The organism is Pseudoxanthomonas composti, from assembly GCF_004122095.1.
In the GTDB taxonomy this organism is placed as follows: Bacteria; Pseudomonadota; Gammaproteobacteria; order Xanthomonadales; family Xanthomonadaceae; genus Pseudoxanthomonas_A; species Pseudoxanthomonas_A composti.
Window position 1 is genome coordinate 572,777 of sequence record NZ_SAWZ01000001.1, and the last position, 57,671, is coordinate 630,447.

General features: G+C 68.2%; 46 protein-coding genes and 1 riboswitch (2 of these 47 running past the window's edge). Of the genes, 23 read left to right on the forward strand and 23 right to left on the reverse strand.

Going from position 1 to position 57,671, the window contains the following annotated elements; all coding sequences use genetic code 11:
- From EPA99_RS02390 to EPA99_RS19105, 5 genes are all read left to right on the forward strand, one after another.
- Positions 1-678, forward strand: the 3' portion of a protein-coding gene (locus EPA99_RS02390; protein ID WP_129469574.1) for a GntR family transcriptional regulator. 48 nt of this gene lie to the left of the window's left edge; 678 of the gene's 726 nt are visible here — the last part of the coding sequence; its start codon lies beyond the left edge, outside the window; it ends in the stop codon at positions 676-678.
- A gap of 35 nt (positions 679-713) precedes the next feature.
- Positions 714-2,096 (forward strand): L-serine ammonia-lyase, encoded by a 1,383-nt coding sequence (locus EPA99_RS02395; RefSeq protein ID WP_129469575.1) that lies wholly within the window; start codon positions 714-716, stop codon positions 2,094-2,096.
- A 129-nt stretch (positions 2,097-2,225) separates the two neighbouring features.
- Entirely contained in the window at positions 2,226-5,234 is a 3,009-nt protein-coding gene (locus tag EPA99_RS02400) for a ligand-binding sensor domain-containing diguanylate cyclase (RefSeq protein WP_164978531.1), read from the forward strand.
- A gap of 102 nt (positions 5,235-5,336) precedes the next feature.
- Complete coding sequence (locus tag EPA99_RS02405) at positions 5,337-6,341, forward strand: alpha/beta fold hydrolase (RefSeq protein WP_129469577.1); 1,005 nt, start codon at positions 5,337-5,339, stop codon at positions 6,339-6,341.
- Between the two features lie 706 nt (positions 6,342-7,047).
- Positions 7,048-9,108 (forward strand): glycosyl hydrolase family 18 protein, encoded by a 2,061-nt coding sequence (locus tag EPA99_RS19105; RefSeq protein ID WP_425479147.1) that lies wholly within the window; start codon positions 7,048-7,050, stop codon positions 9,106-9,108.
- A 313-nt stretch (positions 9,109-9,421) separates the two neighbouring features.
- Here EPA99_RS19105 and EPA99_RS02415 read toward each other — a convergent pair whose 3' ends face one another.
- The 3 genes from EPA99_RS02415 to metX are packed head-to-tail and all read right to left on the reverse strand — an operon-like array spanning position 9,422 to position 12,743.
- Positions 9,422-10,498: a homoserine dehydrogenase family protein gene (locus tag EPA99_RS02415; RefSeq protein ID WP_129469578.1), complete on the reverse strand. Its 1,077-nt coding sequence runs from the start codon at positions 10,496-10,498 to the stop codon at positions 9,422-9,424.
- Complete coding sequence (locus EPA99_RS02420; RefSeq protein ID WP_129469579.1) at positions 10,495-11,712, reverse strand: O-succinylhomoserine (thiol)-lyase; 1,218 nt, start codon at positions 11,710-11,712, stop codon at positions 10,495-10,497. Before EPA99_RS02420 ends, EPA99_RS02415 begins: the two co-directional genes overlap by 4 nt.
- Positions 11,709-12,743, reverse strand: a complete 1,035-nt coding sequence (gene metX, locus EPA99_RS02425) for a homoserine O-succinyltransferase MetX (protein WP_129469580.1) — start codon at positions 12,741-12,743, stop codon at positions 11,709-11,711. Before metX ends, EPA99_RS02420 begins: the two co-directional genes overlap by 4 nt.
- A 78-nt stretch (positions 12,744-12,821) precedes the next feature.
- Positions 12,822-12,943, reverse strand: a riboswitch (SAM riboswitch).
- A gap of 133 nt (positions 12,944-13,076) precedes the next feature.
- On the opposite strand from metX, the gene EPA99_RS02430 reads away from it, so the two are divergent.
- From EPA99_RS02430 to EPA99_RS02450, 5 genes are all read left to right on the forward strand, one after another.
- Positions 13,077-14,180, forward strand: a complete 1,104-nt coding sequence (locus EPA99_RS02430; protein WP_129469581.1) for a phytase — start codon at positions 13,077-13,079, stop codon at positions 14,178-14,180.
- Positions 14,177-15,100, forward strand: coding sequence for a peptidoglycan DD-metalloendopeptidase family protein (locus tag EPA99_RS02435; RefSeq protein ID WP_129469582.1), 924 nt, complete (start codon positions 14,177-14,179; stop codon positions 15,098-15,100). The genes EPA99_RS02430 and EPA99_RS02435 overlap by 4 nt, the downstream gene beginning before the upstream one ends.
- 86 nt (positions 15,101-15,186) lie before the next feature.
- Positions 15,187-16,806, forward strand: a complete 1,620-nt coding sequence (locus EPA99_RS02440) for a peptide chain release factor 3 (protein WP_129469583.1) — start codon at positions 15,187-15,189, stop codon at positions 16,804-16,806.
- A 123-nt stretch (positions 16,807-16,929) separates the two neighbouring features.
- Positions 16,930-17,574 (forward strand): PAQR family membrane homeostasis protein TrhA, encoded by a 645-nt coding sequence (gene trhA / locus EPA99_RS02445; protein WP_129469584.1) that lies wholly within the window; start codon positions 16,930-16,932, stop codon positions 17,572-17,574.
- A 97-nt stretch (positions 17,575-17,671) separates the two neighbouring features.
- Positions 17,672-19,621: an AsmA family protein gene (locus EPA99_RS02450; RefSeq protein WP_129469585.1), complete on the forward strand. Its 1,950-nt coding sequence runs from the start codon at positions 17,672-17,674 to the stop codon at positions 19,619-19,621.
- Positions 19,622-19,778: 157 nt separating this feature from the next.
- Here the strand turns inward: EPA99_RS02450 and EPA99_RS02455 are convergent, their stop codons facing one another.
- Positions 19,779-20,774 carry a glycosyltransferase family 2 protein gene (locus tag EPA99_RS02455; RefSeq protein ID WP_129469586.1) on the reverse strand — a complete coding sequence of 332 codons (996 nt, stop codon included), beginning with the start codon at positions 20,772-20,774 and terminating at the stop codon, positions 19,779-19,781.
- A gap of 3 nt (positions 20,775-20,777) precedes the next feature.
- Entirely contained in the window at positions 20,778-21,500 is a 723-nt protein-coding gene (gene mtgA, locus EPA99_RS02460) for a monofunctional biosynthetic peptidoglycan transglycosylase (RefSeq protein ID WP_241688248.1), read from the reverse strand.
- A gap of 135 nt (positions 21,501-21,635) precedes the next feature.
- Between mtgA and hslO the strand changes: the two genes are divergently transcribed.
- The 3 genes from hslO to EPA99_RS02475 all read left to right on the forward strand — a co-directional run bounded on the left by hslO (position 21,636) and on the right by EPA99_RS02475 (position 26,690).
- On the forward strand, positions 21,636-22,529 hold the full coding sequence (gene hslO, locus EPA99_RS02465) for an Hsp33 family molecular chaperone HslO (RefSeq protein WP_129469588.1): 894 nt from the start codon (positions 21,636-21,638) through the stop codon (positions 22,527-22,529).
- A 135-nt stretch (positions 22,530-22,664) separates the two neighbouring features.
- Positions 22,665-23,480, forward strand: coding sequence for an XOO1806 family protein (locus EPA99_RS02470; protein WP_206733680.1), 816 nt, complete (start codon positions 22,665-22,667; stop codon positions 23,478-23,480).
- 240 nt (positions 23,481-23,720) lie between these two features.
- The gene (locus EPA99_RS02475) at positions 23,721-26,690 is read left to right on the forward strand and encodes a TonB-dependent receptor plug domain-containing protein (protein ID WP_129469590.1); all 2,970 of its coding nucleotides are present in this window, start codon (positions 23,721-23,723) and stop codon (positions 26,688-26,690) included.
- A 591-nt stretch (positions 26,691-27,281) separates the two neighbouring features.
- On the opposite strand, the gene EPA99_RS02480 is transcribed toward EPA99_RS02475, so the two are convergent.
- Positions 27,282-27,878: a TetR/AcrR family transcriptional regulator gene (locus EPA99_RS02480; RefSeq protein WP_129469591.1), complete on the reverse strand. Its 597-nt coding sequence runs from the start codon at positions 27,876-27,878 to the stop codon at positions 27,282-27,284.
- Positions 27,879-28,026: 148 nt separating this feature from the next.
- Between EPA99_RS02480 and EPA99_RS02485 the strand changes: the two genes are divergently transcribed.
- The 3 genes from EPA99_RS02485 (at position 28,027) to EPA99_RS02495 (ending at position 31,982) form a co-directional block, all read left to right on the forward strand.
- Positions 28,027-28,953, forward strand: a complete 927-nt coding sequence (locus tag EPA99_RS02485) for an alpha/beta fold hydrolase (RefSeq protein WP_129469592.1) — start codon at positions 28,027-28,029, stop codon at positions 28,951-28,953.
- Positions 28,950-31,424 carry an acyl-CoA dehydrogenase gene (locus EPA99_RS02490; RefSeq protein ID WP_129469593.1) on the forward strand — a complete coding sequence of 825 codons (2,475 nt, stop codon included), beginning with the start codon at positions 28,950-28,952 and terminating at the stop codon, positions 31,422-31,424. Before EPA99_RS02485 ends, EPA99_RS02490 begins: the two co-directional genes overlap by 4 nt.
- Before the next feature lie 81 nt (positions 31,425-31,505).
- Positions 31,506-31,982 (forward strand): hotdog fold domain-containing protein, encoded by a 477-nt coding sequence (locus tag EPA99_RS02495; RefSeq protein ID WP_129469594.1) that lies wholly within the window; start codon positions 31,506-31,508, stop codon positions 31,980-31,982.
- Positions 31,983-32,169: 187 nt separating this feature from the next.
- On the opposite strand, the gene EPA99_RS02500 is transcribed toward EPA99_RS02495, so the two are convergent.
- From EPA99_RS02500 to EPA99_RS02510, 3 genes are all read right to left on the reverse strand, one after another.
- Complete coding sequence (locus EPA99_RS02500; protein WP_129469595.1) at positions 32,170-32,526, reverse strand: DUF1304 domain-containing protein; 357 nt, start codon at positions 32,524-32,526, stop codon at positions 32,170-32,172.
- 88 nt (positions 32,527-32,614) lie between these two features.
- A complete protein-coding gene (locus tag EPA99_RS02505; RefSeq protein WP_206733666.1) occupies positions 32,615-33,991 on the reverse strand; it encodes an NTP/NDP exchange transporter in 1,377 nt (458 codons plus the stop codon).
- A 56-nt stretch (positions 33,992-34,047) separates the two neighbouring features.
- Positions 34,048-34,893, reverse strand: a complete 846-nt coding sequence (locus EPA99_RS02510; RefSeq protein WP_241688229.1) for a DMT family transporter — start codon at positions 34,891-34,893, stop codon at positions 34,048-34,050.
- A 291-nt stretch (positions 34,894-35,184) separates the two neighbouring features.
- On the opposite strand from EPA99_RS02510, the gene EPA99_RS02515 reads away from it, so the two are divergent.
- Positions 35,185-36,570, forward strand: a complete 1,386-nt coding sequence (locus tag EPA99_RS02515) for a serine hydrolase domain-containing protein (protein WP_129469597.1) — start codon at positions 35,185-35,187, stop codon at positions 36,568-36,570.
- Positions 36,571-37,255: 685 nt separating this feature from the next.
- Here the strand turns inward: EPA99_RS02515 and EPA99_RS02520 are convergent.
- The 9 genes from EPA99_RS02520 to hemP form a co-directional block, all read right to left on the reverse strand.
- On the reverse strand, positions 37,256-37,603 hold the full coding sequence (locus tag EPA99_RS02520; protein ID WP_206733667.1) for a hypothetical protein: 348 nt from the start codon (positions 37,601-37,603) through the stop codon (positions 37,256-37,258).
- A gap of 975 nt (positions 37,604-38,578) precedes the next feature.
- A complete protein-coding gene (gene gcvH / locus EPA99_RS02525; RefSeq protein ID WP_129469599.1) occupies positions 38,579-38,974 on the reverse strand; it encodes a glycine cleavage system protein GcvH in 396 nt (131 codons plus the stop codon).
- Positions 38,975-39,045: 71 nt separating this feature from the next.
- Positions 39,046-39,666 (reverse strand): 2-hydroxychromene-2-carboxylate isomerase, encoded by a 621-nt coding sequence (locus tag EPA99_RS02530; RefSeq protein WP_129469600.1) that lies wholly within the window; start codon positions 39,664-39,666, stop codon positions 39,046-39,048.
- A gap of 4 nt (positions 39,667-39,670) precedes the next feature.
- Positions 39,671-40,777, reverse strand: coding sequence for a glycine cleavage system aminomethyltransferase GcvT (gene gcvT / locus EPA99_RS02535; RefSeq protein ID WP_129469601.1), 1,107 nt, complete (start codon positions 40,775-40,777; stop codon positions 39,671-39,673).
- A gap of 90 nt (positions 40,778-40,867) precedes the next feature.
- Positions 40,868-41,299: an NfeD family protein gene (locus tag EPA99_RS02540; protein ID WP_129469602.1), complete on the reverse strand. Its 432-nt coding sequence runs from the start codon at positions 41,297-41,299 to the stop codon at positions 40,868-40,870.
- A 5-nt stretch (positions 41,300-41,304) separates the two neighbouring features.
- On the reverse strand, positions 41,305-42,255 hold the full coding sequence (locus EPA99_RS02545) for an SPFH domain-containing protein (protein WP_129469603.1): 951 nt from the start codon (positions 42,253-42,255) through the stop codon (positions 41,305-41,307).
- An 89-nt stretch (positions 42,256-42,344) separates the two neighbouring features.
- On the reverse strand, positions 42,345-43,289 hold the full coding sequence (locus EPA99_RS02550) for a DUF6607 family protein (RefSeq protein WP_129469604.1): 945 nt from the start codon (positions 43,287-43,289) through the stop codon (positions 42,345-42,347).
- Positions 43,286-43,912 (reverse strand): Hemin transport protein, encoded by a 627-nt coding sequence (locus EPA99_RS02555; RefSeq protein ID WP_129469605.1) that lies wholly within the window; start codon positions 43,910-43,912, stop codon positions 43,286-43,288. The genes EPA99_RS02550 and EPA99_RS02555 overlap by 4 nt, the downstream gene beginning before the upstream one ends.
- A gap of 497 nt (positions 43,913-44,409) precedes the next feature.
- Positions 44,410-44,604, reverse strand: coding sequence for a hemin uptake protein HemP (gene hemP, locus EPA99_RS02560; protein WP_129469606.1), 195 nt, complete (start codon positions 44,602-44,604; stop codon positions 44,410-44,412).
- A 333-nt stretch (positions 44,605-44,937) separates the two neighbouring features.
- On the opposite strand from hemP, the gene EPA99_RS02565 reads away from it, so the two are divergent.
- The 4 genes from EPA99_RS02565 (at position 44,938) to dusB (ending at position 49,390) form a co-directional block, all read left to right on the forward strand.
- A complete protein-coding gene (locus EPA99_RS02565) occupies positions 44,938-45,711 on the forward strand; it encodes a hypothetical protein (protein ID WP_129469607.1) in 774 nt (257 codons plus the stop codon).
- An 81-nt stretch (positions 45,712-45,792) separates the two neighbouring features.
- Positions 45,793-47,091, forward strand: coding sequence for a NupC/NupG family nucleoside CNT transporter (locus tag EPA99_RS02570; RefSeq protein WP_129469608.1), 1,299 nt, complete (start codon positions 45,793-45,795; stop codon positions 47,089-47,091).
- A 159-nt stretch (positions 47,092-47,250) separates the two neighbouring features.
- Positions 47,251-48,201 (forward strand): ribokinase, encoded by a 951-nt coding sequence (locus EPA99_RS02575; protein WP_129469609.1) that lies wholly within the window; start codon positions 47,251-47,253, stop codon positions 48,199-48,201.
- A 190-nt stretch (positions 48,202-48,391) separates the two neighbouring features.
- Positions 48,392-49,390 (forward strand): tRNA dihydrouridine synthase DusB, encoded by a 999-nt coding sequence (gene dusB / locus EPA99_RS02580; RefSeq protein ID WP_129469610.1) that lies wholly within the window; start codon positions 48,392-48,394, stop codon positions 49,388-49,390.
- Here the strand turns inward: dusB and EPA99_RS02585 are convergent.
- The 4 genes from EPA99_RS02585 to olsF all read right to left on the reverse strand — a co-directional run bounded on the left by EPA99_RS02585 (position 49,336) and on the right by olsF (position 55,171).
- Positions 49,336-50,454, reverse strand: coding sequence for a metal-dependent hydrolase (locus EPA99_RS02585; RefSeq protein ID WP_129469611.1), 1,119 nt, complete (start codon positions 50,452-50,454; stop codon positions 49,336-49,338). The two genes, dusB and EPA99_RS02585, sit on opposite strands and share 55 nt — an antisense overlap.
- An 89-nt stretch (positions 50,455-50,543) precedes the next feature.
- Positions 50,544-52,604 carry a hypothetical protein gene (locus EPA99_RS02590; RefSeq protein WP_129469612.1) on the reverse strand — a complete coding sequence of 687 codons (2,061 nt, stop codon included), beginning with the start codon at positions 52,602-52,604 and terminating at the stop codon, positions 50,544-50,546.
- A 75-nt stretch (positions 52,605-52,679) separates the two neighbouring features.
- On the reverse strand, positions 52,680-53,468 hold the full coding sequence (locus EPA99_RS02595) for a UDP-2,3-diacylglucosamine diphosphatase (RefSeq protein ID WP_129469613.1): 789 nt from the start codon (positions 53,466-53,468) through the stop codon (positions 52,680-52,682).
- Complete coding sequence (olsF, locus tag EPA99_RS02600) at positions 53,465-55,171, reverse strand: bifunctional ornithine lipid synthase OlsF (protein ID WP_129469614.1); 1,707 nt, start codon at positions 55,169-55,171, stop codon at positions 53,465-53,467. Before olsF ends, EPA99_RS02595 begins: the two co-directional genes overlap by 4 nt.
- A gap of 206 nt (positions 55,172-55,377) precedes the next feature.
- Between olsF and metK the strand changes: the two genes are divergently transcribed.
- Positions 55,378-56,589, forward strand: a complete 1,212-nt coding sequence (metK, locus tag EPA99_RS02605) for a methionine adenosyltransferase (RefSeq protein WP_129469615.1) — start codon at positions 55,378-55,380, stop codon at positions 56,587-56,589.
- Between the two features lie 110 nt (positions 56,590-56,699).
- On the opposite strand, the gene EPA99_RS02610 is transcribed toward metK, so the two are convergent.
- Positions 56,700-57,392, reverse strand: a complete 693-nt coding sequence (locus EPA99_RS02610) for a YecA/YgfB family protein (RefSeq protein ID WP_129469616.1) — start codon at positions 57,390-57,392, stop codon at positions 56,700-56,702.
- A 185-nt stretch (positions 57,393-57,577) separates the two neighbouring features.
- On the opposite strand from EPA99_RS02610, the gene EPA99_RS02615 reads away from it, so the two are divergent.
- A protein-coding gene (locus EPA99_RS02615) for a hypothetical protein (RefSeq protein WP_129469617.1) crosses the window boundary here: on the forward strand, positions 57,578-57,671 show its beginning. 167 nt of this gene lie beyond the right edge of the window; 94 of the gene's 261 nt are visible here — the first part of the coding sequence; it begins with the start codon at positions 57,578-57,580; the stop codon falls past the right edge of the window.

Consider the following 57,671-nt stretch of genomic DNA (forward strand, 5'->3'; position numbering starts at 1 on the left):
CTGCGGCACGACATCGTGCGCGGGCGCCTGCGGGCGGCGTCCAAGCTCAAGCTGTCCGAGCTGCAACAGCGCTACCAGATGGGCCTGGCGCCGCTGCGCGAGGCCCTGGCCAGGCTGTGTGGCGAGCAGCTGGTGGTCAGCGCCGACCAGCGCGGCTTCTGGGTGGCGCCGCTGTCGCTGCAGGAACTGGACGACATCGCCAAGGTGCGCGTGCTGGTGGTCAACGAGGCGATGAACGATTCCATCGTGCATGGCGATGCGGCCTGGGAGGCCCAGGTCAGGCAGGCGCTGGACGCGCTGGCGGCAATCGAGCGCGATCTGTCTGGCAGCACCACCCAGCCGCCGGGCGACGTGCTGGACGAGCTGGAAGCGCGCAACTTCGCCTTCCACCGCGCGCTGCTGGGCGCCTGTCGCTCACCCTGGCTGCTGCGCCTGCAGGACATGTTCTATCACCAGGCCGAACGCTACCGGTACGCCGCGCTGCCGCGCTCGCGCGACAAGCGCTTCTCGCTGGACGAGCACCTGGCCATCGCCGATGCGGCACTGCAGCGCAACGTGATCAAGGCCTGCCGCCTGCACGACGAACACATGGCCCGCACCCACGAAAGCGTGCGCGCCGCGCTGGCCCAACATCTGCAGACCGCCGCGGTCGCGCCCAGCGCGCGTGCCCGGCGCTGACCTTCAACCGCTGTTCTCTCCCGGATCAAACCATCGTGGCCGTCAGTACCTTCGACCTGTTCAAGATCGGCATCGGGCCGAGCTCCTCCCACACCGTCGGGCCGATGCGCGCGGCCGAGCGCTTCGTGCACCGCTGGCTGCTGGACCCGGGCCAGTTGGAGAACACCGTGCGCCTGCGCGCGGAGGTGTTCGGCTCGCTGGCCCTGACCGGCCGCGGCCACGGCACCGACAAGGCCGTGCTGCTGGGCCTGGAGGGCCATCGCCCCAACCTGATCGACCCGGACATCATCCCGGCCACGCTGGCGCGCATCCGCGGTGAAAAGCAGCTGCGCCTGATGGGCACGCACGCCATCGCCTTCGACGAGAAGCGCGACCTGGTGATGAACAAGCGCCAGAAGCTGCCCTTCCACACCAACGGCATGCGCTTTACGGCGTTCGATGCGGCCGACAACACCATTGCCACGCGCGATTACTACTCGGTGGGCGGCGGCTTCGTGGTCAACGCCGATGAAGCGGCCGAGGACCGCATCGTCGCCGACGAGACCGCCCTGCCGCATCCCTTCGCCAGTGGCGATGCGCTGATCGCGCGCAGCAATGAAAGCGGGCTGAGCATCGCCCAGCTGATGTTCGAGAACGAGCAGGTCTGGCGCAGCCCCGATGAGATCCGCCAGGGCCTGCGCGAGATCTGGAACGCCATGCAGTCCTGCGTGGCGCGCGGCATCCGCGAGGAAGGCACGCTGCCCGGTGGCCTGCACGTGGGTCGCCGGGCCCCGGCGCTTTATCGCGAGCTCTCCTCGAAACCTGAGGCGGCCATGCGCGACCCGCTGACCACCCTGGACTGGGTCAACCTGTATGCGCTGGCGGTCAACGAGGAGAACGCCGCCGGTGGCCGCGTGGTCACTGCGCCGACCAATGGCGCGGCCGGCATCATCCCGGCGGTGCTGCACTACTTCGACCGCTTCTGCCCCGGCGCCGGCGAGCAGCGCGTGTTCGATTTCCTGCTGACCGCCGCGGCGGTGGGCATCCTCTACAAGGAAAACGCTTCCATCTCCGGTGCCGAGGTCGGTTGCCAGGGCGAGGTGGGCGTGGCCTGTTCGATGGCCGCCGCCGGCCTGACCGCGGCGCTGGGCGGCAACACCAGCCAGATCGAGAACGCCGCCGAGATCGGCATGGAGCACAACCTGGGCCTGACCTGCGACCCGATCGGGGGCCTGGTGCAGATCCCCTGCATCGAGCGCAACGCCATGGGCGCGGTCAAGGCCATCAACGCCAGCCGCATGGCCATGCGCGGCGACGGCAAGCACAAGGTCTCGCTGGACAAGGTCATCCGCACCATGCGCGACACCGGCCGGGACATGCGCGACAAGTACAAGGAAACCAGCCGCGGCGGCCTGGCGGTCAACGTCATCGAGTGCTGACCTTCAAGTCCCGGCGCTTTTGGCTGCTAATGTGTTAACGCAGCACTTGCAATGGGACCGATGGGGAGCACGTTTCCAGCCATCGTCAGGCGTCCGCACCCCCCGCCGTCACGGTGGGCGGCTTGGCTGTTGGCGTTTCTTGCGCTGATTTCAGGCAGCGCGCAGGCGCTGCAGCCGGACAAACGATTCCAGGATTACGTCAGCAATACCTGGGCGCTGGAACAGGGGCTTCCGCAGCTCAGCGTCACCGCCATCGCCCAGGACAGCACCGGCTATCTCTGGGTCGGCACCCAGGCCGGGCTGGCCCGCTTCGATGGCAATCGCTTCACGTCCTACGACAGCCGGGGCTGGCCCGGGCTGGGCAATGGCGACATCCGCGCCTTGCTGGCCGGTGCGCAGGCGCGCGTATGGATCGGCACCGCCACCGGGGTGGCGGTGCACGAACAGGGCCAGTTCTTCCAGGTCCTGCCCACCCCGCTGCCGGCCGGTCCCTTCGAGGTCAACGCCCTGGCGCGCGATACCCAGGGTCGGGTACTGGTGGCGACCAACCAGGGCGTGTATGTGGCCCAGGACCGGAGGCTGGTAGCGCTGGCCGCGCTGCGCGACAACGCGCTGGCCCTGCTGCAGGACGGCCCGGACCTGTGGGTCGGTGGCATGGGCCAGGTGCAGCGCGCGCGTGGCGCGCAGGTGCAGACGATCGCGCTGCCTGCGGCCCTGGCCTCGGCAAAAGTGCGGACGTTGCGCCGCGCGCACGGGCAGCTCTGGGTCGGCACCAGCGCCGGCCTGTTCACCCTGCAGGACGGTCAGTGGCGCCACTTCGGCGATGATCCGGTGCTGCAACGCACGCCGATCGAGGCAATGCTGCTGGATCGTCAGGACAACCTGTGGGTGTCGGCGGGCGACCGGCTGATGCGCCTGCGTCAGGGCGCGGTTGCCGAACGCATCGAGAACGCGCCCCGCTTTGCCGCACGCAGCCTGCTGGAGGACCGCGAAGGCAACCTGTGGATCGGCAGCATGATCTCCGGCCTGACCCGGGTCTGGAACGGCACCACGCGCCGCTACTCCAAGGACGATGGCCTGCTCGATCCGCTGCTGTGGACCGTCGCGCCCGGACAGCGCGGCCAGGTCTGGGTGGGCAGCAACAACGGCGTCGCACTCCTGGACCAGGGGCGTTTCCGGACTTTGATCAGCGGGAGCCAGCTGCCGCACCCGGGCGCGTACGCGCTGCTGATCGAAACCACCCAGGCCTGGATCGGCACACGCTCGGGCGTGGCGGTGCTGCGCGAAGGGGCGCTGCTGCGCCCGCGTGAGCTGGCCGCCATGGATAGCGCACAGATCAACGGCATCATGCGCGACCATGCCGGTGCGCTGTGGTTCGCCACCTCCGACGGCCTGTATCGCTGGCAGGACGCGCGGCTCACGCGCTTTGCCGCAGCGCAGGGCCTGGCCGATCCGCGCGTGCGCGTGCTGCTGGAGACCGGCGACCACCGCCTGCTGATCGGCACCTACTCAGGCCTGTACGAATGCAAGGGCGAAGGCGTGCAGCCCGTTGGGCAGGACCGGGGCTTTCCCCCCGACCTGCACGTCACCTCACTGCACGACCTGGGCCAGGGGCGGCTGCTGGCGGGCAACCTGACCCGCGAGACGCTGCTGTTGTTCAACGGCCAGCGCTGGATCGAGCTGGACCAGTCGCGCGGCATCCCCGCCAACTCCGCTTTCGCCATGGTCGAACACAAGGGCGATCTTTGGGTGGCTGGGCTGCGCGGCATCTACCGCCTGCCCTTACGCGAGCTGCAGCAGGCCGCGACCTCGGCCGAACCGCTGCCGCTGCATCCGCAGGCCCTGCTCAACGAACGCGGCGACCGCCACGGCGGGCAGAAGGGCGATTGCTGCAATGGCGCCGGCAATGCGCGCGGCTTCATCGCCAACGATGCGTTCTGGCTGCCCACGCGCGATGGCCTGGTGGCACTGGATCTGAACGCGCTCGATGGCAACCCGGTGCCGCCCACGCCGCTGGTCGAGCGCGTGCAGATCCGGGGGCGGTGGCGCGAGGTCGATGCTGGCGGCGAGTGGACCTTGCCGGCCGACGCGCGCGACCTGCGCTTCGAATTCACCGCGCTCACCTTCCAGGCGCCGGAACATGCCGACATCCGCTACCGCCTGCTCGGCTACGACCGCCAGTGGATGACGCTGGAGGACATCGCCCAGCGCAGCGTCAACTACACCAACCTGCCGCCCGGGCGTTACGCCTTCGAAGTCATCGGCGTGAACAACAGCGGCCTGGCCAGCCCGACGGCGGCACGACTGGCTTTCGAGATCGAGCCCTATTTCTACGAGCGCACCTGGTTCCGCCTGTTCGCCGTCCTCGGCGGCCTGCTGCTGGTGCTGCTGGGCTATCTCTGGATCGGCCGGCGCTACAAGGACCAGCGCGCGGTGCTGGAAGCCCTGGTGCAGCAGCGCACGCGCGCACTGGAAGAGGCCAACGCGCGCCTGGAGGCGCTGACCCTGACCGATCCGCTGACCGGCCTGCACAACCGCCGCTACCTGACCCGGCAGATTCCGCTGGACCTGGCCTTCTATTCCCGCGATGCCGGCGTGAACCTGCACGAGGATGCGGTGATCTTCGGCCTGCTGGACGTGGACTACTTCAAGCGCGTCAACGACACCTGGGGCCACGACGCCGGCGACCGCGTGCTGCAACAGCTGGCCCAGTGCCTGCGCGAACTCACCCGCCAGGGCGATTACGTGATTCGCTGGGGCGGGGAGGAGTTCCTGCTGGTGTTCCGGCCGATGCCGCGGGCGCAGCTGCGCATCCTGGGCGAGCGCGTCTGCCGGCGCATCGCCGAGCATCCTTTCGACATCGGCAACGGCACACCATTGCAGGTCACGATCTCGCTGGGTCTGATGGAGTATCCGCCCTTCCCCGACGCGCCCCAGCTGCTGGGCTGGGAACAGATGGTGGCCCTGGCCGATCGTGCGCTGTACGAGGTCAAGACCCACGGCCGCAACGGCTGGGCCGCCTGGCGCCCCAGCCGCAGCGCCACGCCGGCCACCGACTCGCCCTGGGAAGGTCCACCCGGCCAGCTGATCGACGACGGCCTGCTGACCTTGGTGGGCTCGCACGTGCGCCTGGATTAGCGAGCGACGGCACAGCGCCCGCCGCGCCCGCTCCTGGAATCGTCATCGGGCGCTCGCGTGGCGCTGGCTACCCTGCCCGCTCCTTCCCCTAAGAGCCTCACGATGCGGCGCATCCCCCTTGCCCTGTGCCTGTCTCTCCTCATGGCCGGCCCCGCGGCCGCGCAGGAGCAGACCGCCTACGGCCCACGCCTGGAAGGCTTCGACTATCCGCACCCGGTGCGCATCCATGCCTTCGACTCGCAGGGCCAGAAGCTGGAAATGGCGTATCTGGATGTCCCGCCCCTGGCCACAGCCAACGGCAAGACCGTGGTGCTGCTGCACGGCAAGAACTTCTGCGCCGCCACCTGGGAAGACACGATCAAGGCGCTGGCCGGGGCCGGCTATCGCGTGATCGCACCGGACCAGATCGGCTTCTGCAAATCCAGCAAACCGCAGGCCTACCAGTATTCATTCGCACAGCTGGCGGCCAACACCCACGCGCTCCTGCAAACGCTGGGCATCGACAAGGCCGTGATCGGCGGCCATTCGATGGGCGGCATGCTCGCCACGCGCTACGCGCTGATGTATCCGCGGGAGACCGAGCGCCTGGTGCTGGTCAATCCGATCGGCCTGGAGGACTGGAAAAGCCTGGGCGTGCCCTGGCAGAGCGTGGACGCCTGGTACGCGAGCGAGCTGAAGACCAGCCTGGACAGCATCAGGAAATACCAGCAGGACACCTACTACGCTGGCACCTGGAAACCGCAGTTCGAGCGCTGGGCGCGCATGCAGGCCGGCATGTACCTGGGCGATGGCAAGCAGGCCGTGGCCTGGAGCCAGGCCCTGACCTACGACATGGTGTTCAACCAGCCGGTGGTCTACGAGCTGCCACAACTCAAGGTGCCCACCACGCTCTTCATCGGTCAGAAGGACAACACCGCCATCGGCAAGGCGCTGGCGCCGGCCGAGGTCAGGCCCAGGCTGGGCCGCTACCCCGAGCTGGGCAAGCGCGCCGCACGCGCGATCCCCAAGGCCACGCTGGTGGAGTTCGCCGACCTGGGGCATTCGCCGCAGGTGCAGGACCCGGACCGCTTCAATGCGGCACTGTTGAAGGCGCTGGCAACGCCCTGAGGGCCAGCGGATCAGCTGTCTTTGCTTCAGCTCCGAACAGATCAGGTCCAGGCGTTGGCAGCCTCGTCGCGCAACGCGTCGTGACGACCGCACAACGGCCGAGCGCCCCAGGCGACGCGCATCGGTATCAGCCGCACTCAAAATTCAAGTAGGCGGGGCTCAAGGTGGCCTAGGGCCATCAGCCGTGAAGAGGCCTTCCTGGTAAAGCCTCTTCGCGGCCAAAGCCGCTGCCACAAATCTCTGAAGCGGTCCTGCGGGTCGCAGCGCTCAGGGCTGGTGCATTCCAGTACTGGACAACGCCCCGCACGGACAGCACCGCGCCAGTCAGCGACCTCCAGCAAGTACAGCAACGGCGCGCCACCGCCGCATCGGACAGTGGATGTCGGTACGCAGCGCAACAACGGCACGCTGCATGTCGTGCGTGCCGCGCGCACACGACATCGCACAGGACATGCACAGGACTCCGCATCGCAGCACGCGATTGGTACGGAAGTTCCGTGAAGGAGTTCAAGCTTATTTCCCGCCCACGATGACAACGTTGTCTCCGCACCGTCTTCCGCACCTGGAAGACCGGTGCGATACGACCCGCGTCAAACGCGCATTGCAGCACGACGACCCAAGCACTCTGACTCGCGTTCGACGCATTCCAGGGGATGGCGTCCGGCCCATTGATGCCGGCTTGTTGAGACAACCAGGAGAGTTGGCCATGCAGGTGATGACCCGAAGGACATGGTGGTTGGGCTGTCTGCTGTCGCTTGGATTCGTCCAGGCTGCGCAGGCGCAGTCCGCGCAATGCAACAACGTGCCGCAGTGGAACGCATCGACCATCTACAACACCGGCGACAAGCTGGTCTATCAAAACCGGCTGTACCAGGCCAGCACGCAGATCTGGAACACGCCACCGACCCATTGCCCCAGCTGCGGCTGGTACCAGGACCTGGGGAGCTGCAGCACCACCGGCGGCAACCTCGCCCCCAGCGTGAGCCTCACCGCCCCCAGCGGCGGCGCCACCTTTACTGCCGGCAGCAGCATCACCCTGACCGCTACCGCCAGCGACAGCGACGGCACCATCAGCAAGGTCGAGTTCTTCCGCGGCAGCACCTCGCTGGGCGTGGACACGAGCGCGCCCTACAGCGTGACCTGGAACAACGTCGCCGCTGGCAGCTACAGCCTGACCGCCGTGGCCACCGACAACGCCAATGCCACCAAGCAGTCGGCCGCGGTGAACATCACCGTCAGCGGCGGTTCCAGCGGCGATACCACCGCGCCCTCCGTGCCCGCCGGCCTGGCCTCCACCGCGCAGACCGCCAGCAGCATCACCCTGGGCTGGAACGCCTCCACCGACAACAGCGGCGGCAGCGGCGTTGCCGGCTACGACGTCTACCGCAACGGCAGCCTGGTGGGCTCGCCCGCCGGCACCAGCTACACCGACTCAGCGCTGACGGCCAACACCACCTATACCTACCGCGTCCGCGCCCGCGACAACGCCGGCAACGCCTCGGCGCAAAGCACCCAGATCAGCGCCAAGACCAGCGCCAGCAGCGGCGGCAACACCGGCGCCAAGCGCGTGATCGGCTACTTCATGCAATGGGGCATCTACGGCCGCAACTACCGGGTCAAGGACATCCAGACCAGTGGTTCGGCCAGCAAGGTCACCCATATCAACTACGCCTTCGGCAACGTGCGCAACAACCGCTGCGAGGTCGGCGTGACCCAGCCCTCCAACGAGAGCACCGGAGCCGGTGGCGATGCCTTTGCCGACTACACCAAGTCCTTCGCCGCAGGCGAAAGCGTGGATGGCGCGGCCGACACCTGGGACCAGCCGCTGCGCGGCAACTGGAACCAGCTCAAGAAGCTCAAGGCAGCCCACCCCGGCATGAAGGTGCTGATCTCGCTCGGCGGCTGGACGTGGTCGCGTGGCTTCGCCAGCGCGGCGCGCCCGGAAAATCGCCAGGCCTTCGTCGCCTCCTGCATCGACGCCTACATCCGCGGCAACCTGCCGGTGACCGATGGCGCCGGCGGCACGGCCGCGGCGGCGGGCGTGTTCGATGGCATCGACATCGACTGGGAATACCCGGCGGCCTGCGGCCTGAGCTGCGGCGCGGCGGAGGAGACGGCCAACTACACCGCCCTGCTGGCCGAGTTCCGCCGCCAGCTCGATGCGGTGCGCCCCGGCCTGCTGCTGACCGCCGCGGTCGGCGCCGGCATCGACAAGATCCGCGTGACCGAGGTGGCCAAGTACCAGGCATCGCTGGACTACATCAACGTGATGACCTACGACTTCCACGGCGCCTTCGAGCCGCGGACCAACCACCACTCGGCCCTGTACGACTCACCGGCCGATCCCTCCACCGGCGACGTGGCGCTGTACAACAGCAACGATGCGCTGCAGGCCTTCCTGGACCGCGGGGTGCCCTCTGCCAAGCTCAACATCGGCATCGGCTTCTACGGACGCGGCTGGACCGGTGTGCCCAACGTCAACAACGGCCTGTACCAGAGCGGCAGTGCCGCGCCAGGCACCTACGAGGCGGGCATCGAGGACTACAAGGTGCTGAAGAACTTCGCGGGCACCAGCCACACCGACAACGTGGCCAAGGCACATTGGAAGTACAACGGCACGACCTTCTGGAGCTACGACAGCCCGGCGATCATCACCGAGAAGATGTCCTACGCCAAGGTCCAGGGACTGGGCGGCGCCTTCTTCTGGGAGTTCAGCGGCGACGCGCAGGGCGAGCTGGTCAACACCATCAGCGCGGGCCTGCAGTAGCCTTCGGGCGGGGGTGGATGGAGGTACGTCATCCACCCTACGGGGTCGGCCTCATCGTCGGATTTGCCACGATGGTGGATGGAAGAGCGTCATCCACCCTACGGCCTCGGACCCATGGCGGATGCGGGAGCGTCGTCCACCGACGGGTCGCGTAGGGTGGACAACGCGAAGCTTGTCCACCACCGCTTCCGCTGACGCAAGACCACCAGCCGCCAGCGAACCTCACGCGGTGACCTGAACGGCCGAATCAAAAGCATCCGATGCCAGAGCACTGGCATCGGATTTTTTTGTCCTCGGCTTTCAACGCGCCCACTCAATGACGGCGCACGATCTCCAGCACATCGTCCAGCAGCGCCGCGGCGGTGACTTCCGCGCCGGCGCCCGGCCCCTGCACCAGCAGCGGCTGCTCGGGATAACGATCGCTGTGGATCGCCACCCGGTTGTCGGTGCCCGCACCGCCGCACAGCGCGTGCTCGGCGCGCAAGGCCTGCAGCGAGACGCTGGCGCCCCGTGCATCGAAGCGCCCTACGAAGCGCAGCCGCGCGCCCTGAGCAAGGGCCCGCGAGGCCTGCTCGGCCAACGGTGCATCCAGCGTCGCCAGCGCAGCGTCCAGCCCATCCTGGTCGGCAGCCGCCAAGGCGTCAGGCACCAGCGATTGCACGTGCACGTCCTGCGCCTGCAGCGCCAGACCGGCCGCACGCGCCAGGATCAGCAGCTTGCGGCGCACGTCCTCGCCGGACAGATCGATGCGCGGATCCGGCTCGGTATAGCCGGCCACCCGGGCCTGGCGCACCAGGTCCGAGAACGGCTGGCTGCCGTCGAAACGGTTGAACAGCCAGGCCAGCGAACCGGACAGCACGCCTTCTACGCGGCTAATGCGATCTCCGCCGGCCACCAGCGCGCGCAGGCTGCGCAGCAGCGGCAACCCCGCCCCGACCGTGGCGCTGTCGCCGTACCGGCTGTGGCCGCTGCCGGCCGCATGCGCGATCTGCTGCGCACGCAGGAGCTCGGCGCCGGTACCCAGCTTGTTGGCGGTCACCACGTGCACGCCCCGGCCCAGCCAATCGGCGTGACGCGCGGCCACCGCATCGCTGGCCGTGGCGTCGATGACGATATCGCCCGTCGCCAGGTCATCGGCGCGATCCCACGCAGGCACCGTGCCGTCATGCGCGGCGGCCAGGCGCAGGCGCTGCACGCACGCGGCCAGGTCATCACAGCCCGGCTCGATCCCGCGCGAGTTGGCCAGCCAGGCAAAAGCGGGCAGCTCGGTGCCGCGCGCCTGCAGGCGCGCGTGGCGCTCGATGAGCGCGCTGCCGACCACGCCCGTGCCCAGCAAGGCCAGGCGCGGTTTCCTGCGCGGCGCGGTCGCCAGGCGCACCACCGCGCTCATGCGTCGGCCTGTTTCTTCAGCGCGGAGGCAGCCACGGACTGCGCGCGCGCCAGGCCCGCCTGCAGATCGGCCACCAGGTCATCGGCCAGCTCGATGCCCACCGACAGGCGCAGCAGGCCATCGGAGATACCGGCCTTGGCGCGCGCCTCGGGCGTCATCGCCGCATGGGTCATGGTGGCCGGATGCGCGACCAGGCTTTCCACCCCGCCCAGGGACTCGGCCAGGGTGAAGTACTGCAAGCCCTCGACGAAGGCGCGCACGGCCGCCTCGCCGCCGTCCAGCTCAAAGGAGATCATCGCCCCGAAGCCCTTCTGCTGGCGCGCGGCCACGGCATGGCCCGGATGCGAGGCCAGCCCCGGGAAGTAAACCTTGGACACCGCCGCGTGGACGTCGAGTACATCGACGATGGCCTGGGCGTTCTCCTGGTGCACGCGCAGGCGTGCATCCAGCGTGCGCAGGCCGCGCAGGGTCAGGAAGGCATCGAACGGCGAGCCGGTCAGGCCCAGCGCATTGGCCCACCACACCAGCTGCTGATGGACCTCGGCCTCGCGCGCGATGACCGCGCCACCGACCACGTCGCTGTGGCCGTTGACGTACTTGGTGGTCGAGTGCAGCACGATGTCCGCGCCGAACTCGATCGGCTTCTGCAGCGCGGGCGAGAGGAAGGTGTTGTCCACCACCGCCAGCGCGCCGGCCTTGTGCGCCGCCTCGATGACAAAACGCAGGTCGGTGATGCGCAGCAGCGGGTTGGACGGGGTCTCGATCAGCACCAGCTTGGGCGACTGCGCCAGCGCTTCGCCCAGCGACACCGGGTTGGTCAGGTCGGCGGTGATCAGCTGGAAGTGGCCCTTGGCCGCCAGCGCGTTGAACAGCCGCCAGCTGCCGCCGTAGGCATCGTGCGGCACCACCAGCTTGTCGCCGGGCTGCAGCAGCGCATTGAGCACCAGGTTGATCGCGCCCATGCCGGTGGCGGTGATCACCCCGCCGGCGCCGCCTTCCAGCTCGGCCAGCGCCTCGCCCAGCAGGTCGCGCGTGGGGTTGCCGCTGCGCGTGTAGTCATACTGGCGCTTGTTGTTGAAGCCGTCGAAGGAGAAGTTGGACGACAGCACGATCGGCGGCGTCACCGCGCCGAAGGCGGTGTCGCGATCGATGCCGGCGCGCACGGCGGCGGTGGCGGAGCTGCAGGGAACGGCGTCGTGCGGGGAACGGCTCATGGGGTGTCTCCAGAGGGACGCAAGGCGTTGGCGAGGATCGCGTCAATGCGATCGGTTTCTTTCAGGAAGGCGTCGTGGCCGTAGGGCGAGCGCAGCACGCGCAGGTGGCCCTTGGGCCCCAGCCCTTCGACCAGGGTGACCAGATCCGCCAGCGGCACCAGGCGATCGCCTTCGACGGCGACCACGGTGGTCGGCACGGCGATGCTGGCCGGGTCGATGCGATGCAGGTCGATGGATTCGGACAGGCGCAAAAAGGCGTTGACCGGCGTGCGCGCCACGTACTGCGCACCAGCGGCGTCCAGGTAATCCTCGGCGGCCACGCGCACGCGGCCGTTGACCAGCTCCGGCGGCGCGTCGAAGCGCTCGCCGAACTCCTCCGGCGTGCGATAGCTCAGCATCGCGAACTGCCGCGCCAGCGACAGCCCCTGCTGGTCGGCGCACTGCATCTGCCCCAGGGCGACCGCGTGGCGCTGCAGTGCGCGCCAAGCCGAGGCGAACGGGTGCGGGCGATGCGCACCGCTGACGGCCACCAGCCGCTCCAGCCGCTGCGGGTGCCGCGCGGCCAGGTGCTGGCCGACCAGCGCGCCGTAGGAGTAGCCGACGAAGGCGCGCAGGCAGGGAATCTCCAGCGCATCGAGCAGCGCGGCGATGGCGTCGGCCTGGTCGGCCGGGTCGATCGGCGCATCCAGCGTGCCATCGGCGCCGATGAAGTCGAAGGACAGGATGCGCACCCGCGCCGGATCCAGGGTGCGCCCCGCCGCGAGCAGGTCGTTGGCCCAGCCGCTCTCGGGGAACGCCTCGCTGGCGGCGACATGGCGGTGCGCGGAAATGCCGCCGGCCACGAACACCACCGGCGCATCGATGCGGCCGTTGAGTTCGTAGCGCAGGGTCAGGGTGCGTGCGCCGGCGTGGCGCAGCGACAAGGCGATGGCGATCTCGCCGCGCAGGGCAACGGAGCGGCCGTCACCCGTCGCGGCGACGGGACAGGCAGGCTCGGAAGCGGCAGCGATGGAGGCGGTGGCGAGGCTCATGACGGTCCGGATCGGTGGAACGGGCCATCGAGCTTTCGCGGAGCTCGCGTTCGTCGTGCGTCGCAGACGTCACGGTACGAACCATCTTTCGGCGGACGCTCACGGTCCCCGCAGGATTTGGCACCGACACGACGCGCTGTTTTGCGTCGCTGGCTGCCCCGGCTTCAAAGGGCCTGTCCCTCTGCCGGTCTCGATGGTGGGTGCAGGTTGCCAGCCGAATTTGGCCTTGTCAATCGCTTTATGCGGATAAAGCGATGGAAAGATTTCAGCTGCAACCGCCGCCTCACTGCCAACCCCTGTCGAGCCCGCCGTTTGCCCCTCATAATTCGAACGATGCGCCGCATCATTCTGTTGACCTCCCTGTTCACCGTGACCCTCCTGCTGGCCGGCTGCGCCAGCCGTCCGCGCGTCACGGCCCCTGCCGCCGCCCAGGCGGTCGCCCCGGCCAGCGCCGACGCCGTCGTCGCCGAGGCATGGGTCAGCGCCCCTCACCCGGAGGAGGAAGTCGATTCCATCGCCGTGTGGCCGACCGAGGACGGCGGCAGCTGGCTGATCGTGACCGCCAAGCAGACCGAGCAGTTGGTCGTGTTCGACGCGCAGAGCGGCCGCCGCCTGCGCACCGTCGGTAGCAGCGGCAGCGCGCTGGGGCAGTTCAAGCGACCCAACGGCATCGCCGTGTTCGGCGACCTGGTGTTCGTGGCCGAACGCGACAACCACCGCGTGCAGGTGCTGCAGCTGCCGGACTTCACGCCGCTAGCGGCCATCGGCGAGCGCGAGCTGAAGGTGCCCTACGGTCTGTGGCTGCACGAGGTGGCACCCGATGAGCTGGAACTGCTGGTCACCGACAGCTTCATGGCCGACTTCCGCACCCGCGCCCTGCCGCCCATGGCCGAACTGGACCAGCGCGTGAAGCGCTACCGCGTCGCGCAGAAACCCGACGGCAGCGTGAGCGCCCGCTACCTTGGCGCCTTCGGCGATACCAGCGAGGCCGGCGCGCTGCGCATGGTCGAATCCATCGCCGGCGATCCGGCCAACGACCGCCTGCTGATCGCCGACGAGGACGTGCGCGTGGGTTCGACCCTGCGCGACTATACCCTCGGCGGTCGCTATCGCGGCCGTAGCCTGCCGCGCTTCCAGGCCGATGCAGAGGGCGTGTCGCTGTGGGCCTGCGATACCGACCAGGCCGGCTACTGGATCGCCAGCGACCAGCTCACCCCCACCCTGTTCCGCGTCTACGACCGGGTCTCGCTGGCGCCGGTCGGCACCTTCTCCGGCAAGTCGGTGGGCGACACCGACGGCCAGGCCCTGTACGCCACCCCCAGCGCGCGCTTCCCCGCCGGTGCGCTGTACGTGCAGTCGCGCAACGAGAGCGTGGCCGCCTTCGACCTGCGCGACATCGCCGCGGCGCTGAAGCTGGCCCCTGCCTGCGTGGAATGAGCTCCGCGGCGCGCTGGCTGGCCTGCCTGGCCGTGCTGCTGGCCTGCGCACCGGCGCAGGCCGCGCGCCTGTACCGCTGGAAGGATGCCCAGGGCATCACCCAGTACGGCGACCAGCCACCACAGGCCAGCGCCGATGCCGAGGTGGACGTCATCCGCTTCCGCAACCCGCCGGGCACCCTGGCGCGGCTGCGCATCGAGCCCCTGGCCACCCGCTACCAGGTCTGGGCCGACAACCCCGGGCCCGGCCCGGTGCAGGTGGAAGTGAGCTTCCGCCAGCAGCACAACCTGCTGGCCTCGCCCGCCCTGCCGCTGCGCAAGGTCTTGCCCGCCCACGGCAGCGTGCTGCTCTCCAGCCTGATCCTCACCGACCCGCTGGGCGGGGCGCAGTTCGACCTGAAGATGGACGCCATGCCCGGCGACCCGGCGGCCAAGCCTTTCGATTTCCGTTACCGGCTGCCGTTCGACGAGGCCGCGCTGCGCGTGGACCAGGGCCCCGGCGGGCGCTTCAGCCACAACGACCTGCAGAACCGCGACGCCATCGATTTCGCCGTCCCCGAAGGCACGCCGATCCTGGCCGCGCGCGCCGGCGTGGTGCTGCAGGTGGAATCGGATTTCGACAAGGCCGGCCTGGACCGCGAGGTCTACGGCGGCCGCGCCAACTTCATCCGCATCCTGCACGAGGACGGCACCATGGCCCTGTACGCCCACCTCAAGCCGGAGGGCGTGCTGGTGCGGACCGGCCAGTCGGTACGCGAGGGCCAGCAGATCGGGCTGTCGGGCAACACCGGCTTTTCCACCGCCCCGCACCTGCACTTCGTGGTGCAGGTCAACGCCGGCATGGCGCTGCGCTCGGTGCCGGTGCGCATGGTCGGGCCGATGGGCGAGCTGCTTTTTCCCAGCGCCCCCGCAGGCCCGTAAGTGCGCCCGGCCCGGCGCGCGCGCCGCAGCCGGTATAATCGCCGACCTTCCCTTCCTGCCGTTCGCCCGTCGAGGGCGCCGTTGCCATGTCCGCCGCCCCAAGTTCCGATGTCACCACCGAAGCCGCGCGCCGACGCACCTTCGCCATCATCTCCCACCCCGATGCCGGCAAGACCACGCTGACCGAAAAGCTGCTGCTGTTCGGCGGCGCGATCCAGATGGCCGGCTCGGTCAAGGGCCGCAAGGCCGCGCGCCATGCGACCTCGGACTGGATGGCGCTGGAAAAGGAGCGCGGCATCTCGGTGACCTCCTCGGTGATGCAGTTCCCCTACGAGGGCAAGATCGTCAACCTGCTCGACACCCCGGGCCACGCCGACTTCGGCGAGGACACCTATCGGGTGCTGACCGCGGTGGACTCGGCGCTGATGGTCATCGACGTGGCCAAGGGCGTTGAGGAGCGCACCATCAAGCTGATGGAGGTCTGCCGCCTGCGCGATACGCCCATCATGACCTTCATCAACAAGCTCGACCGCGAGGGCAAGGATCCGATCGAACTGCTGGATGAGGTGGAGACCGTGCTCGGGATCCAGTGCGCGCCGGTCACCTGGCCCATCGGCATGGGCCAGCGCCTGAAGGGCGTGGTGCACCTGATCACCGGCGAGGTGCATCTGTACGAGCCGGGCCGCAACTTCACCCGCCAGGATTCGACCATCTTCGCCTCGCTGGACGACCCGGGCGTGGAAGCCAAGATCGGCGCGCAGATGCTGGCCAGCCTGCGCGAAGAGCTGGAGCTGGTGCAGGGCGCCAGCAACCCCTTCGACAAGGATGCCTACCTGGCCGGCCAGCAGACCCCCGTGTTCTTCGGCTCTGGCGTGAACAACTTCGGCGTGCAGCCGCTGCTGGACTTCTTCGTCGAGCACGCCCCGCCGCCGCAGCGGCGCCAGACCACCGGGCGCGATGTCGAGCCAACGGAAAACAAGCTCTCCGGCTTCGTGTTCAAGATCCAGGCCAACATGGACCCGCAGCACCGCGACCGCGTGGCCTTCATGCGCGTGTGCTCGGGCAGGTTCAGTGCCGGCATGAAGGCCTTCCACGTGCGCAGCGGCAAGGAGCAGAAGCTGGCCAATGCGCTGACCTTCATGGCCTCCGACCGCGAGATCGCCGCCGAAGCCTTCCCCGGCGATGTCATCGGCATCCACAACCACGGCACCATCTCCATCGGCGATACCTTCACCGAAGGCGAGAACCTGAGCTTCACCGGCATCCCCAACTTCGCCCCGGAGCTGTTCCGCCGCGCGCGCCTGCGCGACCCGCTCAAGCTCAAGCAGCTGCAGAAGGGCCTGGCCCAGCTGTCCGAGGAAGGCGCCACCCAGTTCTTCCGCCCGCTGATGAGCAACGACCTGATCCTGGGCGCGGTAGGCGTGCTGCAGTTCGACGTGGTGGCCTACCGGCTCAAGGACGAGTACGGCGTGGATGCGATCTTCGAGCCGGTCGGCGTGGCCACCGCGCGCTGGATCGAATGCAGCAATGCCAAGAAGCTGGAGGAGTTCCGCGAGAAGAACGCGGTCAACCTGGGCATCGACGCGGCCGGCGAGCTGGTCTACCTGGCGCCGACCCGCGTCAACCTGCAGCTTGCGCAGGAGCGCGCGCCGGACGTGGTCTTCCGCGCCACGCGCGAGCACGCCTACGCCAAGACCGAAGATTGATCGCCATCTGCGCGACCACCAAGCGCCCGCATCCTGAATGCGGCACTTGGTGGCCGCGGTCCGCTGCTGTGTTACCCGGCGGCACAGCGTGAAGTCGAGAATGGCTTGCGATAAGGTAGCGGCATGAGTATCCAGGCCCACCCCCAGGCCGATCCTCGCGACGAATTGGCCAGCGCGCTCACCCACGGTCTGGGCGCGATCGCCTCGCTCGCCGGCGGCGCCGTCCTGATCACCCTGACCTCGCTGTACGGGGATGCCTGGCAGCTGGGCACGACGATCGTCTTCAGCGTCACCCTGCTGCTGCTCTACGTCGCTTCCACCCTGTACCACGCCATCCAGCACCCGATGGCCAAGGCGCGGCTGCAGATCTTCGACCATTGCGCCATCTACCTGCTGATCGCCGGGACCTACACGCCGTTCACCCTGATCGGCCTGCGCGGTCCGTGGGGCTGGGGCCTGTTCACCGCGATCTGGTCCATTGCCGCGGCCGGGGTGGTGTTCAAGCTGTTCTTCACCGGCCGCTTCCGACTGCTGTCGACCATCATCTACATCGTGATGGGCTGGCTGGTGGTGGTGGCCATCGAACCGCTGCTGCGCTCGGTGGATGCCTTCACCCTGGGCTGGCTGCTGGCCGGCGGGATCTTCTACACGCTGGGCACCTGGTTTTATCAGCGCGACTCGGTGCGCTACTTCCACGCCATCTGGCACCTGTTCGTGCTGATGGGCAGCGTCTGCCACTTCGTCGCGGTCACCTCGCAGGTCCTGTGATCGGCGCCTGGGCCGCGCTCATGCGGCGCGCACATCGCTGAACTCTCCGACACGCTTTCTCATCGCCTGAACGGTCGCTCCGGGTATATCGCCGGGCATGCCGACCGCCACCGCCACCCGTCCTTCCGCCCGCCGCATCCTGCTTGCCCTGCTCGGGCTGCTGGCGGCGGCCATCCTCATCCTGATCCTGCTGTGGGACTGGAACTGGTTCAAAGGTCCGATCGAGCGCGCGGTGTACTCGGCTACGGGGCGCGAGTTCCACATCGACGGCAACCTGGACGTGGACTTGGGGCGCGTCACCACCATCAGCGCCGAAGGCCTGCGGCTGGCCGATGCCTCCTGGGCCAAGCGCAAGGAGATGGCCACAGTCCAGCGGCTGGAGCTGGACGTGCGCCCCTGGGCCTTCATCTTCAAGCGCGAGATCGCCATCCCCGGCCTGCGCCTGACCAAGCCGGAGGTGGTGCTGGAGAGCGGTCCCAAGGGTGGGGGAAACTGGGTCTTCGACACCCCGGACAAGGACCCTGCCGACGACCGCCCGCTGCCGTCCTTCGGCTTGGTGCAGGTCCGCCAGGGACGGCTGCAGTACATCGACGCGCCGAAGAAGACCGACCTGGACATCCGCCTGGAAACGGCCCAGCCCGGCAAGGACGAAGCGGCGCCGCCCATCGACCTGCGCGGCAGCGGCCACTGGGCCGGCAACCGCTTCACGCTGGAGGGCCGGACCGCCTCGCCGCTGCAGTTGACCGACACCGACAAGCCCTATCGCATCGACCTGCGGGCCGCTGCAGGCGCCACCCGCGCCCATGTGCGCGGCAACCTGATCGACCCGCTCAAGTTCGCAGGCTTCGACGTCAAGCTCGCCCTGTCCGGTCAGGACATGGCCGACCTCTACCCGCTGATCGGCATCGCCATCCCGGCTTCACCGCCCTACCGCATCGACGGCCGGCTGACCCGGCAGGGCGATACCTGGCACTACGACGGCTTCAGCGGCCAGGTCGGCAACAGCGACCTGGGCGGCAACGTGGCCGTCACCGTCGGCCGCGAGCGCCCCCTGCTGAAGGCCGACCTGCATTCCAAGCGCCTGGACTTCGACGATCTCGCCGGCTTCCTCGGCGCCAAGCCCGATCCCGAGGGTCCGGTGCAGGCCAGTGCCGAGCAGAAGGCGGAAGTGGCGCGGCAGGAAGCCAAGCCCACCGTCCTGCCCGATTCGCCCTACGACCTGAGCAAGCTGCGCGCCATGGACGCCGACGTGAAGTGGAAAGCCCAGCGCATCAATGCGCCCAAGCTGCCCATCGACGACATGGACGCGCACCTGACGCTGACCGATGGCTTGTTGCAGCTGCACCCGCTGAACTTCGGTGTCGCCGGTGGAAACATCCGCTCGCAGATCAAGATGGACGCCCGCGCGCCGGTGATCAGCACGCGCGCCGACATTTCCGTGCGCGGCCTCAACCTGGGCCGCTTGTTCCCGGATGCGGAGATCACCAAGACCGCCATCGGCCGGATCGGCGGCGACATGCGCATCGACACCCGCGGCAACTCCATCGCCGCCATGGCCGGCAATGCCAATGGCGAGGTCGGCATTGGCATGGGCAAGGGGCAACTTCCGCAGTTGCTGGTGGAACTGGCCGGGCTGGATGTCATGCAGTCGCTGGCCTACCTGTTCGACCAGAGCAAGCAGATTCCGGTTCGCTGCGCCTTCGCCGATTTCGGCGTCAAGGACGGCCTGATGCGCAGTCGCGCCCTGGCTTTCGATACCACCGATACGCTGATCGTCGGCGATGGCAACATCGACCTGAAGCGCGAAGGCCTGGAATTGACTTTGCGCCCGCGTCCCAAGGACCGCAGCATCCTCAGCTTCCGCACCCCGCTGCAGATCGGCGGCACGTTCAAGGACCCGTCCTTCCGCCCCGACCTGAAGAAGCTGGGTCTGCGCGGAGCGGTGGCCCTGGCGCTGGGCTCCATCGCCCCGCCCGCCGCGCTGCTGGCCACCATCGAACTCGGCCCGGGCGAGGATGCCAACTGCGGCGGGCAGTACGCCAAGTAGGCCGGCGCACCTGGCATGAGGTGGAGCGTTTCGGTCTTCTCCCGGACCTGACGGCGGCGTGCTGCGTCGACGCCTCGACTCGTCTTTGCGAGGGCCATGCGTCGAAAGGCGAGATCTTGCAGTCGTAAGTGCTTCCGACCGTTTGCCCACATCCGCTTCAGGCGGACTGAGATTCCGCTACCGCGACCTGCTGCGCGCCGGGAACGCGCTGATCCAGCGTCGCCGGACGCCACTCATCCACCAGATACAAGGGGCGCTGCTTGGATTCCTCATACAGCCGCCCCAGGTACTCGCCGATCATGCCCAGCGCCATCAGCTGCATGCCCCCCAGCAACAGCACCACCGTCATCATCGTCGGCCAGCCCTGCACCGGGTCGCCGAACAAGGCCGCCTTGATCACCACGAACAGCGCGAAGCCGAAAGCGACCAGCGCAGTGAACACCCCGACATAGGTGGCCAGGCGCAGCGGCGCGGTGGAGAAGCTGGTGATGCCTTCCAGCGCAAAGTTCCACAGCTTCCACCAGCCGAACTTGCTCTTGCCCGCCATGCGCGCATGGCGCAGGTAGGGCACGGCGATGGAGCGATACCCCACCCAGCCGAACAAGCCCTTCATGAAACGATGGCGCTCGCGCAACTGCGCCAGCGCGGCCAGCGAACGCGGCGCCAGCAGGCGGAAGTCGCCGGTGTCGGCCGGCACCGGCGTCTTGGCCAGGCGTCCGATCACCCGATAGAACCCGGCCGCGGTGGCGCGCTTGATCCAGTTCTCTCCCTCGCGCACGGTGCGCGTGCCATGCACATCGTCGTAGCCCTGCCGCCATAGCGCGACGAACTGCGGGATCAGCTCCGGCGGGTCCTGCCCATCGGCATCCAGCACCAGCGCCGCGCCCTCGGCCACCAGGTCCAGCCCGGCCGTCAGCGCCGATTCCTTGCCGAAGTTGCGCGACAGCCGCAGCAGCGACACCGCCGGATCGTCCTGGGCGATGGTCAGCATGACCTCCCAGGTCTCGTCCGTGCTGCCGTCGTCGACATACAGCACCCGCCCTTGCAGCCCCTGGATCCCATCGAGCACCGCGCGCAGGCGCGGATGCAGCCGCGGCAGCGCCTCGGCCTCGTTGCGAGCGGCCACCACCACCGTCAGCAGGTCATCGCGCATGCCTTACTCCAGGGCCTTGAGATACGCCTCACCACCGATCTGCCGGACCTGGCGCTGGATCCAGTTGGCACGCCGCTGCACGTAGGGGCCGGGGTGTGCCGCGTTATAACGGCGCGGCGAGGGAAGGACGGCCGCCAGCCGCGCGCACTCCCCTGGCGCCAGGCCGGAGGCCTCCTTGCGCCAGAAACTGCGCGCGGCCGCTTGCGCGCCATAGATGCCGTCGCCGAACTCGGCGATGTTGACGTAGACCTCCACGATGCGCGCCTTGGGCCACAGCGCCTCGATCAGCACCGTGTACCAGGCTTCGATGCCCTTGCGCACGTAGCTGCGCCCGGACCACAGGAACAGGTTCTTGGCGACCTGCTGGCTCAGGGTGCTGGCGCCCCGCACGCGCTTTCCCTTGGCGTTGTTCTCGCGCGCCTTCTCGATGGCCTGCAGGTCGAACCCGGCGTGCCGCGCGAAGTTCTGGTCTTCGGCCGCGATCACCGACAAGGGCATGCACGGCGCCATCGCATCCAGGTCGCGCCAATCGTAGGCCGGCCGGAAGCCCCACTGCCCCTGGCCCCAGGCATCGAACTGCCGCGAAACCATGAACGCCGACAGCGGCGGATCCACAAACCGCAGCACCAGTACCTGAAGCGCCGAGGCGGCCGCAAACAGCAAGGGCAAGGCAAGCAGCCAGCGCCACCAGCGCGCTCGGCGGGATCTGGGCTTGGTCGGGTCGATGTGGGGTGCTCCGGCGGATTGGCCTGCGAATGCTACCGCCTGCCCCGCCCTGTCGCAGCGTGGCCCGGGCGCGCGCCTTGGAAACCGCCGCCGCCGCCCGCACCATGGACGGCCAAGCATTCCAGCGAGATCCCCGTGAGCGACGCCCCCACCGACTTCCGCACCCGCTTCCTGCTGCCAGAGGCGGGCGTCCGCGGCGTGATCGTCCAGCTGCACGATGCCTGGCGCGACGTGCTGGCCCATGCCGACTACCCGCCCCGCGCGCACGACCTGCTGGGACAGTCGTTGGCCGCCGCGGCGCTGTTCACCGGCCACATCAAGATCGACGGACGTCTGTCCCTGCAGATCCGCAGCCAGGGCCCCCTGCGGACCCTGTTCGCCGAATGCACGGTCGATGGCACCGTGCGTGGCATCGTGCAGCTGGAGGACGATGCCGATGCCCCGGTGCGCATGGACCAGCTCGGCGAGGACGCCGTGCTCGCGGTGACCATCGAGAACCCCGGCCTGGACCCGCGCTCCCCGCAGCGCTACCAGAGCCTGCTGGAGCTGGACGCGGCCGATCTGGCCGGCTGCTTCGAGCATTACTTCGCGCATTCCGAGCAGCTGCCCACCCGCCTGCTGCTGACCAGCGCCGGCGACAAGGCCGTGGGCCTGATGCTGCAGAAGCTGCCCGGCGACGAAGGCGACGAGGAAGGCTGGCAGCGGGCCGACATGCTGTTTTCCACCCTGGGCACCGGCGAACTGCTCGACACCCCAGCCGAGGCGCTGCTGTATCGGTTGTTCCATGAGGAATCGGTCCGGGTCATGGACAGCAGCCCGCTGAAGTTCGGCTGCTCCTGCTCGCGCTCGCGCGTGGAGGGCGTGCTGCATGCCCTGGGCCCGGACGAGGCCAGGCAGGCGCTGGAGAACGACCAGATCGAGGTCCGCTGCGAGTTTTGTGGACGCCGCTATCACTTTACTTCCGCCAATCTCGACGCGCTCTTCGGCGCCCCGACTCCCACCGCACCGTCCTCGGACAGGCTGCAGTAGGTCGGACCGACGCCGAAACCGGCTTGTTAAAGAAACATAAATCCGTTACGGTGGCGTCAAGTTCCCGGAACTTTTTCGATTGCCAGAAGTCCGACTGCCATGCGCTCGCGTCCACTGACATTGCTCACCAGCCTGTTGCTCGCCCTCGGCGTGGCTTCGGGCGCGGCTGCGCAATCGACGGGCAAGAAGCCGCAGACGATGCTTCCGGTATGGAACAGCGACGGCAAGGTCGAAGCGGCCCTGATCCTGGAACCCACTGGCGAGGCCACCGCTGGCGCGCGCTGGCGCTTTGGCAGCAATACGCTGAGCGCGGCCTTCGGCCTGGAGTCCAACGACTCGCTCGGCCTGGTGTGCAACCGCCAGTCCGGCATCGCCAGCATCGCCAGCCTCAGTAGCTACTGCAACGTTGCCATGCTGGACAATCCGTCCGATGCCAACGCCAGCCAGCGCGTCTCGGTCGGTTCCAGCATCAGCCGCGGCTCGGGCCGCCTGGGCCTGTCGGTCGGCACCGGCCACGACACCCTGCCCGGCTGGCTGACCCACCGCCCCGGCAACGAGCGCGTGGAACAGAACGACCTGGCGATCTTCGGCCAGAAGAACATCGGTCGCGAAGGCTTCGTCACCATCGGCGGCGCCGTGGCGCGTGCGCGCCTGGTGCCGGCATCGGAACTGGTCGATATCCCCGACCAGTGGAACAGCAAGAGCCTGACGGTCGGTGGCGGCTACGGCGCCTTCAGCGCGAACGTCATCGGCCGCGTGGTCGACGTCCCCGGCCAGCCCGGCAAGTGGGAAGGCCTCGGCGTGGGCCTGACCTGGCGCACCCCATGGAGCGGCCAGCTCACCGTCGGCGCGGAGAACGTCGTGACCCGCGGCAAGAATCCGTTCGCACCAGGCAATGGCGCTGAAGCCGACGGCACCGTGCCGTATGTGCGCTATGAACAGGATCTCTAGGCGTCAGCTGACGCAAATGTAAAAAAGGACAGGCGCCCTACGGCGCTTTTTTTTTGTTCGAAATCCGCGCCAGTTCAACGTTTGCACGTGCTCATGCCGCCGATTAACGCGACTTTAATTTCATGTGGAACCTGGAGTAACATCGGATCAACCGTCGAAACTTGGTTGCCACGTTTTGCAGCCGCCGCCGGGACCAATTGCTAGTTCTTAGCAGCACGATCCAATTTGGAGAGAGAGCCAATGAAGTGCAATACCCACAAGCTGCGCGATGCAGTCGTGCTGGCGCTGGTCGCCGGTGCCGGCGTCGGTAGCGCCCATGCGCAGGAAGCCACGACCCTCGACCGCGTCGAAGTGACGGGCTCGCGCATCCGTTCCGTCGATCTGGAAACATCGCAGCCGATCTTCACGGTCTCTGCCGAAGACATTCAGAAGTCCGGCCTTGTCAGCGTCGGCGACATCCTGCAGAACCTGTCCATTTCCGGCACCCAGAACTTCAGCCGTGCATCGGTGTTGACCTCGAACCCGGAACAGGGTGGCCAGTACGTCAACATCTACAACCTCAATGAGAACCGCACCCTGGTGCTGGTCAATGGCAAGCGCTGGACCTCCAGCCTGGCCGGCTACACCGATCTGTCGACCATCCCCAGCTCGCTGATCGAGCGCATCGAAGTCCTGAAGGACGGCGCCTCTGCGATCTACGGTTCGGATGCGATCGCCGGCGTGGTCAACATCATCCTGCGCACCAACTACGAAGGCGCAGAGTTCTCCGGCATGTACGGTCAGAACTCGCGTGGCGACGGCGCCAAGAAGCAGTACTCGATGACGCTGGGCAGCTCCAACGATCGTTCCTCGATCGTGTTCGGCGCCAACTACAGCAAGGAAGACCCGGTTTTCGCCAAGGACCGCGAGCTCACCCGCTACACCTATGGCCCGAACCACAAGACCGCGGGGCTGAGCCCCACCGGCCCGTGGGGTCGCTTCATCGATCCGCGTGCGGAAGGCACGATCGGCGCGGGTACTTATCAGAACGAGGACGGTGACGTCGTCGACGGTCCCGGCGATGGCATTTCCTGGGTTCCGAACAACTGGGTGATCAATCACACCGGCACCTGGGACGGCGTCGGCGTTGGCCAGGCCAGCAATAACTTCGCGAACTACCACAACGGCGTTCGCACCGACGACCGCTTCAACGCCACCCAGCAGATGCACCTGACTCAGGAAACTGAGACCAAGACTGCATTCACCTCGGGTCGCTACGACTTCACCGACAGCATCACCTTCAAGTCCACGGCGATGTACTCCGAGCGCAACTCGGTCCGTCAGGTGGCCGGCTATCCGCTGCAGTCGGCGGCCCAGCCGACCTTCCCGGTCTTCCTGAGCGCTGACAGCTATTACAACCCGATGGGCGACCAGGCCCTGGGTGAGGGCAACGGCTATGACCTGAGCTTCTTCCGTCGTACCACGGAACTGCCGCGCATCTCGGAAAACAATGTCAAGGCCTACCATTTCGACGCCGCCGTCGAAGGCGCCTTCGACGTGGCCAACCGTGGCTGGAACTGGGACGTCGGCTTCAACTACAACAAGTTCGATGTGACCCAGATCGGCACGGGCAACATCAACCTGCTCGCGCTCGAGCGCGCCCTGGGCCCGTCGTTCCTCAACGGCCAGGGCGTCGTACAGTGCGGCACCCCGGATGCGCCGATCGCGCTGGGCACCAGCCTCTCGGCCGGCCAGTGCACGCCGTTCGACCTGCTGGGTGGTCCGTCCGCGTCCACCGCTGACGCGCTCAAGTATGTCGGCACGCTGTCCCAGGCCACGCAGCAGAGCGTGACCAAGCAGTATGTCGCCAACATCACTGGTGGCCTGTTCGACCTGCCCGGTGGCGAGTTCAGCTTTGCGTCCGGTTACGAGCGCCGCGAAGTCAGCGGCTACGATAATCCGGATCAGCTCTCCAGCGCCGGCTTCACCACCGATCTGGCTGGTGGCGCCACCCGCGGCGACTACAAGATCGACGAGTTCTACCTGGAACTGATGATGCCGGTCCTGCGCGACGTTCCGCTCGCCAAGGAACTGACCTTCGACGTTGCCGCGCGGTACTCCGACTACAGCAACCTGGGCGACACTACCAACACCAAGTTCAGCTTCACCTGGAAGCCGATCGACGACCTGTTGGTGCGCGGCACCTACGGCCACGGTTTCCGTGCGCCGACCCTGGACGACACCTTCGGCGGCGGTAGCCAGTCCTTCGACTACTACACCGACCCCTGCGATGCAGCGTTCGGCAGCACCAGCAATGCCGCTGTGGCCGCACGTTGCGCAAGCGAAGGCTTGGCACCGAGCTTCCGTCAGGCCGACAACGCCGGCCAACCGGTAGAGGGCCCGGAGAGCCAGAGCATCGCGCCGTTCCAGACTGGCGTGGGCAACACCACGTTGGAACCGGAGTACAGCCGCACTCGCACCGTGGGCCTGGTGTACAGCCCGAGCTGGCTGGACGGGTTCGATGTCTCGCTGGACTGGTACAAGATCTCCATCTCCAACATCATCACGGCGGTCTCCGCGACCTACGTGCTGAACCAGTGCTACATCGCCGGTTCCTCGCAGTACTGCGACCAGTACACCCGCGACGCCACCAGCGGTCAGGTCACCTCGCTAAGCCGCGGTAACACCAACCTGGGCAACCTGCAGACCGAAGGCTACAACTTCGGCATGCGTTATCGCCTGCCGGAAACCGCGATCGGCAACTTCAGCGTCAACCTGGACACCAACTACCTGGCCAACTACCGTACGCGCAGCTCGGCCGATGCCGAATGGGCGGACTATGCCGGTTACTGGAACTTCCCGCGGGTGCGCGGCACCCTGGGCGTGAACTGGTCCAAGGGCGACCTGTCGGCGAGCTGGAACCTGCGCTACTACGGCGGCTTCCGCGACTACTGCGTGTTCGACGGCGAGTGCAACGATCCGGACTACCTGACGCCGAACTCGGGTTGGGGCGGCGGTGCCGGTGCCAACAAGAAGGGCTCGATCAGCTATCAGGACGTTTCGCTGACCTGGCAGGCCCCCTGGAACGGCGCGGTGACCGTCGGTGCCCGCAACATCTGGGACAAGGAACCGCCGGTGACCTACTCGCTGAGCAACAACAGCTCCTCGTCCATCGATCCGATGCTGGACTACGACCGTTACGTGTTCATGCAGTACACGCAGCGCTTCTAAGCCAGTCTCGATTGGTAAAAGCATAAAAGGCCGGGGCGCAAGCCCCGGCCTTTTTCATTGTTCGGTCCTGTCGAGCTTGCGGACGGGCAGCTTTGCCTCTGCGCGTGCGCGTAGCAATCGAGCGCTTCATGCGTGCGATGTCGACCGGCGTGCTGCCTTGCCAGTCCTACAGCGAAAGGCGACTTGTCCTGCGAGATCTGAAGCGAGCTTTGCCCGGCCACACCTGGTCCAGCGCTTGCGCGACAGCTCGTGCTCGCTGCGGAACATGCGCGCCTGGGTGTGGATCCGTGAGTGCCTCCAGATGCTCCGGGCGCCCAAGCCCCACAGCCCCGCGGGAATTCTCACGGCAACGGCAAAGTTCGAGCGACGACGCCGCAGGGGTTAACGGCCAATGCGCGACCTTGCCGCTGGCACTTTTGCCGCCCGCCTTCGGCCGTGCACTCGACCGAACGAGGCAATTCGTCCCTAACCGGACGAAAGGTGAGCGCTTCGAACGAGGCAACTAACTGCGCTCAGCCCGCCGCCCCCTTTGCGGCCGCAGTGTGTCGACCCTGCTGGCGCCTGCGCCGTGCTAATTCCTCCCGCTCCGGCTCAGGGAATCAACGTCGTGATCACATGCTCGACGTAGGCCTCGAACTCGTCGCGCTGCTGGCGGGGCTGGCCCAGTTGCAGGGAAAGCTGCAGGAAACCCAGATACGCAGCGTAGGCCAGGCGGGCGCGGTGCTGGGCGTCGACGCGGTTCATGCCGGCCTGGCGGAAGGAGGCGATCAGGTACTCCATGCGCCGCTGCGACACGCGGTTGATCACCGGCTGCACGGTGGGATGGTCCAGCGCCTTGAGCAGCTCGCTGTAGATGATGTGCGGCTTGACCTCGTGGGCCACGACCTCGAACAGCTGCCGTAGCCGCGCGCGTGGGTCGGGCACCGCCTCGAGGCTGCCGAACACGTCCTGCTGTTCCACCGACTCCCAGCGCTCGAGCGCGGCCTGAAGGAGCGCATCGCGCGAGGGGAAGTGCCAGTAGAAGCTGCCCTTGGTCACGCCCAGCCGGCGTGCCAGGGGTTCGACCGCGACGGCGGCCACGCCGGACTCGGCAATCAGATCTAGGGCCGCCTGCGCCCAGTCGTCGGCGCTCAGGCGGGCGTTGCGGGGCGGGTTTGGGGCGGACGTTTCTGCGGACGTGGCGTTCATCGCGGCATTTAACCATACGCCTCGATGCGCTTGCGTATCGTCTGCCGCGACGCGTCATAAACTTTCGTCACAACAAGCGCTTACGGCGACTGTACGGCACCGTCTGGAGGATTGACGCGGGCCAAATCGCGACCCCATACTTTCCCGTATGGAACCCTCCAGCCCCTCCGAGCCCACGATCACCGGCGATGCGACCGTGGCGATCGCCTCCTCCACCTTCGCGGTGCCCGCGACGGTGGTGGCAGCGGCGCCCGTGCTCTTCGCCCATGGTTTCGGGCAAACGCGCGCGGCGTGGCAGCGCACGGCGCAGGCCGTGGCGGACGCGGGCTTCCCTGCCATCAGCTACGACGCCCGCGGGCATGGGCAGTCCGGTCGCAATCCCGATGCCCTGCCCTACACCGGTGAGCAGTTCACCGACGACCTGATCGTCCTCGCCGGCGAGATGCCGCAGCCGCCGGTGCTGGTAGGCGCTTCGATGGGCGGGCTGTTCGGACTGATGGCCGAGGCGCGCTGGCCGGGGTTGTTCCGCGCCCTGGTGCTGGTGGACGTGACGCCGCGCTGGGAATCGGCCGGCCTGTCGCGCATCGTGGCCTTCACCAGCGCCTTCGCCGAGGGCTTTGCTTCGCTGGAGGCGGCGGCGGATGCGATCGCGGCCTACCTGCCGCAGCGGCGCGAGCGTAAATCCAGCCAGGCCTTGCAGGAGTTGCTGCGCCAGGATGCGCGAAGCGGTCGCTGGCATTGGCACTGGGACGGGCGCCTGCTCGACGAGCTGGTCCGCGACAGCGGCCGCCATCAGCAAGCCCTGGTGGAGGCCGCGCGCAAGGTCCGTTGCCCGGTGCTGTTGATCAGCGGCGGCCGCAGCGACCTGGTGTCGCCTGCCACCATCGCCGAGTTCCAGTCGCTGGTGCCGCACGCCCAGCATGTGCAGCTGGCCGACGCCAGCCACATGCTGGCCGGCGACGACAACGACGCATTCACCCAGACCTTGCTCGACTACCTGCGATCCGTGTCGTCCAGGGCGCATCATCACCCCACCCACGCTGTCGAAAAGATCCACACCGGAGCACGCTCATGAGCATCCTCGTTCCTTTCCTCGCCCTGCTGTTGGGCAGTGCGTTCGCGGCGTACCACCGCATGCGCCTGGCCACCTGGGCGGCCCTGAACCTGTCGCTGCTGGTGGCCTGCTGGCTGCTGGGTGCCAATGCGACGGCCACCCTCGTGGCCGCGGCCATCGTCGTGCTGATCGCGGTGCCGCTGCTGCTGCCGGCCAGCCGCAAGGCGCTGGTGTCCGCGCCGATGATGGGCTTCTTCCGGAAGGTGCTGCCGCCGCTGTCGCAGACCGAGCGCATCGCCTTGGAGACGGGGTCGGTCGGCTTCGAAGGCGAGCTGTTCACCGGCGACCCGGACTGGCAGAAGCTGCTCAACTACCCCAAGCCGCAGCTGACCGCCGAGGAACAGGCCTTCCTCGATGGCCCGGTGGAAGAGCTGTGCCGCATGGTCAACGACTGGGAGATCACCCACGTCCACGCCGATTTGCCGCCGCAGCTGTGGGACTTCATCAAGCAGAACAAGTTCTTCGGCATGATCATCCCCAAGCAGTACGGTGGCCTGGGGTTCTCGGCGCTGGCGCACCACAAGGTGATCCAGAAGCTGGCCTCGGTTTCCAGCGTAGTCAGCTCCACGGTCGGCGTGCCCAACTCGCTCGGCCCGGGTGAGCTGCTCAACCACTACGGCACGCAGGAGCAGAAGGATTACTACCTGCCGCGCCTGGCGCTGGGCCAGGAAGTGCCCTGCTTCGGCCTGACCGGTCCGTTCGCCGGTTCGGATGCCACCTCGATCCCCGATTACGGCATCGTCTGCAAGGGCGAGTGGAACGGCGCGAATGTCCTGGGCGTCAAGCTGACCTTCGACAAGCGCTACATCACCCTGGCGCCCATCGCCACGCTGATCGGCCTGGCCTTCCGCATGTACGACCCGGACGGCCTGATCGGCGACACCAAGGACATCGGCATCACCCTGGCGCTGTTGCCGCGCGAGACCGATGGGGTGGAAGTGGGCCGCCGCCATTTCCCGCTCAACTCGCCGTTCCAGAACGGTCCCATCCGCGGCCGCGAGGTGTTCATCCCGCTGAGCCAGCTGATCGGCGGCGCCGACATGGCCGGCAAGGGCTGGAACATGCTCAACGAGTGCCTGGCCGTGGGCCGCTCGATCACCCTGCCCTCCACCGCCTCGGGCGGTGCCAAGGCCGGAGCGGTGGTGACCGGCGCCTATGCGCGCATCCGCAAGCAGTTCGGCCTGTCGGTCGGCCGCTTCGAAGGCGTGGAAGAAGCCCTGGCCCGCATCGGCGGCAAGGCCTACATCATCAGCGCGCTGTCGCAGGCCACGGCCGCGGCGGTGGACCGCGGCGACGTGCCGTCGGTGCCGTCGGCCATCGCCAAGTACCACTGCACCAGCATGAGCCGCGAGGTCATCAGCGACGTCATGGACGTCATCGGCGGCAAGGGCATCATCCTGGGCCCGAAGAACTTCGCCGGCCGCAGCTGGCAGGCCGCGCCGATCGCCATCACGGTGGAAGGCGCCAACATCATGACCCGCAGCCTGCTGATCTTCGGGCAGGGCGCGATCCTGTGCCATCCGTGGGTGATGAAGGAGATGAAAGCCGCGCAGGACCCGGACCGCGCCGCAGGTCTGGAGGCTTTCGACCGCAGTCTGTTCGGCCATATCGGCTTTGGCATCTCCAATGCGGTGCGCTCGTTCTGGTTCGGCCTGACCGCCGCCCGCTTCGGCGCGGCCCCGGGCGATGCCTATACCAAGCGCTTCTTCCGCAAGCTGGACCGTTACTCGGCCAACCTGGCGCTGATGGCCGATGTGTCGATGCTGATGCTGGGCGGCAAGCTGAAGTTCAAGGAATCGCTGTCCGGTCGCCTGGGCGATGTGCTGAGCCATATCTACATGACCAGCGCCATGCTCAAGCGCTATCACGACGAGGGCGCCCCGCAGGCCGAGCAGCCGCTGCTGGCCTGGGCCTTCCACAACAGCGTGCATGAGATCGAGCTGGCCCTGTCCGCGGCCTTGCGCAACTTCCCCATCCGCCCGGTGGGCTGGCTGATGTGGGCGCTGATCTTCCCCTGGGGCCGTCGCGCCGAGGCACCGGGCGACCGCCTGTGCCGCCGCGTGGCCGCACTGCTGATGGTGCCCAACGCCGCGCGCGACCGCCTGGCCAAGGGCGTGTTCCTGACGCCGTGCGAGAACAACCCCGGTGGCCGCATCGACAGCTACCTGGCCAAGGCCGTGGCCGCCGAGCCGGTGGAGCGCAAGTTCCTCAAGGCGCTCAAGGCCAAGGGCATCGAGGCACTGGATTTCGCCTCGCAGCTGGACGAGGCGGTGCGCGAGGGCGTGCTGAGCGTGGAGGAGCGCGCGCAGCTGGAAGAGCTGCGGTCGATCACGCTGGACACCATCACCGTGGACGACTTCGACCCGGCCGAGCTGCGTTCTGCGATGTACCAGGCGCCGAGCGCGCCGGCACAGCCGCGCGAAGCGGCCTGATCCTTCCAGGCCCGCTCACGGCACGCTTCACCCAAAGACGGCGGACGCAAGGTCCGCCGTCTTCGTTTCCAGGACTCCACGATGGCCAGCTCGATCCTCTCGCTGTACCGGCGCATGCGGGCTTGGCCTGCCGGCGGCTGGCTGTTCTCCCGCGCGGTGTGCCTGAAGGCGCCGTACTTTGCCAGCATCTCGCCGCGGATCACCGCGCTGGAAGCCGGCCGCTGCGAGGCGCGCATCGCCCATCGCCGCCGCGTGACCAACCATCTGGGCACTGTGCATGCCATCGCGCTGTGCAACCTGGCCGAGCTCACCGCCGGTTTGATGACCGATGCCAGCCTGTCCGCCACCATGCGCTGGATCCCCAAGGGCATGCAGGTGCAATACCTGAAGAAGGCCGTCGGCACGCAGCGCGCGGTCGCCGTCCCCAGCCGGGCCATCGTGGCGGCGACCGAAGGCTATGCGCTCCCGGTGGAGGTCACCGTGCGCGATGACAGCGATGCGGTCGTGTTCACCGCAAGCGTGGAGATGTGGGTCTCGCCCAGGCCGGCACGCGGATGATGGGGGCACAAGCTTCCAGCGCCTCCCGCAGCGCTTGCTGGCTGCGTGCCGTAGCCCGCTTTGAATGCGTGCCGCCCTAAGCGAATCTCGCGTGATCCCCGCGACATTCCGTGGGAGCGACTCCCACGCTGCAAGAAGCGTTCGCTTGCTCAGCTCTGGTACGGCGAGGCCAGTTTCTACACGCGGCCTAACGCGCGACCACAATGCAGCCCAGCGCCAGCAGCGCGGGAAACGCCTGGATCCAGAAGATGCGGCGACTGACGCTCCAGGCACCGTAGGCGCCCGCAAGTGCCACGCATACGAGGAAGAACGCGACCACGCGCCAATCCGCCAGCCACAGCAGGCCCCACAGCAATCCTGCAGCGAGAAACCCGTTGTAAAGCCCCTGGTTGGCCGCCAGCACGCGCGTGATCTGGGCCTTCTCAGGCGTGTTGCGGAAGGTCTTCAGACCCAGCGGCCTGGTCCACAGGACCATCTCCAGCACCATGAACCACAGGTGGAGCACGGCGACCAGCAGGGTCAGGAGGGTGGCGATCAGCGTCATGGGTCCATCCGGGCGGGAGCAGGGCCGCAGTGTGCGCCTCCCCTCCCATGCGATGCCAGCGATGCCGACGAACCTGACACGCGCCGCCTCACGGCTCCGGGCGAACGGGCTCCTGGATCGACTCCACCCGCCGCCACAAGCGCCAGCCGATGCCCGCTGCGGCGAAGGCCGCCAGTGCACTCATCGCCGCAAATCCACCCACCGTCATGCCGATGGCCTTCAGGCCGTTCATGCCGGTGGCGATGGCGACATCGCCGAAGCGCCAGACCGCGGTGTCCACCGCATTCTGTCCCTTGTAGCGCACGTTGCGCGGGACCCGGGTGTACAGGCTGTGGCGCGCAGGCTCGGCCATGCCATAGGCCAGGCCGCGGCTGACCAGCAGGGCGAGCACGGTGGGCGCGACCGGTCCGATCAGCAGCGGCAGGGTGAACAGCGGTGCGTGCGGATCATGCGATAGCACCACCAGCAACAGCACCGCCACGCTGATGCCCGACCACAGCAGGATCAACATGCCCGGCCCCTGCCGTGGCAGCAGCCACCGCGTCACCGTCAGCTGCACGATCACCGTCAGCAGATTGCCCGCCAGATCCACGTCGGCGTGAAAGCGCGTGCGTGCCACAGCATCGGCGAACGTGGCGCCCGAGTAGTCCACCATCAGCGCGTAGTTGACCGTGCCGATGCCATCTGCGAGCAACAGCAGCACCGCCATGCCGCGCATGAAGGGATCGGCGAAGATCTGCCGCAATCCATCCCACATGCTGCCGCCCAGTGCCGCTTCGTGCCCCGACTCGTGCCGGCGCGCGCCATGCAGGCTGGCCCAGCGTCCCAGCAGCACCACGCAGACGGTCGAGATCCCCAGCAGCGATGCCGAGACCAACAGCAGCGGCGCCACGCCCAGCAGCTGCACCAGCGAGCGCGTCAGCAGGGGGCCAGCCAGCGCGCCCAGCGTGCCGGCCACGGCGATGATCGGGAACAGGCGCTTTGACTGCACCAGGCTCCAGATGTCGGACATGAAGATCCAGAACACCGACACCACGAACAGGTTGAACACGCTGACCCAGACGAAGAACACCATGCCCAGCACGCGCGGGCTCAACAGACCCACGTTGGTGAAGGCCGGCATGAAGGCCAGCTGGCACAGCATGAAGAACACATAGACCCAGGGCACCAGGCGCCGGCGTGGCCACCGCGAGGCCAGCGCCGCGAAGACCGGCGTCAGCAGCAGCGTGGCGATGAAGGTCGCCAGGTAGAACCAGGGCAGTTGCGTGGAGCCCACCGCCGCGGACAGTTGCTCGCGCACCGGCCTGACGACGTAGTAGGCGGCAAGGACGCAAAAGAAGCAGACGAAGGACAGCGCGACCGCCCTCCGTTCTCCCACTTCGACTCGGCGAGGTTCCTGCATGGCCACGCGCATCAGCTCCACCGCACCGGATTGCCGCGCACGGTAGCCGATGCACCGCAACATCGCCAGCGACACCGGTTGTGCCGGTTGTGGCCCGGCGTTGCCGGATCGGCCGCCCCTCAGCGCGGCGCGGGCCGCGTCGCCAGCCACACGCCCGCGGCGGCCAGCGCGAAGCCGCAGGCCTTCAGCCAGGTCAGGTGTTCGCCCAGGGTCAGCCAGCCGAAGACCGCGGTCACCGGCGGGGTCAGGAAGAACAGCGCCGCGACCTGGGTGGCCGCGCCACGCCGGATCAGCAGGAACAGCAGCGCGAAGCCGCCGACGGAGTTCACCAGCACCAGCCAGAGCAGCGGCAGCAGGAAGCGCGCGTCGGGTACGAAGCGCAAGCCCTCCCACAGCGCCAGCGGCAGCAGCAGCACCGTGGCGGTGGCGTTCTGCAGGAACAGGCCCGCCCGCGCATCCACCTGGGTGGCGTAGCGCTTCTGGTACAAGGTACCCAGGCTGATGCCCAGCAGGCCGACGATCAGCGCCAGCCAGGCCCATGCCGGCGTGGCGCCATCCACGCGGTCGGCCACCACCAGCACCACACCGGCAAAGCCCAGGGCCATGCCAGCCCATTGCCGGGCCTGCAGACGCTCGCTGCCGCCCAGGTGCGCCAGCAAGGCCACCACCAGCGGCATGGCCCCGATCACCAGCGCGGCCGCGCCGGCATGCGCCCCCAGCTGGAACGCCGCGTAGACCGCGCCGAAGTGCAGGAACAGCATCAGCGCGCCGGTCACCGCGCTGTGCCAGGCCTGCCGCCAGCCGATGCGCCACTGCCCGGCCACGGCGGCCAGGCCCCCGAAGATCACCGCCGCCAGCCCGAAGCGCAGCAGCAGGGCGGTGAAGGGCGCGGCCGATTCGACCGCCTCCTTGCCGGCGATGTAACCGGTGCACCACACCAGCACGAAGCACAGGCCCAGGGACATGCTGCCGCTTGAGGGCTGGCTTTGGAGGCGTTGGACATCGCGCATGGCGCCATGATCGACGATGCTGAATCCGCGGTCAGTTCGACCTTCGACCGCCTCGTCTCGCCGCCGCCTCACGGCACATGACTTGCACCGATCAGTCGCATGCCGGCCCTGCTGCGCCGGCCCAAGGCGTCGCGTTGGAATCTCCATGAAGATGAACGACATGGCGCCACAACTTCTCATCGTTTGGCATGCGCTAAGGGCGGCGTTATGATCGGATCAGGCTGGGATTCAACGGGCGTAAACGCGATGAACGATTCGGGTGAGCAGCGCGCCGGGCGCACACTCCGCACCGGACTGCTGGGGATGCTGCTGCCTCTGGCGATCTCCTCCACTGCCCAGACCGTGCCCGCCACGGTGCCCGAGGCGCTGGTGATGCCGGCCCCGATCGTCGAGACGCCTGCCGCGCAGCCCCGCCCGGCGGTCTCGGCCGCAGGCACGCGAGTCACGCCCTTGCCGCGGGGCTTCGATCCGGCCCAGTTCGAGTACATGGCCGAGCAGCTGGTGGCCGGCCAGCGCGTGCCGGGCATGGCGATGGCCATCGTGCAGAACGGCCGCATCCTCAGTGCGCGTGGCTACGGCATCACCGATGTGAACCAGCCGCGCCAGATCGATGCGCATACCGTGTTCCGCCTGGCCTCGCTGTCCAAGGCCTTCGCCAGCGCCACCGCCGGCCTACTGGTCAACGATGGCGTGCTGCGCTGGGACAGCAAGGTCAGCGACTACGTGCCGGGCTTCCAGCTCAGCGATGCCAACGCCACGGCCAAGCTGACCGTGGCCGATGTGATCAGCCAGCGCGTGGGCCTACGCGCGCACAATGCCTTCGACAACGACATCGAGGCCAATGGCGAGTACTACCAGGTCTCGCACAAGCTGGCCGGTGCGGCGCTCAGCTGCGCGCCGGGGGAGTGCTACTCCTATCAGAACGTGGCCTTCAGCCTGATCGGCGACGTGGTGTTCGGCGCCACCGGCAGCTTCTACGAGCAGACCGTCGAGCGCCGCATCTTCAAGCCGCTGGGCATGAACGATGCCAGCATGGGCCTGGCCGGCATCCAGGCCAGCGCAAGCTGGGCCAAGCCGCACGTGCGCAGCCGCCGCGGCTGGGCTTCGCTGATGCCCAAGCCCACCTACTACCGCATGCCACCCGCGGCTGGGGTCAACGCCAGCATCAGCGACATGGCGCAGTGGCTGATCGCCCAGACCGGCCACCGCCCCGACGTGCTGCCCGCCCCGCTGCTGGCCACCCTGCACGCGCCGCTGATCAGCACGCCCGACCAGCTGCGTTCGGGCTGGCGCCGCGAGCGACTGAGTTCGGCCAACTACGCGCTGGCCTGGCGCGTGGTGGATTACGCCGGCCACAACGTGGTCTTCCACGCCGGTGCCGTGCAGGGCTACCGCGGCCTGGTGGCGATGGTGCCAGAGCGCGACTTCGGCGTGGCCATCCTCTGGAACAGCAATAGCGGCCTGCCCTCGGGCATGCTGCCGACCGTGCTGGATGCCGCGTTGGGGCTGCCGGCCAAGCAGTGGCTGGACGTGCCGACCCTGGGCAACGACCTGATGCTGGCGCGCGACAGCGACGATGACGACCAAGACAGCGGTGCGTCCTCCAGCCGTGCGACCGCCGCGCCGCGCTGAGCAGCGCCTCCGGACGTCATCGCATTGACCAACGCCGCGTCTGACGCGGCGTTTTTCGTTTGGTCTCATCGCGCCCAGGTTCGGCGGGTTCGGCATTGCTCGGATGTGGCGGCTGAGACGGCCGCGACGCCGCCGGGGACGCGGCGGGTTGAGCTCCGTCGATCGGTTGCGCGTGGTCTCGTTGGGATGACGAGCGAGGCCGTCGCGTTGGGTGGATGACGTGCTTCTCGTCCACCAGCGCCATCGGACGCATCACAGTGGCATGGCGACCCACCCTCGCGCGGGTCCGCGAAGCGCGGTGGACAAGCTGCGCGTTGTCCACCCTACGTGGATTGCGGGCGAGTCGGCTGCGTAGGGTGGATGACGCTTTTCTCATCCACCACCGCCAGGAAATGCATCGCGGCGGCATGGCGACCCACCCTCGCGCGGGTCGGTGAAGCGCGGTGGACAAGCTGCGCGTTGTCCACCCTACGTGGATCTGGAGTGGCTGGCTGCATCGGGTGGATGAGTGCTTCACATCCACCGTTCGGGTTCGCGCGTGGTTGGGGCGACGCCCTGGCGCGGACGAGCGCTTGCTCTGCTGCACGGACCAGGCGCATAAAAAAACTCTCCTCCCGCTGGGCACCGGGAAGGAGAGTTCATGAGGACCGCAATGACGACCCGAAACGGGTCGTCGGGCTCGCGATCAGATCAGCGGAGCCGGGGTGGCCGGCAGGGCGACCGGGGCGGGCTTCTTCTTGGCAGCCTTCTTCGGAGCAGCCTTCTTCGGAGCGGCCTTCTTGGCGGCCTTCTTCGGAGCAGCCTTCTTGGTGGCTTTCTTCGGAGCGGCCTTCTTGGTGGCCTTCTTCGGTGCAGCCTTCTTGGTGGCCTTCTTCGCTACCTTCTTGGCGGCCTTCTTGGGGGCTGCCTTCTTGGCGGTCTTCTTGGTGGCCTTCTTGGCGGTGGCCTTCTTGGCGACCTTCTTCACAGCCTTCTTCACGGCCTTCTTCGCCTTGGTGACCTTCTTCGCGGCCTTCTTGGCGACCTTCTTCACGGCCTTCTTGACGCTGGCTTTCTTGGCGGCCTTCTTGGCGGCCGGCTTTTTCTTGACTGCTTTCTTCGTTGCCATGTGATGGCTCCTCGTCAGTGAACTATGGATGGATACATCCGTTGAATGCCCAGTTGCTTCTTACAAAGGCCAGGGGAGTCGGACCCGCAGGCAGCCGCCGACGCGCCAGGCGCGTGGAAGCGGATGAGTTCGAAGCCTTCTCCAAATCGGAGGCTTCTATATATAGACAGACACCCGCGCCGGTCAGGTCGCGGGTGTCGGGATGGGGGTGTCGCGTTTCGCTGGGGGAAGCGTTGCCTTCGACCTTCTTGATGAGGGTGCGGTCGGGCGACAGATGCGTTGTACGTTTCGTCGCGATGGCGGACTCGCTTGCGTTGCGCAGGTGCGGCTTCGTTGGGGCGAAACCTAATCACGCTTTTTTTTAGTGTCAACACTTTTTCAGAAATATTTTTCGCCCCCTGCGCGAGCGTTGTCGCCGCAGCCGCCTGCACCCGCTCGCCATCGACCGGCTGGCCCGCGCGTCCCATGCCCGGCACGCATCCGGCCACACGAAGGAAATTGCTTTTTTTAAGCACTTTGCTTCGAACACGTCCGTGCGCGCACTGCGTCCAACGGGTGGCTACAGCACCGGCATCCGGACATGCACACCGTGCAGACAGGCTTGAATGTCAGCTGAGTTTTTCCGCCGCCAGATTGCCCGCTCTCGCGTCGCACAAGGCGGCCAAGCCACGAACTGCGCAAAAAAAAACGAGGCCGCTGGTGTTTTTTTCACCAGCATCAAGGCGCTTTGCGCGCCTGGGCGATTGGCCTGCGCGCACGTGCGTAGCGCAAGCGGTCGATGCCCGGGATGCCCGGCAATGACCAAGGTCGAATCCGCCGTCCCAAAAAAAACCCGCGGATGCCTCCGCGGGTCTGGTTCTTGCAACGTGTCAAAGTGCCGACACGCAGGGGAAGGACGACTCAGTGGTCCTCGTCTTCCAACGCCTCGGCGTAGTCGTCCGGACCGAGCAACTCGGCCAGCTCTTCGGCGTTGCCGATCTCCACCACGAACAACCAACCGTCGCCGTAGGCATCCTCATTGATGGTCTCCGGCTTGTCGGCCAGAGCCGAGTTCACTTCCACCACCGTGCCGGTGACCGGGCTGTAGACGTCCGAAGCCGCCTTGACCGACTCCACCACCGCGCAGGCGTTGTTGGCCTGGACGCTGTCGCCGACGTTAGGCAGCTCGACGTAGACCAGGTCGCCGAGCAGGCCCTGGGCATGGTCGGAAATACCGACGGTGACGCGGCCGTTGTCTTCCAGACGGGCCCATTCGTGGGACTTGAGGAACTTCAGGTCGCCGGGGATCTCACTCATTGCGGACTACTCCAGATGAAAAGTGGGCGGGGCACAGGGACGCTCAAGTGTAGCCAAGCGTCCCGGCAAGGTCATAGCGCGCGATAGGGCGTACGGCCGCTGCGCAAGGCGGCATCGAGGGCATCGAGGCGATCCTGCCCCCAGAACGGCTCGCCCTGCAGCACGTAGCCCGGCAAGCCAGGCAGGTCGAAGGCGATGGCGGCCTGGGTGTTCTGTTCGTACAGCGCCTGCGCCGCCTCGGCGTCGGCCTGCGCCAGGGTGGCGCCGGCGTCGAAGCCGTGCCGCGCCAGCAGGGCCGACAGCGTGGCGACGTCGGCCAGGTTGCCCTCCTCCACCCACAGCGTGCGGAAGGCCGACAGCATGAACTCGGACACGTCATGCCCCTGCGCGATCAGCGCGCAGGCGCAGCGGTCGGCCAGGCTGCCGTCGACGGGGAAGAACTTGGGCTGCAGGTTGAGCGGCAGCGCGCGCTCGGCACGCGCACGCTGCAGTTCGATGAAGCGATAGCGCTGGCGCGCCGCCGCACGCTGGCCCAATGGCACGCCGCCAGCGGCACGGAAGACCTCGACCATCTTCACCGGCCTCGGCACCACGGTGGCGCCGTGGCGCACGGCCAGCGCCATCAGCGCCGCATGCCCGAGATAGGCGTAGGGCGAGACCAGGGTGAAAAAGTACTCGATGCGCGCGGACACGGGGCTACTCCAGGATGCCGGCTTGCGGCTGGCCTTCGCGCACGAAGGGGAACTTCACCACGCGCACCGGCACTTCGCGTCCGCGGATGTCGACCTTGACCGCACCGGTGGCGCCGGCCGGCACGCGCGCGAAGGCGATGGCCTTGCCCAGCGTCGGCGAGAACGTCCCGGAGAGGATCTCGCCCTCCCCCTGCTCGGTCAGCACACGCTGGCCGTGGCGCAGCACGCCCTTCTCGTCCATCACCAGGCCGATCAGCTGGCGCGGCGCGCCGTCGGCCTTCTGCTGCTCCAACACCGCCCGGCCGATGAAGTCGCGGCCTTCATCCAGCGCCACGGTCCAGCCCATCGCCGCTTCATACGGGGACACGGTCTCGTCCATGTCCTGACCGTAGAGGTTCATGCCCGCCTCAAGGCGCAGCGTGTCGCGCGCGCCCAGGCCGGCCGGCCTGACGCCCGCCTCCAGCAGCGCGTTCCAGAACGCCACGGCCTGCTCGGCCGGCAGCACCACTTCGAAGCCGTCCTCGCCGGTGTAGCCGGTGCGCGCCAGGAACAGCGGCACGCCGGCGGTGGTGGTGGTCTCCAGCGCGGCAAACCGCGACAGCGTCTCGGCGGCCGTGCGATCGCCTTCCACGAGCAGGCCGATGACCTTGGCGCGCGCGCTCGGGCCCTGCACGGCGACCATGGCGAATTCGGGACGCTCGCTGACCTGCACGTCGAAGGGCTGGGCCTGTTCGGTGATCCACGCCAGGTCCTTCTCCCGGGTGGCGGCGTTGACCACCAGCCGGAAGAACGCCTCGTCCATGTAGTAGACGATGAGGTCGTCGATCACCCCACCCTGCGGGTTGAGCATGGCTGTGTACAGGGCCTTGCCTGGCACCTTGAGCTTGTCCACCGAGTTGGCGAGCAGGTGGCGCAGGAACGGGCGGACCTGCTCGCCGCGCAGGTCGACCACGGTCATGTGGCTGACGTCGAACATGCCGGCGTCGCGGCGCACTTGATGGTGCTCATCCAGCTGCGACCCGTAGCTGATCGGCATGTCCCAGCCGCCGAAATCGACCATCTTGGCGCCGAGCGCGCGATGGGCATCGTTGAGGATCGTCTTCTGGGTCATGGCCGCCACCTTGGGAAAGACCGCCATTATCCCAGATGCCACGGCCCACAAAATCGATCATCGCGCGGGGCGGGCGCGGCGCCGGGCCGCTCAGGCGGCCTCGACGATCAGCTCCATTCCGGCACTGCCCACGACGCGGACCTGGATGCCGGCCGGCAGTTCCGGTCCGGTGACGATCCAATACGCATCATCCAGCTTGATCCGCCCGCGGCCGCCGACGATGGCCTGGTCCAGCGTGGTCACCCGCCCGATCAGCTGCTCGGCGCGGCGGTTGAGCAGCGGCCGGTCGCTCTGGCGGTCGCGGCCCTTGAACCATTGCCGGTAGACCTGGATCGAGACGAAGCTGAGCAGCACGAAGGCGATGACCTGCACCAGCAGCGGCAGGCCCGGCACCAGTAGCACCCCCAGGAACACCAGCGCGGCGGCAAAGCCCATCCACAGCATGAAGGCGCCGGGCACCAGCGCCTCGGCGGCGAACAGCAGCAGCGTGAGCGCGGCCCACGCCATCACGTCCATGCGCATGGCGGTCAGCTCCGCTGCCGCGGCACCGGCGGCGGCACTGCCGCCTCGCCCAGCGCCTGGCGCGCCAACTCGCCGATGCCGGCGATGGAGCTGATGATGCCGGTGGTCTCCATCGGCATCAGGACGAACTTCTGGTTAGGGCCGGTGGCCAGCTTCTCGAAGGCCTCGACGTAGCGCTGGGCCACGAAGTAGTTGATCGCCTGCACGTTGCCCTGGGCGATGGCCTCGGACACCATCCGCGTCGCGTTGGCCTCTGCCTCGGCCAGGCGCTCGCGCGCTTCGGCCTCGCGGTAGGCGGACTCGCGCTGGCCTTCGGCCTTGAGGATGGCGGCCTGCTTCTCGCCCTCGGCGCGCAGGATCTCGGACTGGCGATGACCTTCGGCTTCCAGGATGGAGGCGCGGCGGTCGCGCTCGGCCTTCATCTGCCGGGCCATGGAATCGACCAGGTCGCGCGGCGGCTGGATGTCGCGGATCTCGATGCGGGTGACCTTGATGCCCCAGGGATTGGTGGCTTGGTCGACCACGTTGAGCAGCTGGGCGTTGATGGTCTCGCGGTTGCTGAGCGACTCGTCCAGGTCCATCGAGCCGATCACGGTGCGGATGTTGGTCTGCACCAGCGCGATGGTGGCGATCTCCAGGTTGGAGACCTCGTAGGCAGCCTTGGCCGCATCCAGCACCTGGAAGAACACCACCCCGTCGACCTTGACCACCGCGTTGTCCTTGGTGATCACGTCCTGGCTGGGCACGTCCAGCACCTGCTCCATGACGTTGACCTTGCGGCCCACGCTGTAGAACACCGGGATCAGGAAATGCAGGCCCGGGCCCATCGTATGGGTGTACTTGCCGAAGCGCTCCACCGTCCATTCATAGCCCTGCGGCACCATGCGCACGGTCTTGAACAGTCCCACCACGCCGGCCACCACGACGATGATGGCCAGAAAACTCGATCCGAACATTCCGCTCCCCTTGCGTCCTGCGACGCCCCCGACAGTGTTGCCGGAGTATAGGACAGCCGCTGGCAGGCCCCTGGTGGGCTTGTGAGGGCTCAGCGATCCATGGCGAGCGCCGGTGCCGGCTCCACCCACTGCGCGAACACCGCATCGATCTCGCGCTCGGCCACCTGCCCACCTTCCTGCAGGCGCGCTGCCTGTTCGAACAGCGGCATGATCATCGCCATGCCGTCGAGCTTGGTCTTCAGGTGCACGCCAGGCCGTTGGTCCAGCCGGCGGGCCCAGTGCGCGCGTACCCGGGCCCAGTAACTGGAGGTCGCCTGCCAATAAGCATGGGCCGGCGAGAAGTCCACCTCGGTGGTGCGGCGGTAGTCGTTGAAACCGAACTCGCGCGCCAGCTCCTGCTGGCTGCCATCGCTGCCGCGCAGCACCTTGGTGTTGAACTGCTCATGGGTCCAGCCCTGCGGCGTGAGCGTGTGCCGGTTGACCACCGCCAGCGCGTTGTAGTCGCTACGGCGGGTGTATTCGCGGCGCGGCAGCGGCCGCCAGCCCAGGTCGCTGGTCCAGGTGGGGACGGCATTGTCGTGGCGCCAGCGCCCGGTGCCACAGTAGCGCGGGGCATCGCTGACCTCATAGACGCACTGCGTCCAGGCACCCGTAGTCTGCTCCGGCGAGAGCGGGCGCACCGTCCAGGTCTGCTCGGCACTGAACTCGAACCGCTGCGGCGCTTCGTAGATCCAGTCCTGTCGCCAGTGCTTGGTGACGTGGCCGCTCTTGGGATCGACCAGGAGGTGCTGCAGCACGATCCGCCGGGGCGTGTCCTCCACCACCAGCACCACCTCCTCACCGCCGCTGCGCATCGCCGGGGCGCGCTCGTAGCCTGGCTTGAGCAGGACGGTTTCGTCGAAGGCGAAGTCGACGCTGTATTCGCCGCGCATGGCCAGGATGGCGTCGTGGTCGCGTTGCGGATCGGTGTCGGAGGCGTGGACACAGGCGGCGCTGACCAGCATCAGGACCGCGATGAAAGGGGCCAGGTTCATGAGGATCTTGCGCTGAGTCTGAGGATGGGATCGACCGGCGCGGCGACGGTCCGGTCCGCGGCGGCTGCGGCGGCCTGGGCGCAGCAGCACGCATCCCAGGCCCTGGTGAAATCCGCCCCCTGGGCCCGCAGGATGTCGCGCGCGGTCGCCGTGCCCAGCGCCGACAGGGCCACGGGACTGGCCGCCAGCACCGGCGCTGCCTCGGCCTCGCGCATGGCATGCAGGCGCAGCGCGCAGGCGCGCCATGCATCGCCAGTGAGCCGGTTGGCCAGCCGGTGCCACAGGCGCTCGCTGATCCCCGCCGCGCTGGCCCGGGCGCGATGACCCGGCAAAGTGGCGGCCATGCGGTCCCAGGCCAGGAAATCGCTGTCCGGCAGCAGCCACAGCTGCCAGCAGCAGCGTCCGGCACGGTCGAGGAACACCAGGCTTTCGCGCAGCCCGTCGCTGTCCAGACCGGCGTGGACTTCCACCCGATCGGCCTGCATCCAGCCGGTCAGTTCGCTGCCGTGCTGAGGCCGGTACAGGCACAGCACCGCGCCGAGTTCGGCCAGTTGCCGCGGATCAGGCAATCCATTGCTGGCGAGGGTCGAAATCCGATCGTGCGCGCGCAGGCTGTTGTGCATGGCCACTACCGCTCCAAGGCGACTTGGGCCGACGACGTGCGGCCGGGACGGATGTATGGGTCAAGCACCGCAAGGCCGGCCGACACACCAGTGGCGTCGGTCCAGCCGGTGTCGCACCTGTTGGTGTGGTCGATCGGGCTGCAAGCGGATCTGGTGGCCGCGGTGAGAGACCCGTGCATTTCCCGGCTGGCCGGGCCAAGCATCTCGGCCTTCGTCGTCGCACCGCGCGCGGCCGTGGCCTGAAATCTTTCGAGCGCGGGGACCGCCGCGACATCGGCAGCCAGGACTGGGCCACGCCACCTCGGCGGAAGCGCGCTGCACAGCGGGAAGCGTCGGTTCATCGGATCGGCACGCCTTGTGAGGTGATGAAACCCGGCGAGCTGGCGGCCCGGAGACTTCCCGATGGCTGGCGCCCAGGTGGAGAGAGCAGGTGAAGCGTGGCCAGGTACGGAGGGCGTGCGTGTCGGCATGCCGGCGCGCCGCCGCCCGCGTGGCGCTTACTTGGTCAGGATCAGCTTGTCGTTGCTGGTGTGGCGCAGACGGTAGAAGCGGTCGCCGTGCTGGATCAGGATTTCACGACGGCCCTTGAGCAGGGCGTCGCTGGAAACGACGACCTCGCCACTGCTGGGAACCACGGGCTGGACAGGGGTGCTGCGATTGATCTGCGGGAAAGCCAGGGTGTTGGCACTCATCGGGATTGCTCCAGTTGCGGAACGCCCAAACGATGATAATGATTCTCATTGACGAGTCAAATGGTTTCGATAGGCAGTGGCCGGTCGTGATGGCAAGCTTCGGGTCCCATCACACTTGTGCACGAGATGAAGCGAAGGATCGCGGCGGGGATCGGCCTGCTTGTCCTGCTTGCGTTGGGCACTTGGCAGTTGGGGCCTGCCCGGCATGCGCGACCCGCGCAGGCTGCCGCGCCGTCGGCGTCGGCAGCGGTTTCCCCGCCTGTCGGCGCCGCGGCCGCCAACGTGCAGCGGCAGTGGGCCAGCCTTCCGCCGGCGGGCACGCCGCTTCCCTTGATGCATGAGGACCTGCAGCGTCGGGCGCAGGCCGGGGATGCACCCGCCGCCTGCCGGCTGGGGACCGAGCTGGTCCGCTGCGGCATGCTGCGCAGCTTGACCACCGAAACGGTCCTGATCGAGGCCGAGGCGGACCTGGAGTCCACCGAACGCGAACAGGGCCCGGCGTCCGCACGCGCGCAAGGGGCCGCGACCTTGCGTTTGATCGAGCAGTCCAGGTCCTGCGCCGGCGTGACCGATGCGCAGTTGATGCGCGCCAACCACTATCTCAGGCAGGCGGCCCTGGCCGGGATCCCGGAAGCGGCCATGCGCTACGCCGAAGGGCAAGGCCTGGCCATGGCGACTGTGGTGCATCCGGGCATGTACGGCTTCCTGAGGGCACCTGGCCTGGCGGCCTGGCAGCGCGAGGCGGTGCCGCTGGTGGAGCAACAGCTCAGGCAGGGCAATGCGGCCGCGGTGCTGACACTGATGTCCGCTTACGAGACGGACCTCACGCAGTTCAGCGGACTCATCGAGAAGGACCCGGAACTTGCCTATCAGTACCTGATCCTCTTCAGGACCCTGGCCGGTTCGAAGTCGCCTGAGGTGAACACACCGCTTCCAGGGGAGGCCGCAGCGCGCGCCAGGGCCGAGGCCCGGCGCATGTACCTGGAATACTTCGGTGGGCGCCCGGCGCCCAAGGGCGCATTCGAGCTGATCAACCTGTCGCTGGGAGACCAGGCCGGCGCCCCGGGCGGCGCATGCGCGCCCGGCCGCCACGTCGTGGAAAACTGAATACACGCGCCGCCTTGCCCGCCCCCCGGCGCTCCACTAGTCTTTCCCCCCTTGTGTCTGGGGCGGTAACCGGGGATTCCTATGCTGGAAGGTGTGTGGCGGATCGGCTTCGGCCTGTTCGGGCTGATCGTGCTGCTGGGAATCACCTGGCTGTTCTCCAACAACAAGCGGTCGGTGGACTGGAAGCTGGTCCTCACCGGCGTGCTGCTGCAGATCGGCTTTGCCGCGCTGGTGCTGCTGGTACCCGGCGGGCGCGACGTGTTCGACTGGCTGGGCCAGGGCTTCGTGAAGGTGCTGAGCTTCGTCAACGAAGGCTCCAACTTCATCTTCGGCAGCCTGATGGACGTGAAGTCCTACGGCTTCATCTTCGCCTTCCAGGTGCTGCCGACCATCATCTTCTTCTCCGCGCTGATGGGCGTGCTGTACCACCTGGGCGTGATGCAGGCGGTGGTACGCGCCATGGCCTGGGCCATCACCAAGGTCATGCGCGTGTCCGGCGCGGAGACCACCAGCGTCTGCGCCAGCGTGTTCATCGGCCAGACCGAGGCGCCGCTGACGGTGCGGCCGTACATCCCGCGCATGACCGAATCGGAGCTGATCACGATGATGATCGGCGGCATGGCGCATATCGCCGGCGGCGTGCTGGCGGCCTATGTGGGCATGCTCGGCGCGGGCGATGCGGTGGCCCAGGCCTTCTATGCCAAGCACCTGCTGGCGGCGAGCATCATGGCCGCGCCGGCCACCCTGGTGGTGGCCAAGATCCTGATCCCGGAGACCGGCACGCCGCTCACCCGCGGCACGGTCAAGATGGAAGTGGAGAAGACCACCAGCAACATCATCGATGCCGCCGCGGCCGGCGCTGGCGATGGCCTGCGCCTGGCGCTGAACATCGGTGCGATGCTGCTGGCCTTCATCGCGCTGATCGCGCTGCTCAACGCCCCGCTGACCTGGCTGGGCGAGGTGACCGGCCTGGCCGCTGCGATCGGCAAGCCCACCAACCTGTCCACCATCTTCGGATACGTGCTGGCGCCCATCGCCTGGGTAATCGGCACGCCGTGGGGGGATGCGACCACGGTCGGCTCGCTGATCGGGCAGAAGGTGGTGATCAACGAGTTCGTCGCCTACACCGAGCTGGCGCGGGTGGTGAACGGCCAGGTCCCCGGCGTGAGCCTGAGCGCGGAGGGTCGCCTGATCGCGACCTACGCGCTGTGCGGCTTCGCCAATTTCAGCTCGATCGCGATCCAGATCGGCGGCATCGGCGGGCTGGCCCCGGAGCGTCGCGCCGACCTGGCCCGTTTCGGCCTGCGCGCGGTGCTGGGCGGCTCCATCGCCACCTTCATGACCGCCACCATCGCCGGCGTCCTCAGCCACTTCGGCTGAGGCGACGGCTGCCGATGCGTCTGCGCGATGGCTGGATCACGCCAGGAACGGGCAGTCCATCCACGCGCTGACGCCGGAGCGGTGGCCTGACGCTGCGCTTCAGCTGCCTGCGTCATACTGGCGCCCCTGCGGGTGCCCCCTGCCTGCGAGAGATGTTCCATGAGTGCTGTCGTTGTTGTCGGTTCCTTCAATGTTGACCACGTGTGGCGTTGCGATGCCCTGCCCGCTCCGGGCGCGACCATCGCCGGCCAGTACCACACGGGGCCTGGCGGGAAGGGGTTCAACCAGGCCATCGCCGCCGCGCGCGGCGGTGCGGCCACCACCTTTCTCTGCGCCCTTGGCGAGGACGCCGGCGGCGCGATGGCCCGCGAGTTGGCCAGGCAGGATGGGTTGACGCTCAACGCCGAGGCCAGCGACCAGCCCACCGGCACCGGCGGCATCTATGTGGACAGCCGCGGCCGCAACACCATCGTGATCGGCGCCGGCGCCAATGCCGCGCTCAGCGTCGGTTTCATCGAGGCCCAGCACGCGCTGCTGGCATCTGCGAGCGTGCTGCTGGCGCAGCTGGAATCGCCGATGGACACCGTGGAAGCCGCGCTCGCCAGCGCGCGCAACGCCGGGGTCACCACCGTGCTCAACGCCGCCCCGGCCAACGCGCCCACCAGCATCTCGCTGTTGAAGCTGGCCGACATCCTCACCCCCAACGAAACCGAATTCGCCAGCCTGCTGGCCCGCCACGTCGGCGAGCGCCTGGAACCCGACGACGTGGCCGCCACCGATGGCAGCACGCTGCACCAGCTGTGCCGCCAGCTGCTGCCGGCCGGCACGGTGGTGATCACGCTGGGCGCGGTCGGCGCCTTCGTCTCGCATGCCGAGGACCAGCTGCGCGGCGACACCCAGCCCTACTACCGCATCGCCGCCGAGCAGGCCCAGACCATCGACACCACCGGCGCGGGCGATGCCTTCAACGGCGCCCTGGTGGCCTCGCTGGCGCACGCGCCGAGCGCAGCCTTCGCCCAGCATGTGCGCTTTGCCAACCGCTTCGCCGCACGCTCCACGGAGGCCGAGGGCGCGGCGGCGTCGATGCCGAGGCTCACGCCGGAAGGCTAGGAGTGAGGGGAGAGGAGTGAGGAGTAAGGAAAGGCGTTTCCGGGCACGCACCGCTTGGCCGTCTTTCCTGAAGCAGCGCGCGGCCTCCTCTCGTTCCTCGTTCCTCACCACTCGTTTCTCGTTCTTCGTTTCTCGCCCCTAGCTCCCCCTCACTCCTCACTCCTCCCCACTCACTCCTCGCTCCCAGCTCATGCGCATCGGCCCCCACGACATCGCCACGCCGCTGGTCCTGGCGCCGATGGCGGGCGTGACCGACAAGCCGTTCCGGCAGCTGTGCAAGCGTTTGGGCGCGGGCCTGGCGGTGTCGGAGATGACCATCTCCGATCCGCGCTTCTGGAAGACCGACAAGTCGCTGCGGCGCATGGATCATGCCGGCGAGCCGGCGCCGATCAGCGTGCAGATCGCCGGCACCGAGCCGCGGCAGCTGGCCGAGGCGGCGCGCTACAACGTCGACCATGGCGCGCAGATCATCGACATCAACATGGGCTGCCCGGCCAAGAAGGTGTGCAACGCCTGGGCCGGGTCGGCGCTGATGCGCGATGAGGCCCTGGTCGGACGCATCGTGCAGGCCGTGGTGCAGGCGGTGGAGGTGCCGGTGACCTTGAAGATCCGCACCGGCTGGGATGCGCAGCACCGCAACGCGCCGACCATCGCGCGCATCGCCCAGGACGCCGGCATCGCCGCGCTGGCCGTGCACGGGCGCACCCGCGACCAGCACTACACCGGCCTGGCCGAATACGACACCATCGCCGCCATCAAGGCCGACCTGTCCATCCCGGTGTTCGCCAACGGCGATATCGACTCGCCGGAGAAAGCCGCGCAGGTGCTGGCCCACACCGGGGCCGACGCGCTGCTGATCGGGCGCGCCGCGCAGGGGCGGCCGTGGATCTTCCGCGAGATCGCCCACTTCCTGGCCACCGGCCAGACCCTGCCGGCGCCGTCATTGACCGAAGTGCGCGACATCCTGCTTGGGCACCTGCAGGCCCTGCACGATTTCTACGGGCAGCCGCAGGGCGTGCGGATCGCCCGCAAGCACCTGGGCTGGTACGCCAAGGATCGCCCCGAAAACGCGCAGTTCCGCAGCGTGGTCAATCGGGCCGAGAGCCCGGAGGAACAGCTGCGCCTGACCCGGGACTACTTCGACGCGTTGATCGCCGGCGCCCCCACGGGATTTCCCGCCGCGGCCTGAGCGCCGGCCTGGCCCACCACCACATCGCGCAAGGCTTGGTCCGAGTCGTTCCAGATCCGGTGCCAGGTGGCGGACATCAGCGCGCCAAAGCCGGCCGCGCCCGAGATCGGCAAAGCCGCCGGCACCTGCCGGGGACGCATGGCCTGCCAGCTGTCGCCGCGCGCCTGGGCGACGGTGAAGTTGAAGCTGTAGTCCGGGTCCAGCCCCATGCGCAGGTCCGAGAGCGTGAGCTGGCCATCCAGCGTGCGTGCACGCATGAAGCCGCGGTTGAACCACATCAGGCGACGCACCGCCGGGATGCCGAGCGCGTTGGCCTGTGCCAACGCCTGGGTGTTGGAGGCATGGGCGCGGAACACCAGGGGGCCGTCGTCGAACACCGAACGCTCGGCTTCCACGTAGCCGCTGGGCGTCATCGCCACCACCCGCCACAACAAGGTGGTGAATGGCATCGGCGTGGAGAAGCGCGGCGAGGCGCCCAGCCCCATGGCCCGCAGCTGCGGCTCGGCCTGGCGGTCGATCATCGATTTGGCCAGCAGCGACCACCCCAGGTAGCCGCTGCTGAGCACCAGCCCGGCGAGCAGGGCGCGCTGGGCCACAGGTTTCTTCGGTACGACCCAGGCGATCACGCAGGCGATCAGCAGCCACAGCGTGTACAGCGGATCGATGATGAAGACGCTGGACCACATGGTCGGCGGCGGTGCCAGCGGCCACCACAGCTGGGTGCCGTAGACGGTGAAGGCATCGAGCAGCGGGTGGGTGATCAAGGCCAGCTGGATCGCCCAGAACCAGCGCACCGGCGCGGCATGCACCCGCCCCTCGCGCCAGCGGCACAGCCACCAGATCAGCGCGCCCACCAGCGGCAGCACCAGCAGCGAATGGCTGAAGCTGCGGTGCACCGTCATCAGCATCACCGGGTCGCTGACGAAGGGCTTGATCAGGAACGAATCCAGATCCGGCAGCGTGCCCAGCGCCGCACCGGCCAGCAGCGCGGCGCGGCGGTGTCCGCTGGGGGCGATGGCGGCAGCGACGGCGCCGCCGAGGACGATCTGTGACAGTGAATCCATCCGCGGATGCTAGCAGTCGGCCGCGGCGCTCGGCAGCGCATCGGCAGGGCCGTGCCAGGCCCCTTGCGGTCAGCCCGGCCCGAGCGCGCTCATTCCATCCAGGGATTGCGTGCCGGCTTCCAGTCCGCCGGCAGCTTGCCGTCGGCGGTGGACGCCATCAGCCCTTCGAGCTGGCGGCCGACCGGGTCGCCGGGCGGCAGGTACTTCACGCCGCCGGACCAGGCCCGGCGCGCGCGCGAAACGTCTCCCAGACGCGCCCAGGCATTGCCGCTTTCCACCGCACAACCCACGGCGAAGGGCATCAGCTTGAGGATCTCGTCGCAGCGCGCGGCGACCTTGCCCCAGTTTGGATGCGGATTCTTGTAGACCTCATCGAGGATGTGCCGGACCATGCCGCGCGCATGCAGGCGCGCATCGTCCATGCGCCCGACCCAGATGCCGGCCGTGCCGATGCGCTGCACCAGCCGCAGGTTGCGCAGCATCTGCTTGGGGTCGTAGTCGTACTCCGGCTCGGGGATGGTCGCGCCCATGCCCATCACGAACACGCCGCCGTAGTGGCCGCCGACATTGGTGTCGTCCAACCCTTCGGCGAAGCGACGCAACGGCACGTGCTCGGCCTTGGCCCACTCGGGCTGGCTGATGTAGCTGTTGTAGATGGGAATCTCGCGCGCGATGTAGGGCTGCAAGGCCGCGCCGATCTCCGGCAGGCGCTGGCCAAGGTCCACGCCCTCGTCGCTGAAGTTGGCGAAGCCGCGCGCGGTACCGCCGGCCGGCTCGCTCCAGTACTCCCACAGGCGCGGCTCGCCGATCGTCATGGCCAGCGCGATCGCCGCCGGTGCGGCCGCCAGCGGCAGCAGCCAGCGCCGCCGCGCCGACAGCGACACGCGCCAGGCCAGCACGCCGGCCAGGGTGGCCAGTGGCAGGTACAGCGGCAGGGCGTGGCGGATGCCGCCCCAGGTGCCGTTGGAGGCCAGCAAGGCGCCCAGATGGGCGATGGCCAGCGCGGCCATCGTCGCCAGCAGCAGGCGCTGGCCGCGCTGCAGCGGCGCGCGCCACAACGCCAGCAGGCCGCCGGCCACCGCCAGCCACAGCGCGAGCGGCAGCTTGGCCGCCAGCATGGCCGGCCAGAAGAACCACGGCGCGGCATGCTTGTACTTGACCCCGAACAGCCAGAAGTTGTCCTGCCCGCGCCCTTCCACGCCGGTGCGCAAGGTGTCGGCCAGCCCCCACAGGTAGGGCCGCGGCAGCAGGTGCGCGCGATCGACCGCATGCAGCACCGTGCGCTGCAGCGGCGAGGACAGGTCGTCGATCTTGGCCTCGAAGGGCTTGTTGAACGGGTCGGTGCCCTGGGCGGTGGCGTGGTACTGGAACCCGTAGCAGGCCCACAGCACCGCCACCGCCAGCAGCACCGCGGCGGCCAGCCGACCCAGCCGGGCGGGGACTGCTGGCGCGGGCGTCGTTGCCCGGCGCGGCCACAACGCCAACCCCAGCAACAGCGCGCCGATCCCGATCAATCCGGGCAGGGCCGAGTGCTTGGCCGCCAGGGCCAGGCCGGCGGCGATACCGAACGCCACCGCCGCGCTCCATCGCCAGCGCGTGGCCAGCCAGGCCGCGGTGGCCGCGGCCAGCCCGAGCGCCAGCGTCAGCGGTAGGTCGGTCATCAGCACCGGCAGGTGCGCGCCGATGGTCGGGTCCACCGCCAGGAACGCAAGCATCCCCAGCGCCCACCAGGCGCCGGCCACGCGCCAGACCACTGCGGTCAACAGGCCGAGCAGGAGCAGGTTCAAAGCGAACATGCCGTGCCGGATCGCCGCCTGGGTCTGCGCCGGCGGGTTGTCCAGGAAGGCCATGGTCTGCACGAACACGCGCTCGTCGTCCTTCTCGCGCAGGACGCGCAGCGGCGGGGCGACCACGTCCGCCGGTGCCCACAGCCCCACCCAGCGCTTGGCCAGGGGCGGATGCTCCGGATTGAGCCGGTAGTCGCCCTGGCGCTGGTAGTAGACGCCGGCGGCATAGTGGTAGGGCTCGTCGATGGTCAGGCCATCGCGGGCGGTACCGGCCATGCTGCGTATCAACAGCAGCGCCAGCAGGGCCAGCGCCAGCAGCACCAGCAGGGGTCTGGAAAAACGGGCACGTCGGTCCTTGTCCATGTCACGACATACGCCGCGCGCAGGAGCGACCGGCCAGGGGTCATGGACTCCGATCTGGCCAGTTGGATCAGCCGCTCAGGCGGCCAGCGCCGGCGCCTTGACCAGGCGCAGGCGCGGCGGCACCTCGGCCAGCACCTCGCCCCGGTGCGAGACCAGCTGCAGGGTGCCGTCGGCGGTCTCCCACAGCGCGGTCAGGCTCTCGACCCAGTCGCCATCGTTGGCATAGATCAGCTGGCCCTCGCGCTTGAGCGCGGCGCGGTGGATGTGGCCGCAGACGATGCCATCCAGCCCGCGCTTGCGCACGTCCTCGAAGCAGGCGCCGACGAAGCGCGCGATATAGCGCTCGGCCGCCGCGCTCCTCTTCTTCAGATAGTCCGACAGCGACCAGTAGCGCAGGCCCAGGCGCCGGCGCGCCTGGTTGACCACGCGGTTGCCGGTGAGGATGCGGTAGTACAGCCAGTCGCCGAAGCGCTCCTGCAGCCCGCCGAAATGGGTGATGGCATCGAAATCGTCGCCGTGGGTGACCAGCAGGCGGCGGCCATCGGCCGTGGTGTGGATCAGCCGCCGGCGCACCTGCATGGCCGGCAGCAGCAGTCCGCAGAAGCGGCGCGCGGCGCGGTCGTGGTTGCCCGGCACGTAGATCAGCTCGGTCCCGCTGCGGGCCAGCGCGTGCAGCGCTTCGACCACGCGCTGGTGGGCCGCATCCCAGCGCGCGCGGCGCTGCGCCATCCACCACAGGTCGACGATGTCGCCCACCAGGTACAGCCGCCGGCACTGCAGGCCTTCCAGGAACGTGGCGAACTCGGCCGCATGGCAGTGCGCCGAGCCCAGGTGCACATCGGACACGAACACGGCGCGCTTCATGCCGGCATCTCCTCACGCGCCGCCGGCTTGAGGTAGCGCTTGCGCTTGCGCGGCTGCATGCGCTGCAGGTCGACTTCGATCAGGCCATCGACCGAGTCGCTGAAATCCGGATCCACGCCGAAGGCCAGGAAGCGCACCCCACCCGGCTCGCACAGCTCGGTGTACTGCCGATACAGCATGGGCACGCGCGCGCCCAGGGCCTCCAGGTTGTCGCGCAGCACCGCGAAGGCGGATTCGGCATCCAGCGCCTGCCACTGGCCCGGGCGCGGTGCCGGATCGAACGGACGATGCGCGGTGGCGCCACAGCTGCCGTAGAAGGTGCGGTAGTAGTCGACGATCTGCTCGCGCGCAGGCGCCGGGATGGCCGCGCTGATGGACACCGCGCCGAACAGGTAGCGCACCTGCGGCTGCCCGGCCAGGTAGGCGCCGATGCCCTGCCACAGGTAGTCGATGCTGCGGCTGCCCCAGTACGCCGGGGACACGAACGAGCGCCCCAGCTCCATGCCCTGCGCCAGGCGGGCCCGCGTGGGCGCGTCGTAGTCGAACAGCGAGGCGGTGTACAGCGCGCCGATGTCCTGCCCCGGCGGCAGGGCGTCGCCACGGGCCAGGCGGTAGGCGCCAGCGAGCTGGCGGCGCTGCTGATCCCACAGCACGATGTGCTCGTACCAGGCATCAAAGGCATCCAGGTCGCGCGCCTTGCCGCTGCCCTCGCCCACCGCGCGGAAGGTGATCTCGCGCAGGCGGCCGATGTCCTGCATCAGCGCCGAGTCCGGCGCCAGGCGTCCGCAGCGGATCTCCATGCCATCGCTGGTGCGGCCCAGCAGCGTCAGCTGGCGCACGTCCTGGGCGATGCGCGCCACCGCGCCCGCCGGCGCCACCGGCACCGGCACGGCGCTCAGCAGCGCATCGCGCCGGTCCAGCGCGTAGACCGCGCGGCGGACGCGCCGTGCGGCCTGGGGGTCCGATTCGTCCTGGCGCAGCTGCAGCGGCTGTCCCACGCACAGCTCCATGCGCTGGCGTGGGCGCGGCAGCATCTCGCGCGGCAGCAGGGCGGTGCCGACCGGCTTGAACATCGCCGAGGCGCCATAGAACAGCGCCGAATTCCGCGCGCGGATACGCACCGGCACGATGGACGCGCCGCTGCGGCGGGCAAAGCGCAGGAAGCCGCGCTGCCAGCGGCCATCGCGGATGCCGTGCGGGCGCAGCCGCGAGACCTCGCCGGCGGGAAACACGATCACGCAGCGCTCCTGCTCCAGCGCCTGCTCCACCGCGCGCACGCTGCCGGGGGTGATGCTGCCGCCGAGGATGCGCACCGGCAGCAGCAGCTGCCGCAGCGGCGCGATCTGCGCCAACAAGTCGTTGGCCACGATGCGCGCGTCCGGCCGTTGCTGCAGCACCCAGTGCAGCAGCGCCAGCGCATCGCGCGCGCCGGAGGGGTGATTGGCCACCACCAGCAACCGCCCCTGCGCCGGCAGCGGCGCGCCCGGCCCGGCCTGCACGCGGTAGTCCAGTTGCAGGAAACTGCGCGCCGCTTCCAGGAAGGCCATGCCGTGCAGTCCTTCGCTGCGCTCCAGGAACTCCAGCGTCTCCTGCAGCCGCGACCAGCGGCTCCAGCGCTGCAGCAGCGGCCGCGTCAGCCGCGCCGAGCGGCCGCTGAACCAGCGGGGGTAACGTGCTGCGATGCTGTCTTCCAGAGAGCGCATGGCCTGGTCCCGGCGGCGGTGTCTGGACGCGCAGGGTCGGGCCGAAGCACGTCACCGGTGTTGCGAAATTGCGGCATGCAGGTGACACCGGCGCCGGCGGCCGTGTTAACGAGGGTGCAACCTGCCGGAGCGGAGAATGCGCAGGGCGGCGTCGCCGTGTATCATGCGCGCCCATCTTTTCATCCGAATCAAAGGATATAAGCCGAATGTCCAGCTACCTGTTCACTTCCGAATCGGTCTCCGAAGGCCATCCGGACAAGATCGCCGACCAGATTTCCGATGCGGTCCTGGACGCGATCCTCGCGCAGGACAAGCGCGCCCGCGTGGCCTGCGAGACGCTGGTCAAGACCGGCGTGGCGATCGTGGCCGGCGAAGTGACCACCAGCGCCTGGATCGACCTGGAAGCGCTGACCCGCAAGGTCATCCTGGACATCGGCTACAACAGCTCGGACGTCGGCTTCGACGGCGAGACCTGCGGCGTGCTCAACCTGATCGGCAAGCAGTCCCCGGACATCAACCAGGGCGTGGACCGCAAGAAGCCGGAAGAACAGGGCGCGGGCGACCAGGGCCTGATGTTCGGCTATGCCACCAAGGAAACCGACAGCTACATGCCGGCGGCGATCCATCTCTCGCACCGTCTGGTCGAGCGCCAGGCGCAGATCCGCAAGAAGAAGAACTCGGCGCTGTCCTGGCTGCGTCCGGACGCCAAGTCGCAGGTCACCCTGCGCTATGAGGACGGCCAGGCCACCGCCATCGACGCGGTGGTGCTGTCCACCCAGCACGATCCGGGCATCAAGCAGAAGGACCTAATCGAGGCGGTGCGCGAGGAGATCATCCGTCCGGTGCTGCCGGCCAAGTGGCTGCACAAGGGCACCAAGTTCCACATCAACCCGACCGGCAAGTTCATCATCGGCGGACCGGTGGGCGACTGCGGCCTGACCGGCCGCAAGATCATCGTGGACACCTACGGCGGCTGGGCCCGTCATGGCGGCGGCGCGTTCTCCGGCAAGGACCCGTCCAAGGTCGACCGCTCGGCCGCCTACGCGGCGCGCTACGTGGCCAAGAACGTGGTCGCCGCCGGCCTCGCCGACCGCTGCGAGGTGCAGGTGTCCTACGCCATCGGCGTGGCCGAGCCGACCTCGATCTCGGTCACCACCTTCGGCACCGGCAAGATTCCGGACGAGAAGATCGAAAAGCTGATCCGCAAGCACTTCGACCTGCGCCCGTACGGCATCATCCAGATGCTGGACCTGATCCACCCGATGTACCAGCCGACCGCGTCCTACGGCCACTTCGGCCGCAAGCCGAAGGAGTTCACCTACACCGACGGGGCGGGCAATGCGCACACCGCCACTGCCTTCTCGTGGGAAAAGACCGACAAGGCCGAGGCGCTGCGCGCCGATGCCAAGCTGAAGTAACTCGGCCTCCGCGCTGGAACGAAAAAAGGACCCCTCGGGTCCTTTTTTCGTTTGCGGCGCAGACCCGGTGCGTGGTCCGCGCACGCGCGGACAGCGCGCGCAGCCAAGCGCTAGTGCAGGCGCTGCCCGCCCTCGTGCCCCTGCAGCCGCCGCAGGTGGAGATCGTGCAGCATGCCCGGCAGCTCGATGACCAGCTGCATGCGCTCTTCCAGCATGAGGACCTGATCGGCCTCCATCTCCATCTGTGCGGCGTGCTCGGCATCGAGGACCGACAGGGTCAGCACCATGGACATGTCGTCCAGGAAGTCCTCATCGCCCGCCAACCAGGCCTGCCAGGCTTCGCCGCGCAAGGACACGCCCTGGAGAAAGCCCGTCGCCCAGGCCACGCCCAGCGGGAAATCCTCGGGAATGCCGGCAAGCGGATCCTCACCGTCCTGGTCATCGTCCGTTTCCGGCATCAACAGCAGCGGCATCAGCTCGGCCCGCACGCTGGTGCCCTGGCCGTCTTCGGCTTCTTCCTCGGGCGGCTGTCCCACGCGCCAGCGGATGTGGTGCCACAACTGCATGACGAGCTCGGTCCGGGCCTGCGCATGCTCCGGGTCCTCGGCTTGCGCCTGGCCCCAGACCAGCGGCAGGAACTCGCCGGGCATGACAGGCTCTGGCCCCACCGCCAGCGCCGAGAGATAGCCATCGACCATCTCCAGCGTCATGCCACCTTCCGGCACCACCTGCTCCAGCAGCAGCGTCTCCAGACGCTCGAGCGCCGCATCCGCCATCGGGCCCTGTTCCACTTCGATGTTCACCTGACACTTCTCCCGATCTGCAAGACGGATGCTTCAAACACGGCCGCTATGATAGGCCTCCTGCAGGTCAAGACTTCGCTCACCTCGTGGGGCCCCTGCACCGCGGCGTCCGCCTGGCCTGTGTTGTTCCGCCTGTTGCACGATCGCGTCCCGTCCTCACCGCACTGCTGCCAAGGAGCCCGGTCATGAAAATCGCCCTGTGTCTGAGCCTGCTGGTCATCGCGCTCAATGCGATCGCCACCTGGCGCGTGCTGCGCTCGCCGTTGCTCTCGCCGGCGC

Bases quoted from the DNA above. Each gene is read 5' to 3' on its own strand.
- EPA99_RS02405 (WP_129469577.1), top strand. From the start codon at position 5,337: ATGCGGCGCATCCCCCTTGCCCTGTGCCTGTCTCTCCTCATGGCCGGC.
- EPA99_RS19105 (WP_425479147.1), top strand. From the start codon at position 7,048: ATGCAGGTGATGACCCGAAGGACATGGTGGTTGGGCTGTCTGCTGTCG.
- EPA99_RS02415 (WP_129469578.1), bottom strand. From the start codon at position 10,498: ATGAGCGCGGTGGTGCGCCTGGCGACCGCGCCGCGCAGGAAACCGCGC.
- EPA99_RS02420 (WP_129469579.1), bottom strand. From the start codon at position 11,712: ATGAGCCGTTCCCCGCACGACGCCGTTCCCTGCAGCTCCGCCACCGCC.
- metX (WP_129469580.1), bottom strand. From the start codon at position 12,743: ATGAGCCTCGCCACCGCCTCCATCGCTGCCGCTTCCGAGCCTGCCTGT.
- EPA99_RS02430 (WP_129469581.1), top strand. From the start codon at position 13,077: ATGCGCCGCATCATTCTGTTGACCTCCCTGTTCACCGTGACCCTCCTG.
- EPA99_RS02435 (WP_129469582.1), top strand. From the start codon at position 14,177: ATGAGCTCCGCGGCGCGCTGGCTGGCCTGCCTGGCCGTGCTGCTGGCC.
- EPA99_RS02440 (WP_129469583.1), top strand. From the start codon at position 15,187: ATGTCCGCCGCCCCAAGTTCCGATGTCACCACCGAAGCCGCGCGCCGA.
- trhA (WP_129469584.1), top strand. From the start codon at position 16,930: ATGAGTATCCAGGCCCACCCCCAGGCCGATCCTCGCGACGAATTGGCC.
- EPA99_RS02450 (WP_129469585.1), top strand. From the start codon at position 17,672: ATGCCGACCGCCACCGCCACCCGTCCTTCCGCCCGCCGCATCCTGCTT.
- EPA99_RS02455 (WP_129469586.1), bottom strand. From the start codon at position 20,774: ATGCGCGATGACCTGCTGACGGTGGTGGTGGCCGCTCGCAACGAGGCC.
- EPA99_RS02475 (WP_129469590.1), top strand. From the start codon at position 23,721: ATGAAGTGCAATACCCACAAGCTGCGCGATGCAGTCGTGCTGGCGCTG.
- EPA99_RS02480 (WP_129469591.1), bottom strand. From the start codon at position 27,878: ATGAACGCCACGTCCGCAGAAACGTCCGCCCCAAACCCGCCCCGCAAC.
- EPA99_RS02485 (WP_129469592.1), top strand. From the start codon at position 28,027: ATGGAACCCTCCAGCCCCTCCGAGCCCACGATCACCGGCGATGCGACC.
- EPA99_RS02490 (WP_129469593.1), top strand. From the start codon at position 28,950: ATGAGCATCCTCGTTCCTTTCCTCGCCCTGCTGTTGGGCAGTGCGTTC.
- EPA99_RS02495 (WP_129469594.1), top strand. From the start codon at position 31,506: ATGGCCAGCTCGATCCTCTCGCTGTACCGGCGCATGCGGGCTTGGCCT.
- EPA99_RS02500 (WP_129469595.1), bottom strand. From the start codon at position 32,526: ATGACGCTGATCGCCACCCTCCTGACCCTGCTGGTCGCCGTGCTCCAC.
- EPA99_RS02505 (WP_206733666.1), bottom strand. From the start codon at position 33,991: ATGTTGCGGTGCATCGGCTACCGTGCGCGGCAATCCGGTGCGGTGGAG.
- EPA99_RS02510 (WP_241688229.1), bottom strand. From the start codon at position 34,893: ATGTCCCTGGGCCTGTGCTTCGTGCTGGTGTGGTGCACCGGTTACATC.
- EPA99_RS02515 (WP_129469597.1), top strand. From the start codon at position 35,185: ATGAACGATTCGGGTGAGCAGCGCGCCGGGCGCACACTCCGCACCGGA.
- gcvH (WP_129469599.1), bottom strand. From the start codon at position 38,974: ATGAGTGAGATCCCCGGCGACCTGAAGTTCCTCAAGTCCCACGAATGG.
- gcvT (WP_129469601.1), bottom strand. From the start codon at position 40,777: ATGACCCAGAAGACGATCCTCAACGATGCCCATCGCGCGCTCGGCGCC.
- EPA99_RS02540 (WP_129469602.1), bottom strand. From the start codon at position 41,299: ATGCGCATGGACGTGATGGCGTGGGCCGCGCTCACGCTGCTGCTGTTC.
- EPA99_RS02545 (WP_129469603.1), bottom strand. From the start codon at position 42,255: ATGTTCGGATCGAGTTTTCTGGCCATCATCGTCGTGGTGGCCGGCGTG.
- EPA99_RS02550 (WP_129469604.1), bottom strand. From the start codon at position 43,289: ATGAACCTGGCCCCTTTCATCGCGGTCCTGATGCTGGTCAGCGCCGCC.
- EPA99_RS02555 (WP_129469605.1), bottom strand. From the start codon at position 43,912: ATGCACAACAGCCTGCGCGCGCACGATCGGATTTCGACCCTCGCCAGC.
- hemP (WP_129469606.1), bottom strand. From the start codon at position 44,604: ATGAGTGCCAACACCCTGGCTTTCCCGCAGATCAATCGCAGCACCCCT.
- EPA99_RS02565 (WP_129469607.1), top strand. From the start codon at position 44,938: ATGCATGAGGACCTGCAGCGTCGGGCGCAGGCCGGGGATGCACCCGCC.
- EPA99_RS02570 (WP_129469608.1), top strand. From the start codon at position 45,793: ATGCTGGAAGGTGTGTGGCGGATCGGCTTCGGCCTGTTCGGGCTGATC.
- EPA99_RS02575 (WP_129469609.1), top strand. From the start codon at position 47,251: ATGAGTGCTGTCGTTGTTGTCGGTTCCTTCAATGTTGACCACGTGTGG.
- dusB (WP_129469610.1), top strand. From the start codon at position 48,392: ATGCGCATCGGCCCCCACGACATCGCCACGCCGCTGGTCCTGGCGCCG.
- EPA99_RS02585 (WP_129469611.1), bottom strand. From the start codon at position 50,454: ATGGATTCACTGTCACAGATCGTCCTCGGCGGCGCCGTCGCTGCCGCC.
- EPA99_RS02590 (WP_129469612.1), bottom strand. From the start codon at position 52,604: ATGGACAAGGACCGACGTGCCCGTTTTTCCAGACCCCTGCTGGTGCTG.
- EPA99_RS02595 (WP_129469613.1), bottom strand. From the start codon at position 53,468: ATGAAGCGCGCCGTGTTCGTGTCCGATGTGCACCTGGGCTCGGCGCAC.
- olsF (WP_129469614.1), bottom strand. From the start codon at position 55,171: ATGCGCTCTCTGGAAGACAGCATCGCAGCACGTTACCCCCGCTGGTTC.
- metK (WP_129469615.1), top strand. From the start codon at position 55,378: ATGTCCAGCTACCTGTTCACTTCCGAATCGGTCTCCGAAGGCCATCCG.